Below are 57,671 nucleotides of genomic sequence, written 5' to 3' on the forward strand. Positions count from 1 at the left end.
AATCCTTCTCGGCGACGCAGTTCGCACTGCTCTCTGCCCTCTCCGCCGTGGGCCGCGTTTACGTCGGTCCCGCCGCAGGTTGGCTGGTCGAAATGTGGGGCTGGCCCACCTTCTATGCTTTCACCGTGTTTGCTGGCGTACCGGGATTACTGCTGTTATGGCTGTGTCGCGGCACTTTGCATAGCATGCAGCAAAGCGGAGAGTTTGTGATGCGCAGCTTGTGGCCGCAAGGTTACCGCTGGACGGTGCGTCTGTTTAGCATCGGCTGCGGCTTACTGGCCTTGTGGTTACTGGCTTTAGCCCTTAACGCCAGCGGCGTTGTGCAGATTGATGCGCTACTTACGCCAATGTTTGAAGCCGGCATGGCATTTGCGCTGTTGGCGGTCGCACTCGGTGTTATTTTGGATAGTTTGGCATTAAAAAAAGCGGCGCGGGAAAATCTGGGTTGAGTAAGCCAATTTTCATAACGAAATAATGGGGTAAAAATATCAGTTGCTCATTTTCCCAATAGCATTTTTTTTAAAGCGAATTAGAAACATTAAATTAACAACTGCGAGCGAATATTTAAATCCGGTGCGCAATTACTTTGTATAAAAGTCATCGCCGAAATGATGCAGAAATGTTAAATAAATGAGTATTAAGAGTACGGTTTATACTTTCCCTGATTTTTCTGCGGTTTCTACCATTGGTTTTTGTTATATTGATGCCAACTGCTTGTAGCAGTTAATAATTTGTCACCCTGCGTAACATCTGTGACACCCTTAGCAAAAGGTGTCAACAGCCTTCTGACACATCCTTAAGCTGGTTTACACTGCATAAACCTTCCCGTAAAATGCGCGCACACTTAAACGACAATAGAGCCCTTTGTCATTGAGGTCGTTAAATGAGACTCAGTAAATACAATAAAAGTTTGGGGATTTTGTCATTAATTGCAGGCGCTGTATTACTCAGTGGCTGCGATAGTGCGTTGTTAAATCCCAAAGGACAGATTGCACTGGAGCAACGTTCGTTGATTCTGACAGCTTTCGGCTTGATGATGATCGTAGTTATCCCGGCAGTCTTCATGGCAGTATTCTTTGCCTGGAAATATCGGGCAACCAATACTAACGCAACTTATAGCCCTAACTGGTCACACTCAAACAAAGTGGAAGCCGTGGTCTGGACCATTCCGATCCTGATCATTATCTTCCTCGGCGTTTTGACCTGGAAATCAACCCACGCGCTGGAGCCGAGCAAACCGCTGGTTTCTGACGTTAAACCGGTTGAGATCGACGTAGTGGCACTGGACTGGAAATGGCTGTTCATTTACCCGGAACAGGGTATTGCAACCGTCAACCAGATTGCCTTCCCGGCAAACACTCCGGTGAACTTCAAGATCACCTCCAACTCCGTGATGAACTCCTTCTTTATTCCTACTCTCGGCAGCCAGATTTATGCGATGGCCGGTATGCAGACCAAATTGCATCTGATCGCCAACGAGCCAGGAACATTTGACGGTATCTCTGCGAACTTCAGTGGTCGTGGTTTCTCTGGCATGAAGTTCAAAGCCATTGCAACTAAAGACGATGCGGAATTCCAGCAGTGGGTTGCCAAAGTTAAAGCGGCACCTAACGCGCTGAACACCATGGATGATTTCGAGAAACTGGCTACGCCAAGCGAAAATCACCCGGTGGAATATTTCTCAACGGCAAATCCAGAACTGTTCAAGCAAGTGATTGATAAGTTCATGATGAGCCACGGGAAGATGGACATGCCAGAACATAAAGGCATGGACATGAGTCACGCCGCTTCCGCGGGAGCCGAGGAATAATACGATGTTCGGAAAATTAACACTGGATGCAGTGCCATACCACGAACCCATTATCGTGGTTACGGTCGCCGCTATCATCTTAGGTGGTCTGGCGCTGGTTGCTGCGATTACCTACTTTGGTAAGTGGCAGTACCTGTGGTCAGAATGGTTCACCTCCATTGACCACAAAAAACTGGGTATCATGTACATCATCATGGCTTTCGTCATGTTGCTGCGCGGCTTTGCCGATGCGGTAATGATGCGTACCCAACAAGTGATGGCTTCCGCTGGGGAAGCCGGCATACTACCGCCGCACCACTACGACCAGATCTTCACCGCTCACGGCGTGATCATGATCTTCTTCGTGGCGATGCCGTTCGTGGTAGGTCTGATGAACATCGCGGTACCGCTGCAAATCGGTGCTCGTGACGTTGCCTTCCCGTTCCTGAACAACCTGAGCTTCTGGTTTACCGCGATCGGTGTGATCCTGGTGAACATCTCTCTGGGTGTGGGCGAGTTCGCACAGACCGGCTGGTTGGCTTATCCGCCGCTTTCGGGTGCGGAGTACAGTCCTGGCGTCGGGGTCGATTACTGGATCTGGAGTCTCCAGCTGTCCGGTATCGGTACGACACTGACCGGTATCAACTTCTTCGTGACCATTCTGAAGATGCGTGCGCCGGGCATGGACCTGTTCAAAATGCCGGTATTCACCTGGGCATCACTGTGTACTAACGTCCTGATCATCGCTGCGTTCCCGGTACTGACCGTTACGCTGGCACTGTTGACGCTTGACCGTTACCTTGGCTTCCATTTCTTCACCAATGAAATGGGCGGTAACATGATGATGTACGTCAACCTGATTTGGGTCTGGGGTCACCCGGAAGTGTACATCCTGGTTCTGCCGGTGTTTGGTGTCTTCGCTGAAGTCACGGCGACCTTCTCTAAAAAGCGTCTGTTCGGTTACACCTCTCTGGTGTGGGCGACCATCGCGATTACCGTTCTGTCGTTCATTGTTTGGCTGCACCACTTCTTCACCATGGGTGCGGGCGCGAACGTAAACGCCTTCTTCGGTATCATGACGATGATCATCGCTATCCCGACCGGCGTGAAAATCTTCAACTGGCTGTTCACCATGTATCAGGGTCGCGTTGAGTTCCACTCAGCGATGCTGTGGACCATCGGCTTCCTGGTTACCTTCTCTATTGGTGGTATGACAGGTGTTCTGCTAGCGGTTCCAGGTGCGGACTTCATTCTGCACAACAGCCTGTTCCTGATCGCGCACTTCCATAACGTGATTATCGGTGGTGTGGTGTTCGGTTGTATGGCTGGCGTGACCTACTGGTTCCCGAAAGCGTTCGGCTTCACGCTGAATGAAAAATGGGGTATCCGCGCGTTCTGGTTCTGGATCATCGGCTTCTTCGTGGCATTCATGCCGCTGTATGCGCTGGGCTTCATGGGCATGACGCGTCGTATCAGCCAGGACATCGATCCTCAGTTCCACTCACTGCTGGTGGTTGCAGCAGGCGGTGCGGCGCTGATCGCTTGCGGTATCCTGTGCCAGGTTACCCAGTTCTACGTTTCTGTGCGTGACCGCGACCAGAACCGTGATCTGACCGGTGACCCGTGGGGTGGACGTACGCTGGAGTGGGCAACCTCTTCACCGCCGCCGTTCTACAACTTTGCTGTTATCCCGCATATCCATGAGCGCGATGCGTTCTGGGAAATGAAAGAGAAAGGCGAAGCGTACAAGCAGCCAGAAAAATATGAAGAAATTCATATGCCGAAAAACAGTGGCGCAGCTGTTGTTATCGCGGCTCTGATGACTGTGTTCGGTTTCGCCATGATCTGGCATATCTGGTGGCTGGCTGGCCTCACCTTCGTGGGCACTATCGTCACCTGGATTGTGAAGAGCTTCGATGAAGACGTGGATTACTACGTACCGGTTGCTGAAGTCGAGCAGATCGAGAAGAAGCACTTTGACGAAATCAGCAAAGCAGGTCTGAAATAATGTCAACTGAAACTGCAAAACACCACCACGACGCCCATGCGGAGCATGGGCATCACGATGCAGGAGCCAATAAAGTCTTTGGCTTCTGGATCTACCTGATGAGTGACTGCATTATCTTCGCAACCCTGTTTGCGACCTATGCAGTTATGGTCAATAACACTGCCGGTGGCCCGGCAGGTAAAGACATCTTCGAACTGCCGTTCGTTCTGGTCGAAACCGCGCTGCTGCTGCTCAGCTCCATTACCTATGGTATGGCAGTGATTGCGATGAACAACCAGAACAAGGGCTCGGTCATCAGCTGGTTAGCGTTGACCTTCCTGTTCGGTGCTGGCTTTATCGGCATGGAAATCTATGAATTCCATCACCTGATCAAAGAAGGCTTCGGTCCTGATCGCAGCGGCTTCCTGTCAGCGTTCTTTACGCTGGTTGGCACGCACGGTCTGCACGTGACCTCTGGCCTGATCTGGATGGCAGTGATGATGTTCCAGATTTCTAAACGTGGTCTGACTGCAACCAACCGCACCCGTATCATGTGCCTGAGCTTGTTCTGGCACTTCCTGGATGTGGTTTGGATCTGCGTATTCACCGTTGTCTACCTGATGGGAGCCATGTAATGAGTCATTCTGTTAACGAACATGGCGCTTCTCACGGTAGCGTGAAGTCTTACATGATCGGCTTCGTCCTCTCTATCATCCTGACCGGTATTCCGTTCTGGATGGTCATGGATGGCGGCGCTTCACACGGCACTATTCTGGGTGTGGTTCTGGTGTGTGCGGTAGTTCAGGTGCTGGTTCACCTGGTCTACTTCCTGCACTTAGACAGCAAATCAGAAGGTGGCTGGAACATGGTGGCCATTGTCTTCTCAGCACTCATCATCTTGATTGTTGTCGTAGGGTCACTGTGGATTATGTGGAACCTCAACTACAACATGATGGCCCACTAAAGAGTCGCGTAATGATTAAGCAATACCTGCAAGTAACAAAACCAGGAATTATTTTCGGCAATTTAATTTCTGTGATCGGTGGATTCCTGCTGGCTTCGAAAGGCAGCATTGATTACACCCTGTTTCTCGCCTCGCTGGTTGGCGTATCGCTGGTTGTCGCATCAGGTTGTGTTTTCAACAACGTGATTGACCGCGATATCGACATCAAAATGGAGAGAACGCGGAACCGTGTTCTGGTCAAAGGCCTGATCTCGGCGAAAGTAAGCCTGGTTTATGCAACCGCATTGGGTATTGCTGGCTTTGCGTTGCTGTATTTCGGCGCTAACCCGCTGGCCATGTGGCTGGCGGTGATGGGCTTCGTGGTTTACGTAGGCGTTTATAGCCTCTATATGAAACGTAACTCTGTCTACGGCACGCTGATTGGTAGTCTCTCTGGCGCTGCGCCGCCGGTGATTGGCTACTGCGCAGTGACCAACCAGTTTGATGCTGGCGCGTTGATTTTACTGGCTATCTTTAGCCTGTGGCAGATGCCGCACTCCTATGCGATTGCCATCTTCCGCTTTAAAGATTACCAGGCAGCCAACATCCCGGTTCTGCCAGTGGTGAAAGGCATTTCGGTGGCAAAAAATCATATTACGCTATATATCCTGGCGTTCATGATTGCCACGCTGATGCTGACCCTTGGCGGTTACGCGGGCTACAAATATCTGGTGGTGGCTGCGGCCGTTAGCGTGTGGTGGCTCGGCATGGCGCTTTCAGGTTACAAAACCTCAAACGATAAAGTTTGGGCGCGTAAACTGTTTGTGTTCTCGATTGTCGCTATCACCGCTCTGAGCGTGATGATGTCCGTTGATTTCATGACGCCAGCGTCGAAAGATTTACTGACTTACGTCTGGTAATTCAGCTCCGCAAAACCAGAAAGGGCGCGAATTTCGCGCCCTTTCTTTTTGTTACCACTGCTTAAGAACAAATGTTTTACCCGCCCTGCCCTGCTGCCTAAAATGGGCGCAGTATAATTTTGAGGTAAACATGAACGACAATAAAATGACGCCAGTAGAGCTTCGTGCTACATGGGGTTTAGGTACCGTTTTTTCCCTGCGCATGCTGGGAATGTTTATGGTCTTGCCGGTACTCACCACGTACGGCATGGCGTTACAGGGCGCCAGTGAAACACTGATTGGGTTCGCAATCGGTATCTATGGTTTGGCACAAGCCATCTTCCAGATTCCTTTTGGTCTGCTCTCCGATCGCGTCGGCCGAAAGCCGCTGATCGTTGGCGGGCTGCTGCTGTTCGTTTTCGGCAGCGTCATCGCCGCCACCTCCGACACCATTTGGGGCGTGATTTTAGGCCGCGCGTTACAAGGCTCCGGCGCGATTGCCGCTGCGGTAATGGCGTTGCTGTCAGATTTAACCCGTGAACAAAACCGCACCAAGGCGATGGCGTTTATCGGCATCAGCTTCGGCGTCACTTTTGCTATTGCGATGGTAGTTGGCCCGATTGTCACCCACGCACTCGGCTTGCACGCGCTGTTCTGGATGATCGCCATCCTCGCGACGCTTGGCATCGTCATCACCTTATTAGTGGTGCCGAACGCACCAAACCACGTATTGAACCGCGAATCCGGCATGGTGAAAGGCAGTATCCGCGCGGTGTTGACCAATCCAAAACTGTTAAAACTGAATATCGGCATTCTCTGCCTGCACATTCTGCTGATGTCGAGCTTCGTGGCGCTGCCGGGACAGTTTGAACAAGCCGGTTTACCGGCGGCCGAGCACTGGAAAGTCTATCTGGTGACGATGTTGGTGGCCTTTGTTGCCGTGGTGCCTTTCATTATCTATGCCGAAGTGAAGCGCCGCATGAAGCGCGTGTTTGTCGGCTGCGTGGCGATCATCATCATTGCAGAAATCGTATTGTGGGGCGCGGCAGGCCACTTCTGGACGCTGGTGATTGGTGTGCAGCTGTTCTTCCTCGCCTTCAACCTGATGGAAGCGATTCTGCCATCACTGATCAGCAAAGAGTCGCCGCCGGGCTACAAAGGCACCGCGATGGGCATCTACTCCACCAGCCAGTTCATTGGTGTGGCGATTGGCGGCAGCATGGGCGGATGGATCTATGGTCATGTTGATGCTCAAACCGTGTTCCTGGTCGGTGCGATTGTCGCGGCTGCCTGGCTGTTTGTGGCGATGTCGATGCAGGAACCGCCTTACGTCAGCAGCCTGCGCATTATGCTCAGCGATGCGGTGCTGGCGGTGCCGAATCTGGAGAAGCGTTTGAAAGCGCAGCCCGGCGTGGCGTCGGTGTTTATCGTGCCAGAAGAGAAAAGTGCTTACATCAAAATCGACAGTAAAGTGACGAGCCGCGTCGAACTCGAAGCGCTGCTCGCCAGTTGCTAAGTGTCCAGCCCGACCATCGCGTCGGGCTTTTTGTTACAGCGACATATCCACCACGATGCGTCCTTCAATCTTGCCAGCGTGCATCCGCGCGAAGATATCGTTGATGTTAGTCAGCGGTTCTACCGCTACGGTGGCTTTCACCTTGTGACGACCGGCGAAATCCAGCGCTTCCTGCAGATCTTTGCGCGTCCCGACGATGGAACCGCGCACCGTAATGCCGTCCAACACCATATCGAAAATCGACAGATCAAATTTGCCCGGCGGCAAACCGTTCAGCACCATGGTGCCGCCACGACGCAGCGTACCAATCGCCTGTTCGAACGCTTTCGGTGAAACTGCCGTGACCAGCACGCCATGCGCACCGCCAAAACTCTCCTGGAACACCTTGGCCGGATCGACATTTTTCGCATTCGCCACCACGCTGGCACCGAGACGTTTAGCGAACGCCAGTTTCTCATCATCAATATCCACCGCCGCCACGTTCAGACCCATGGCAACCGCGTACTGCACCGCCATATGCCCTAAACCGCCAATACCGGAAATCACCACCCAATCGCCGGGTTTGGTGTCGGTCATTTTCAGCCCTTTATACACGGTGACGCCGGCACAGAGGATTGGCGCGATTTCGTTGTAATCGACGTTATCCGGAATGATGCCGACATAGTTGGCATCGGCGAGGCAGTATTCCGCGAAGCTGCCATTCACTGAGTAACCGGCATTTTGCTGCGACAGACACAACGTTTCCCAGCTATCGAGACAGTGTTCGCAGTGACCGCACGCCGAATAGAGCCATGGCACACCGACGCGATCGCCCATTTTCAGGTGCTTAACGCCCTCGCCGAGCGCCACAACCTGGCCCACACCTTCGTGGCCCGGAATAAACGGCGGATTGGGTTTAATCGGCCAGTCGCCTTCGGCCGCGTGAAGATCGGTATGGCACACGCCGGTAGCCGCAATTTTCACTAAAATCTGCCCCGGCCCGACCTGCGGCACCGGCACCTGCTCAATCACTAACGGTTCACCAAAAGCCTTCACAACAGCGGCTTTCATGGTGGTTTTGATTTGCATATTCATCTTTCACTCTCCATTTGAACGGATGCGGACTTAGAACAGGCCCAAAGGCGCGGTGCCATAGCTAACCAGCAGATTTTTGGTTTGTTGATAGGCGCTGAGCGCCATTTTGTGCGTCTCACGGCCTACACCCGACTGCTTGTAACCGCCGAATGCCGCGTGAGCGGGATAGATGTGATAACAGTTGGTCCAGACGCGCCCGGCTTTGATGCCGCGTCCCATGCGATAAGCCAGATTGGTATCGCGCGTCCACACGCCCGCACCAAGACCGAACTGGGTTTCGTTGGCGATGGCGAGCGCTTCTGCCTCATCCTTAAAGGTGGTAACACCAATCACCGGCCCAAAAATCTCCTCCTGGAAACAGCGCATCTGGTTGGTTCCTTTGATTAAGGTCGGCTGAATGTAGAATCCATCATTCAGCTCGGTGGCCATGCTGGCGCGATCGCCACCGGTGAGAATTTGCCCGCCTTCGTCGCGTGCGATGTTGATATACGACAGGATTTTATTGAATTGCTGGCGTGAAGCCTGTGCACCAATCATGGTGTCGCTATCGAGCGGATCGCCGCGACGGATGTTCGCCACCTTGGCCATCACGCGATCCATAAAGGGTTGGTAGATCGATTCATGAATCAAGGCGCGCGACGGACAGGTACAAACTTCACCCTGATTGAAGAAACCGAGTACTAACCCTTCCACCGCCTTCTCAATAAACTCGTCCTCGCCATCCATCACATCAGCGAAGTAGATATTCGGCGACTTGCCGCCCAGCTCGACGGTGCAGGGAATGATGTTTTCAGCAGCGCAGGCCATAATGTGGCGCCCCACCGGCGTTGAACCGGTGAAGGCGATTTTGGCGATGCGTTTGCTGGTCGCCAGCGCTTCACCCGCTTCACGACCAAAGCCCTGCACCACATTCAACACGCCAGCCGGGAACAGATCGCCAATCATCTCCATCAGCAGCGTAATGCCCAGCGGCGTCTGTTCCGCCGGTTTCAGCACGACACAGTTGCCCGCCGCCAGCGCTGGCGCCAGTTTCCACGCCGCCATTAACAGCGGGAAGTTCCACGGAATGATTTGCCCAACCACGCCGAGCGGTTCATGAAAGTGATATGCCACGGTGGTTTCATCGATCTCCGCGGTGCTGCCCTCTTGCGCACGCAGGCAACCGGCGAAGTAACGGAAGTGATCCACCGCCAGCGGAAGATCGGCGTTCAGGGTTTCGCGAATCGGTTTACCGTTATCCCAGCTCTCCGCTACCGCCAGTTTTTCGAGATTGGCCTCAATGCGATCCGCCACCTGCAACAGGATGTTGGCGCGATGCTGCACGCTGGTTTTTCCCCAGGCATCGGCCGCCTGATGCGCCGCATCCAGCGCTAAATCGATATCGCGCGCATCCGAACGCGGGAACTGCGCGATATCGCTGCCATCCACTGGCGAGGTGTTAGTGAAGTATTGGCCGCTGAGCGGCTCGACGAATTTGCCCGCAATGTAGTTGCCGTAAATCGCCTGGAATGAAACCAAAGCGCCGGGCGTACCGGGATGTGCATAACGCATCGCAAACTCCTTTATGTAGGGTCAGATATTCTGAAGGCTCAGTCGCCTTCCAGAAAACGTGCTGTCAGAGGAGCTATTGCAGCGGGCGTGCCAGCTTTTTTCATCAGACGATATTTCATTAAAAAACCAATATCATCATTAAGTTAAGAGCCGCCGCACAACATGACCTGGCTATGTTGTGCAGAAAAGTTCACCATCTGTGTTGCGTATCGCAACAGTACAGAAACCGACCCGCTACAATGTCGCAACACTTTCGCTTGGGCATGAGGTCATCAATGCAGGGACATCCATCCGCGTCTGCCGTTAACGCCAATCCGCTATTAAGCGACTCCTGGTTCCGTAGCCAGCTGTATGGCCTCGATCGCACCGCCGATGATTTTCCGCGTGTTCGCCAGGGTGAACTGGCCGATGTACTCGCCAGCAATGCCGGGCTGCAGCAGTTCGCTCAGCCGGTGATCAAACAGCTGGCGCAGAAACTCGCCGAGAAGCAATCGGTGGTGATTCTGTCGGATGCCACCGGTCTGGTGCTCAATACCTTTGGCGATATGCCCTCGCTGGAAAAAGCCCAACGTTATGCGCTGGCGCCGGGTAATTTATGGAGTGAATGCGGGCGTGGCACCAATGCGATTGGCACCGCGCTGGCGATTGATGATGGCTGCGAGATTCAAGGTCATCAGCACTTCCTGACGCTCAATCAAGGTTTGTACTGTGCGGCGATGCCGCTGCAAATGCCCAACGGTCAGATTGCTGGCGTGCTGGATATTTCCGGCCCGGCGCACTTCCCGCATCCGCAGACCTTTAGCTGGGTGAAAGCTGCGGCGAAACAGATCGAATATTTGTGGGTGAAGCAGAGCCTGCACCCGCAGCAATGGTTGATGAGCCTGCATCTGCAGCCGCAGGGTATTGATACCAGCGATGAACTGCTGCTGGTGTTCTCGGATAACGTCCTGACCGCCGCCAATCGTCTGGCGATGCGCGAGCTGGCGCTGAGCGTCGGGCAACTCGGCAGCGTGACCTTTCAACAACTGTTTCCGCAACAGCAGCAGCACGCCAACAGCATTCCCGCTCCGCTCGATTACGCTACGCAGCGCTACTATTTTCGCCTGCGAGCACCGCAGCGCAGCCATTTTGCCACGCCGAGTGAACCCGCCAGCGAGCTGCCTTTCTCGCTGGGCCGCGATGGCGAGAAGATGGTGCGGCTGCTCAATGCCGGCGTTTCACTGTGCATTCACGGCGAAACCGGCAGCGGCAAAGAGTATGTCAGCCGCGCACTGCATCAGCAAAGCCGCTGGCGCGAAGGCAAATTCGTTGCCATTAACTGCGCGGCCATCCCCGAAGCGCTGATTGAATCTGAGCTGTTTGGCTATCAACCCGGCGCGTTCACCGGCGCGAGCAAGAATGGTTACATCGGCAAAATCCGTGAAGCGGATGGCGGCGTGCTGTTCCTTGATGAAATTGGCGATATGCCGCTGGCACTACAAACCCGCTTGCTACGCGTGTTGCAGGAGAAAGAGGTGGCGCCGCTCGGATCCAGCCGCAGCTGGCCGGTGAATTTCGCGGTGATCAGCGCCACGCACCGCGATTTGGCACAGCGCGTGGCCGAAGGCGAATTCCGCGAAGATTTGCTCTATCGCCTGCAGGAATTCTCGATGACCATTCCGCCGCTGCGCGCCTGGCCGGAAGTAGAGGGCTTTATCAGCCGTTTATGGCTGGAGCTGGGCGGCGCGGATCGCGATATTCAGCTCTCACCTGCGCTGTTGACGGCTCTGGCGCAGCTGCCGTGGCCGGGCAACGTGCGGCAATTGCGCAGCTTGTTACGCGTGCTGTTGGCACTGGCGGATGAAGGTGAAGAAGTGACAGAAGTGCATTTACCGGCAGAGTATCAGCGTGCGGCGGTGCAGCCACAGTCCGATCGGCAGAGTCATGATAGGCGGTTGATCAGCGAAACGCTGCAGCGCTTCAATGGTAATATCAGTAAAACGGCGGAAGCCTTAGGCGTCGCGCGCAGCACGCTTTATCGTCGTGCGGCGCGCGACAAACGCGATTAATCGCGGAAGTTTTTGAACTGGAAAGGCTGACCGAGGTTGCCACCGCGCACCAGCGCCATCGCACCTTGCAGGTCGTCGCGTGACTTACCGGTTACGCGCAGTTCTTCACCCTGAATCTGCGTCTGCACTTTCAGCTTGCTGTCTTTAATCAGCTTCACCAGCTTTTTCGCGATATCACTTTCGATACCTTTCTTCAGCTTGGCTTCCACCGACCAGTTTTTACCGCTGTGCACGATCTCTTCTGGCACTTCAATCGCCGCGCCTTCAATGCCACGCTTCAGCAGCTTTTCGCGCAGAATATCCACCAGCTGTTTGACCTGGAAATCAGATTCGCTGCTGAGTTTGATGGTCTCGTTCTTTTCGTTGAGCTCAATGGTTGCACTCACGTTACGGAAATCGAAACGAGTTGAGATCTCGCGGTTCGCATTCTCCACGGCATTTCGCACTTCCGACAATTCGACTTCGGAAACGATATCGAAAGATGGCATCTTTTCTTCTCCTGATACTAAAGTGACATGCATAATACGCGTCTTGTGGCGCTAATAAAACACGATACGCGGAAAGCTATACTTACCCGTAACGTGAAAACAGGAACCCGCCCACGGGAGGCAAAATGAAAATTACCGTGTTGGGGTGTGGCGCCTTAGGTCAAATTTGGCTCGCCGCTCTCGCCCGTCAGGGACATGAGGTGCAGGGCTGGTTACGTGTACCGCAGCCCTATTGCTCAGCCAACGTAGTCGATCCGCAAGGCGAGGTGAGCAATCACACCTTTATTGCCAACGATCCGCTGTTCCTCGCCGAAAGCCAGCTGTTACTGGTGACGCTCAAAGCGCCACAGGTTTCACCTGCGGTGAAAAATCTGCAAAGCGTGCTGCCGACGCACGCGCCAATTCTGCTGCTGCATAACGGCATGGGAACGCTGGAAGAGCTGAAAGATCTGCGTCAGCCGCTGTTGCGCGGCATCACCACGCACGCGGCAATGCGCGACGGCACGGTGATTAAGCATATTGCGCACGGCATCACCCATATCGGCCCTGCTAATCGTGAGAGCGCCGCACTCAGCGATATCGCTGATATTCTGCATCAGGCGCTGCCGGATGTGGCCTGGCATGACAACATCGCCGCCGCCAGCTGGCGCAAGCTGGCAATCAACTGCGTGATCAATCCGATGACTGTCGAGCACGATTGCCAAAACGGGGCGCTGCGCGCCTGGCCGGAACAAGTCGCGCTGCTGTGCGAAGAGATCGCCTGGGTGATGGAACGCGAAGGCCAGCACATGGCGGTGGATAATCTGCGCGACATCATTTACGACGTGATCGATAGCACCGCCGCCAATACCTCATCAATGTTGCAGGATGTGCGCGCGCAGCGTCTGACCGAAATTGATTACATCACCGGCTACCTTTTGCGTCGCGCCCGCGCGCAGGGCATTTCACTGCCGGAAAACACCCGTTTGTACGATCTGATTAAACGTAAGGAGTCCCACTATGAGCGCGAACGCATCGGTTCTGGTTTGCCTGGCACATGGAAGTGAAGAGACCGAAGCGGTCACCACTATCGATTTGCTGGTACGCGGCGGATTAAGCGTCACCACCGCCAGCGTGGAGAGCGATGGCACGCGTGAGATCGTCTGTTCGCGCGGCGTGCGGCTGCTGGCGGATGCGCCTTTGGTTGAGGTGGCGGATAACGACTACGACGCGATTGTGCTGCCCGGCGGTTTGAAAGGCGCGGAGACCTTCCGCGACAGCCCGCTGCTGGTGGAAACCGTGCGCCAGTTCCATCTCTCCAGCAAGATTGTGGCGGCGATTTGTGCCGCGCCCGGCACGGTTTTGGTCGCGCACGATCTGTTTCCGGTCGGCAATATGACCGGTTTTCCCGGCCTGCGTGACACCATTCCCGACAGCAAATGGATGGAGCGCCGCGTGGTGTGGGATCCGCGCGTTAATCTGCTGACCAGCCAGGGACCGGGCACCGCAATGGATTTTGCGTTGAAGCTGATTGATTTGCTGGTGGATAAAGAGACCGCGCGTGAAGTGGCTTCACAGCTGGTGTTAGCAGCAGGGATTTATAATTATCAGGAGTTTGAAGAGCGGTAACGTTGTTACAACAAGCTGCACATGATTGTAGCGGCGCAATTAATTGCGCATTTCACTGCAACGCTGATGCCGCATGAAATACGCGTGATTCATCGCGCCGCTACGGTTTATCGCTTATGGACGATAAACCTTCACGTTTTTGAAGCCCTGCTCATGCAGATAGAGCGCCTGCAGGCGACTCATCACACCGCGATCGCAATACAGCAGCCAGGTTTTACTCTGGTCCAGGTCGCCAAACTGGGTGCTGAGTTTGTAGAACGCCAGAGTTTTCACTTCAACGCCTTCGACGATCAGCGGATTCGCCTCCTGCTCATCGGCCGAACGGATATCCAGCACCACGTCGTTGCTGATGAAGGAGTCAACGGTTTCAACTTCCACCACTTCTTCTTCCGTCTGCTCGGCGATTTCACGGATATCGACGTTGCTGGCTTCCTGCACCACGCGATGAAGGATCTCGAAATCGAAGTTTTGCTCTTCCGCTTCGATCTTGCCCTTCACCGCTTTAACGGTTGGGCTTTTCGAAATCACGCCGCAATATTCTGGCATGGTGCGGGCAAAATCTTCGGTGCCGATCTTACGCGCCACATCAATGATGTGCTCTTTGTCATGGGAGATCAGCGGACGCAGGATCAGCGTATCGGAGGCGTTATCGATCAAACGCAGGTTGGTCAGCGTCTGGCTGGAAACCTGGCCCAGCGCTTCGCCGGTCACCAGCGCCTGCACGCCGTAACGTTCTGCTACCATCGACGCCGCACGCACCATCATACGCTTCAGCACCACGCCCATTTGGCCGTCGTCCACTTTCTCCAGAATCTCACCGACTACCGGCTCGAAGTTGATCGCTACGAAACGTACGCGGTGTGAGCGACCAAAGCGCTGCCACAGGTAATGTGCAACCTGGCGCACGCCAATCTCGTGTGCCGCACCGCCAAGGTTGAAGAAGCAGTAATGCACGCGGCAGCCGCGACGCATCAGCATGTAGCTCGACACGCCAGAATCGAAACCACCGGAAATCAGTGACAGAACATCTTCCTGGGTACCAATCGGGAATCCGCCTAAGCCTTCATAGCGTGCGGTGATCAGCAACAGGCGATCGTCGTCGATCTCCAGATTCACCGTTTCTTCCGGGCGATTGAGCTGCACGCGCGCGCTGGCGATGTGTTGATTAAGGCCGCCGCCAACGTAGCGTTCTACGTCCTGCGAGCTGAAGCTGTGCTTGCCACGACGCTTGACGCGCACGCAGAAGCTTTTGCCTTCCAGACGCTCGCGGTTCAGCACCAGCGTCTGCTCGAAGATGTCGTGCATATCGGTGTAGGCGCGATCTTCCACCGCCAGCACATGGTGAATGCCCGGAATGCGCGTCAGTTCGGTGACAAGGGTCTCGCGCAGCGACTCATTCTTTGAACGCACTTCAATGTGGTCCCAATGGCGCACGACTTTGATCTCTTCATCCACGGTGCGCAGAATATTACGAATGCTACTGGAGAGAATTTTGATAAAGCGCAGACGCACCGACTGACTTTTGATGGTGATTTCTGGAAACAGCTTGACGATAAACTTCATGGCGACAGGGGTTCGTTTGGACAAATAAGTGCTAAAAGCATCGGCACTTAACTGTTAAAATCATATAATTGCGGGTTAATTCAGGAGCCCCCGCATCCGAGGCGCAAAAGTATATCACCTTTGCCGGGTGACTGCTTTAAGCAACCTTCATCACATTCATTATTTTGCTAATTAATCCTCGTCAGCTACCATGACCGATTGCAAGATGATCTCCTAACCTGTGAGTCGACACTGATTATGCCGAAAAAAGCCGAAGCGCCTGCCAGTTTTGAAAGCGCATTAGAGCAGCTGGAACAGATTGTCAGCCGCCTGGAAAGTGGCGAGCTGCCGTTAGAGCAGGCGCTGAACGAATTTGAACGCGGCGTACAATTGGCACGTACCGGTCAGCAAACCCTGCAGCAGGCAGAGCAGCGTGTGCAAATTCTGCTTAGCGATGAGAAAGATGCCGCCCTCGCCCCTTTTACCCCGGAAAATGAGTAATGGATTTCGCTAAACTGCTGAGCGCTTACCATCAACGCGTTAACCAGGCATTGACGCGCTTAATAGATCCACTTCCTTTTCAGAGTTCTCCTCTGGTGAATGCCATGGAGTATGGGGCATTATTAGGCGGTAAGCGTCTGCGTCCCTTTCTGGTGTACGCAACAGGCGAAATGCTGAAGGCCGATGCCGCCAGCCTCGATGTGCCGGCTGCGGCCGTGGAATGCATCCATGCTTATTCCCTGATTCATGACGATCTGCCGGCGATGGACGACGATGCGTTACGCCGCGGGCAGCCAACCTGCCATATTAAATATGGTGAAGACACGGCGATTCTCGCCGGCGATGCTCTGCAAACTTTGGCCTTTTCGATTCTGGCCGATCAGCCGATGCCCGGCGTCAGCGCCGACGCGCGTATTGCGATGATTTCCGAACTGGCGCAGGCCAGCGGCGTGGCAGGCATGTGCGGCGGTCAGGCACTGGATTTGGCGGCGGAAGGCAAAAGCATCGATCTGGCGCAGCTGGAACAGATTCACCGCCATAAAACCGGCGCGTTAATTCGCGCCGCGGTACGTCTTGGCGCATTAGCCGCCGGCGATCGTGGCCGCGCCGCGATGCCGCTACTGGATACCTACGCCAATGCCATCGGACTGGCGTTTCAGGTACAAGACGACATCCTCGATGTGGTCGGCGATACCGCCGTGTTAGGAAAAACACAGGGCGCGGATCAGGCATTGGGTAAAAGCACCTATCCTTCATTGATGGGGCTGGAAAATGCCCGCAGTAAAGCCTGGGATCTTTATCAAGAGGCGCTCGGCGCGCTCGATATTCTGGCGGCACAGTCTTACAACACACTCGCCTTACAAGCGCTGGCAAGCTTCATAATTGAACGCGATAAATAACTTTCATAATGAGTCTCTGATGAGTTTTGATATTGCAAAATACCCGACACTGGCGTTAGCCAACACGGTTCAGGAATTACGTTTATTACCGAAAGAAAAACTTCCGGAGCTGTGTGACGAACTGCGTCAGTATCTGCTGGATAGCGTGAGCCGATCTTCCGGCCACTTTGCATCGGGTCTGGGCGTCGTCGAGCTAACAGTGGCGCTGCATTATGTTTATAACACCCCCTTTGATCATCTGGTGTGGGACGTGGGCCATCAGGCCTATCCGCACAAAATTCTGACCGGACGCCGCGATCGTATCGGCACCATCCGCCAGAAAAATGGCCTGCATCCGTTCCCGTGGCGCGGTGAGAGTGAGTACGACGTGCTGAGCGTAGGTCACTCCTCCACCTCGATCAGCGCCGGGCTCGGCATGGCGGTTGCCGCCGAACGTGAAGGCAAAGGCCGCCGCACCGCCTGTATTATTGGCGATGGCGCGATCACCGCCGGCATGGCGTTTGAAGCCATGAACCACGCCGGTGACATCAAGCCGGATATGCTGGTGATCCTCAACGACAACGAGATGTCGATCTCCGAGAACGTGGGCGCACTCAACAATCGTCTGGCACAGATTCTCTCTGGGAAAACCTATTCACGCCTGCGCGAAGGCGGCAAGCGTGTATTGGGCGGTTTGCCGCCGATTAAAGAGCTGGTGAAGCGCACAGAAGAGCACCTGAAAGGCATGGTGGTGCCGGGTACGCTGTTTGAAGAGCTGGGCTTTAACTACATCGGCCCGGTAGATGGTCACGACGTGCTGACGCTGGTGAGCACGCTGAAGAACATGCGCGATCTGAAAGGTCCGCAGTTCCTGCACATCATGACCAAAAAGGGCAAAGGTTACGCCCCGGCGGAAGAAGATCCGATTACCTGGCATGCGGTACCGAAGTTCGATCCCGCCAGCTTAGCGCTGCCGAAAAGCGTGCCAGGCTTACCAAGCTACTCGAAGATTTTCGGCAACTGGCTAAGCGAAATGGCGGCTGACGATCCGCGCCTGATGGCGGTCACGCCAGCGATGCGCGAAGGTTCGGGCATGGTGAGCTACTCACGCGACTATCCGCAGCAATATTTTGATGTGGCGATTGCCGAGCAGCACGCGGTAACGTTCGCGGCGGGTATGGCGATTGGTGGTTACAAACCGGTTGTGGCGATCTACTCGACCTTCCTGCAGCGCGCCTACGATCAGCTGATCCACGATGTCGCCATTCAGAAATTGCCGGTGCTGTTTGCTATTGATCGCGGCGGCATTGTCGGCGCGGATGGTCAAACTCATCAGGGCGCATTTGATATCGCGTTCTTACGCTGCGTGCCAGAGATGGTGATCATGACGCCAAGCGATGAAAACGAATGTCGTCTGATGCTTTACACCGGATATCACTATCAGGATGGCCCAAGTGCGGTGCGTTACCCGCGCGGTACCGGCACCGGCGCAACGCTGGAACCGCTGGCTAGCTTGCCGCTGGGCAAAGGTATTGTGAAGCGTCGCGGCGAAAAGCTGGCGATCCTTAACTTCGGTACTTTGCTGCCAGAAGCCGCTGCCGCTGCGGAAGCGCTGAATGCCACGCTGGTGGATATGCGTTTTGTGAAGCCACTCGATGAAGCACTGATTGCCGAGCTGGCGGCCAGCCACGATTCGCTGGTTACGCTGGAAGAAGGCGCCATCAAAGGCGGCGCCGGCAGCGGCGTCAATGAGTACGTGATGGCAAAACGCCTGCGCGTGCCGGTGCTCAACCTCGGCCTGCCGGATGAGTTCATCCCACAAGGCACGCAGGAAGAAGTACGTCAGGATTATCAGCTGGATGCCGCCGGTATTCAGCAGCAAATCACTGACTGGCTCGCCCAGTAATCTGCGCGACTCGCTCACCGCCCGGTGAGCGAGCCTGCTGCTATGCTTAGGGAACGATTTCCCTCAAGCATAAGAGCAGGAGCCCTAATAGATGAAAATTATTCCCCTAGGCCAAACCGACTTACAGGTTTCACGTCTCTGTTTAGGCTGCATGACTTACGGCGATCCCACGCGCGGCAATCACGCGTGGACGCTGCCTGAAGAGAGCAGCCGACCGTTGATCAAGCAGGCGCTGGAAGCCGGCATCAACTTCTTCGATACCGCTAACAGCTATTCCGATGGCAGCAGCGAAGAGATCGTGGGCCGGGCGCTGAAAGATTTTGCCCGCCGCGATCAGGTTGTGGTCGCCACCAAGGTCTATTTCCCGCTGAGTAATCTGTCACAGGGCTTGTCGCGTCAGAATATCTTGCAATCGATTGATGACAGCCTGACGCGCCTTGGTATGGAGTATGTCGATCTGCTGCAGATTCACCGCTGGGATTACGCCACGCCGATTGAAGAGACGCTGGAAGCGCTGCATGAAGTGGTGAAATCCGGCAAGGCGCGTTACATCGGCGCATCATCAATGCACGCATCGCAGTTTGCTCAGGCGCTGGAGCTGCAAAAGCAAAATAACTGGGCACGCTTTGTCAGCATGCAGGATCAGTACAACCTGATTCAGCGTGAGGAAGAGAATGACATGCATCCGCTGTGTCAGCGCGAAGGCATCGCGGTGCTGCCGTGGAGCCCGCTGGCGCGCGGTAAACTCACGCGTCCATGGGGCGAAACCACCGCACGTTCGGTATCGGATAATGTGATGGAGAAGCTGTATACCGGCACCGAAGAGAACGATGCGGCAATTGCTGAGCGTCTGGCTAACGTAGCCGCCGACAAAGGCGTGACGCGCGCGCAGGTGGCGCTGGCGTGGCTATTACATAAACCGGCGGTCACCGCGCCGATCATTGGCGCTTCGCGCGAGCAGCAGTTCGCCGAGCTGGTGAAAGCGGTGGATGTTGAATTGAGTGAGAATGAGATTGCCGAGCTGGAAACGGTATATCAACCGCATCCGGTGGTGGGGTTTGAGTAAGGTAGACCATTCCCCTCACCCCAGCCCTCTCCCGCAAGCGGGCGAGGGAGCAGAACGTGCAGTCCCTACCTAATCGTCCCCCTCTCCCACCTGTTGGAGCAGAACGTGCAGTACCCACCTAATCGTCCCCTCTCCTACTTGTGGGAGAGGGTTAGGGTGAGGGCAATTTACTTCGCGCCGAAGTGATCAAACCCTTTCACATCTACACTGCGCGGTTTGCCGTTCTCCAGCAAACTCAGCCCTTCCGATTCGGGTGCAATCTGCCCAATACAGGTATAAGGCACACCAAAATGGCCGAGCGCCACGTCGATCGCGCCACGGTTCACTTCTGGCACGGTAAAGCACAGCTCGTAATCTTCGCCGCCGCTCAACGCCCATTTCAGCACCAGTTCAGGCTCGAAGTGATCGCGCAGGGCCGCTGAAAGCGGTAACGCGTCGAGATTGATGCGAGCGCCAACGCGGCTGGCGGTCAGCACATGGCCGAGATCGGAAATCAGGCCATCAGAGATATCGATCGCCGAGGTTGCCAGCCCCCGCAGCGCCTGGCCTTGCAGCACGCGCGGCATTGGACGCAAATGGCGTTTGATCAACGCTTCGTGCACCGCCGGATCGTTCAGGCGATGGCGATGCTGCAGCAGCGATAAACCGGCCGCGCTGTCACCCAAGGTGCCGGTGACAAAGATCCAGTCGCCTGGCTTCGCGCCCGAACGTTTCAGCGCCCTTCCCACTGGCACTAAACCGTGAATGCCGAGCGTCATGCTCAGCGGTCCGCGCGTGGTATCGCCACCAATCAGCTGCATATCGTAATAATCCAGCAGCTCAAACAGGCTGTCGCTAAAGGCCGCCACCCACGGTTCATCAATTTCAGGCAGCGTTAATGCCAGCGTCAGCCAGGCCGGATCGGCGCCCATGGCGGCTAAATCACTGAGATTAACGGCGACGGCTTTATAGCCGAGATCGGCGGGATGGATATCACATAAGAAGTGGACGCCTGCAACCAGCGTGTCGGTGCTGATGGCAAGTGTCTGTTTTTCTGGCACGTTAAGTAACGCGCAGTCGTCACCAATTCCTTTCTCCACATCGCGGCGGGAGCTGGTGACGCGGTTAAAGTAACGTGCAATCAGTTCGAATTCACCACAAGACATAAGTCAGGTCTCAATGAGAAAAAGGCCGGATAACCGGCCTTTAACGCTATTTTTTGTTTGGTCGAATTTGCGGGGCAGCTTTGTCGAGCACACCGTTGACGAATTTGTGGCTGTCTTCAGCACCAAACACTTTTGCCAACTCGATGCCTTCGTTGATGGCCACTTTATACGGCACATCAGAACGCTTGCTCAGCTCATACAGCGAAATACGCAGGATGGCTTTTTCTACCTGGCCCAGCTCTTCCAGCTGACGCGACAGGTAAGGCTTCATCAGACCGTCCAGGTACGCGCTGTTAGTCGCCACACCGGCCAGCAATTCGCGGAAATAGCTAATATCGACGTCTTTGACGTCTTGTTCCGCCAGAAACTGGTATTCCACATCGGCAATGTCGTTCTTAGACAGCTGCCAGGAGTAAAGCGCCTGGACAGCGCACTCACGGGCGCGACGACGAGCAGCAGGTTTCACAAAATTCCCCTTACAAAAATCAGGCTTTGATGGCTTTCAATACGTTGATCATTTCGAGTGCAGTCAGGGCCGCTTCGGCACCTTTATTACCTGCTTTCGTGCCGGCGCGTTCAATCGCCTGCTCGATATTTTCAGTGGTCAACACGCCGAAGGTCACCGGGATTTCGCTGGTCATCGCGACGTGCGCAATGCCCGAGCTGGCTTCACCGGCCACATATTCGAAATGTGCGGTGCCGCCACGGATGACAGTGCCCAACGCAACAATGGCGTCGTGCTTACCGGCTTTCGCCAGTGCGCGTGCTGCCAGCGGCAGTTCGTATGCACCTGGAACCCAGACAACGGTGATGTTATCTGCTTTCACCTGGCCGATGCGCTTAAGTGCGTCAATCGCGCCGTCCAGCAGGCTGTCATTAATGAAGTTGTTAAAACGCGCAATTACGATGGCAATGTTTGCATCAGGCGTGGCAACAGGAGCTTCGATAACTTTCATACATATCCTTTGGGTTGTTTTATGGCCCCGCAGAAGGGGGCGGATTCTATCATACTCTTTGGCGACGCGCTCAGGCTTTTCCGCGCGCTTTCAGCGCGGCGTCAGCGTCAGGCGCAGGTCCTCGCCAACCAGGCGCACATCGCTAAAATTCAGGGCCGGCGCATCGGCCAGCTGTTCCAGTCCGGGCAGCGTGCACAGGCCGCGTGCGGCATTTCCTAACAGCTTTGGCGCCATGTAAACAATCAGCTCATCCACCAGGCCCGCTTGCAGCAAAGCACCCGCTAATCCGGCACCCGCTTCCACCCACACGCTGTTGATCTGGCGCTGGCCGAGCAACATCATCATCGCGACCAAATCAAGCTGTTCACCACGCTGGGGCACCGCAATCTGGGTCACGCTGGCGGGCCACGCGTGTTGATCGGGCTCGCTGCGCATCAGCCAGGTTTCGCCTGGCTGGTCAATCAGTCGGTGCTGCGGCGTGACGCGCTGTTGGCTATCAATCACCACGCGCACCGGCTGACGCAGCTGGCTTTCATCAAGCTGCGCACGCACCTCTTCATTCAATTCACTCCAGCGTACCGTGAGCGACGGATTGTCAGCCAACACCGTGGCGCTGGTGCTAAGAATAGCTGAACTCTGGGCGCGTAAACGTTGCACATCGCGCCTTGCGGCCGCGGAGGTGATCCACTGACTTTCGCCACTCGCCATGGCGGTGCGGCCATCAAGGGATGCGCCGAGTTTCAGCTGGATCCACGGGAATCCGGTCCGCATACGTTTGAGAAAACCCCGGTTCAGCGCTTCCGCTTCGTTCATCATCAGGCCATGACTGACGTCGATGCCCGCCTGCTGTAAACGGTAGAGTCCACGTCCTGCCACCTGCGGATTGGGATCCTGCATCGCGGCGACCACGCGCGTCACGCCTGCGGCAATCAGCGCATCGCAGCACGGCGGCGTGCGTCCATGGTGGCTACAAGGTTCCAACGTGACATACGCGGTTGCGCCAGCAGCTCGTTCGCCCGCCATACGCAGCGCATGCACTTCGGCATGCGGTTCGCCGGCGCGCTGATGCCAGCCTTCACCGACAATCTCGCCCTCGCGCACAATCACGCAGCCAACGTTGGGGTTAGGTGTGGTGGTAAAGCGTCCGCGCCGCGCCAGTTCCAGCGCGCGCGCCATATAGCGTTCGTCAGTCATGGATTAGTCCTGTAGGCGGGCGATCTCTTCACCAAAATCGCGAATATCTTCGAAGCTGCGATAGACCGAGGCAAAGCGAATGTAGGCCACTTTATCGAGCTTTTTCAGCTCATCCATCACCAGATTGCCGATCAGTGCGCTTGGCACTTCGCGTTCACCGGTGGCACGCAGCTGAGTTTTAATATGATTGACCGCGCTTTCAACCGCATCGGCGCTGACGGGGCGTTTTTCCAGCGCCTTAATCATGCCGCTGCTGAGCTTGTCTTCATTGAAGGGTTCACGCACATCGTTGCTTTTTACCACGCGCGGCATCACCAACTCTGCCACTTCAAAGGTGGTAAAACGCTCATGACACACCAGACACTGACGACGGCGACGCACCGACGATCCTTCACTAACCAGACGAGAATCAATCACTTTGGTGTCCACAGCGGAGCAGAATGGGCAATGCATGAGGCTTCCTGATGCGAGATAAATAGGCCACACAGTGTAGCGCGATCGCGCCACAAAATGTATGTGTGTGGCACATAATGTGTGAATCCCCGTTTGTGACGTTAAGCCAAATGCAAGACATCACCTACATGACCACAGGCAAAAAACCACTACGCTTAAAGAGCCGCCAGCAAGGCGGCCAACATCATAAAAATCTGGAGGATGTATGGGTCTGTTTGATTTCGTGAAAGATGCTGGAGAAAAACTGTGGGATGCCGTCAGTGGCGGCGGCGACGATGCCAGCAAGAAATTGCAGGATCACATCAACAAACTCGGTTTGCCCGACAGCGATAAGGTCAAGGTGGATGTCAAAGGCGATACCGTTACTGTGACTGGTGATGGCATCTCTCAGGAGTTGAAAGAGAAGATTCTGGTGGCCGCCGGTAACGTCGCGGGCATCACCAAGGTGGATGACAAGGTCACCGCCAGCGATGCCGCTACGCCCGCGAAATTCTATACCGTGAAAAAAGGCGATACCTTGAGTGCGGTATCGAAAGAGGTCTACGGAAACCCTAATGAATACAACAAGATTTTCGAAGCGAACAAGCCAATGCTGACGCATCCTGATAAGATCTACCCTGGCCAGGTTTTACGAATTCCCGAATAAAGAAAGGACATTGCATGACGATCAGGACGTTTTGGGCTCCGGCAGCACTCTCTTTGCTGGTTCTCAGTGGTTGCAGTTCAACGCCGGTTTCACCGCAGGTCAAAGAGTTGCATCAGGAGGTGAGTCAGCTTAATCAGCAGATGCGCAAGCTGACCAATCAGGCAACGGCGCTGGAGATTCAGGGACAGCTGAACAGCCAATCCACCCAGGGCGCGTGGCTGTTGCCGCAAGCCAATACGCCGGTGGAGTTACAGACGCAGCTAGGTAAATTGCGTTTGTCACTCTCGCAGGTGGCGGGTGAAGCCAGCGGCAGTCGCGCCAATCTGAATATCCGCTCAACCAATGATCAGCCGATTCCGGCACTGCGCGCGACCGTGGTATGGGGCGAAATGGATCCGGCCAGCGGCAAACCGCTTAACGCGGGCAGCCTGAGCCAGACCATCGAGGTTCCTGCACAGTTAATGCCGCGCAGTTCCTTTAGCGTGCCGCTGCGACTCAGCGGGTTAACCCCGGAGCAACTCGGCTACGTGCGCGTGCACGATGTTGAGCCTCCAGCGACGAAAACCACGCCCTGATCGACAGGCATAAAAAAACGGGCTGCCAATGGCAGCCCGTTTACTTTCTGACTCCGCGTTACGGCAGAATCGAAGGCTGATCTGCGCCCTCTTTTTCCACTTTCTGTACCAGCATATGTTCACGCTTCATGCCGAGTTTCAGCGCCAGCGCTGAAGAGACATAAATCGATGAAATGGTACCAATGGTGACACCGATCAGCATGGTCAGTGAGAAACCTTTCAGCAACGCACCACCAAACACGAACAGGATCATGATCATCGCCAGCGTGGTGATGGAGGTGATCAAGGTACGGCTCAGCGTCTGGGTCAGCGACACGTTAGTGATGTCGTAAGAAGAACCGCGGCGGATCTTGCGGAAGTTCTCACGAATACGGTCGGATACCACGATCTTATCGTTAAGCGAGTAACCAATTACCGACATCAATGAAGCGACAATCGTCAGGTCGATTTCGACGTGCGCCAGCGACAAAATGCCACAGGTGATGATCACATCGTGCGCCAGCGCCAGTACGGTGCCGAGCGCTAAACGCCACTCAAAGCGGAAGCCGATGTAGATCAAAATCGCAATCAGCGCTGACAGCAGCGCCATCGCACCGGCCTGCGCCAGATCGCTACCCACGCTTGGGCCAACGAACTCGATGCGTTTCACGGTAGCGTTCTGCTGCGTGGTCTGGCTAATGGAAGCCAGCACTTTATTGCCCAGTTCGGTGCCGGCATTGCCGGTGGCCGGAGGCATACGCACCATCACATCACGGCTGCTACCAAAGTTCTGCACCAGCGGCTCTTCAAAGCCCGCTTTCACCAAACCTTCACGCAGCGCGTCGAGATCCGCCGGTTTTTCCAGGTTAATCTCAATCACCGTTCCGCCGGTAAAGTCGAGGCCCCAGTTGAAGCCTCGCACACCGACAATGACGATAGATGCCACAATCAGCAGACCGGAGATGATGAAAGCCAGCTTATCCCAGCGCATAAAGTCGACGACTTTACGCCCGTGGTTTAGCTGCTCAATACTATATTCCTGTGCCACAACGCACTCCTCAGATAGACAGCTTGTTGATGCGTTTGCCGCCGTACACCAGGTTAACGATGGCACGGGTGCCGACGATAGCGGTAAACATTGAGGTTGCGATACCGATAGCCGTAGTAATCGCAAAGCCTTTGATTGAACCGGTACCGACCGCATAAAGAATGATCACTTTGATAAGCGTAGTGACGTTGGCATCGACGATACTGGAGAAGGCGCCTTTATAGCCTTCATGAATCGCCTGCTGTACCGAGCGTCCGTTACGCAACTCTTCTTTAATACGTTCGTTAATCAACACGTTAGCATCGACCGCAACCGCCAGCGTCAGCACGATACCGGCAATACCTGGCATGGTGAGCGTCGCGCCTGGCAGCAGTGACATGATGCCGACAATCAGCACCAGGTTACACAGCAGCGCGCTGGTAGCGATAAGACCAAACTTCTTGTAGAACACCACCATGAACAGGATCGAGGCAATCAAACCCCACAGGCAGGCTTCGAGGCCTTGTGTGATGTTCTGCTGACCCATGGTTGGGCCGATAGTACGCTCTTCTACAATCTGGATTGGCGCAATCAACGCACCCGCGCGCAGCAGCAGCGACAGCTGACGTGCTTCGTTTGCATTATTGATACCGGTGATACGGAAGCTGTTACCGAGGCGCGACTGAATGTTCGCCACGTTAATCACTTCTTCCTGTTTCACCAGAATCGACCGGCCGTTGGCATCTTTCTTACCGCTGTCTTTGTACTCCACAAACAGGGTCGCCATCGGCTTACCGATGTTGTCCTTGGTGAAGTTGGACATCATGTTGCCGCCCGCGCCATCCAGTGAAATGTTCACCTGCGGCTGGTTGTACTCATCCATGCTCGACGTGGAATCAGTGATGTGATCACCGGTCAGAATCACACGCTTGTACAGCACCACTGGCTGCCCGTCGCGGGTTTTCTTCACTTCCGAATCGCCGGGCACACGGCCGCTGGCCGCTGCGGTTGGATCCACGCTGGTGTTCACCAGACGGAATTCCAGCGTGGCGGTAGCGCCCAGAATCTCTTTGGCGCGCGCGGTGTCCTGAATACCCGGCAGTTCCACCACGATGCGGTCAGAACCCTGACGCTGCACCAGCGGTTCGGCAACGCCGAGCTGGTTCACACGGTTACGCAGAATGGTGATGTTTTGCTGCACCGCATATTCACGCGCTTCGCTCAGGCGCGCATCGCTCATCACCGCACGCAGCGCATCGCTGCCCTGGCTTGAGATCACCAGATCACGGTGGCGAGTAGACAAGTAACTGATTGCCGCATCACGGCTGGCGCCGTCACGGAAACGCACTTCTACGCCATAGTTCGCGATTTTATTAACGGTGGTATACGGAATGCTTTTGTCGCGCAGATCGCTGCGCAGGCTGTCGGCGTTCTGCTCTTGCAGTTTGCCCAGAGCCGTATCCATATCCACTTCCATCAGGAAGTGAACGCCGCCGCGCAGATCAAGACCGAGTTTCATCGGTTCCGCGGACAGCATGCTCAGCCAGCGAGGCGTTGCCGGCGCAAGGTTAAGGGCCACAATGTAGTCTTCGCCCAGCGCGCTGGTGAGTGCATCACGCGCGCGCAGCTGTCCATCCTGCGTTGCAAAGCGGGCCAGAATGGCACCATTTTCCAGAGCGAGGGATTTGCTCTCGATATTGTCTTGTTTTAATACGGTCTGGATCTGATCCAACGTTTGCTCACTGGCGGCGCCACCGCGCGCACCAGTGATCTGAACGGCCGGATCCTCACCATAAAGGTTAGGAAGCGCATAGAGCAGGCCGACGAGAATCACGACGACCAGCATGATGTACTTCCACAAAGGATAACGGTTTAACACGGCAGTTCCCTTCGGGAAGAAAAAATTACAGCGCCTTCAAAGTACCTTTCGGCAGAACGGCGGCCACGAAATCACGTTTAACAACTACTTCAGTGGTGTCGTTCAGGGCAATAGAAACATAGCCAGTTTCTGCCACTTTGGTCACACGGCCAACTAAACCACCGCTGGTCAGCACTTCATCACCTTTAGAGATGGAATCCATCAGTTTCTTGTGATCTTTAGTACGCTTCTGCTGTGGACGCAGAATCATGAAGTAGAAGATCAGACCAAAGACCACCAGCATGATCACCAGAGAATACGGACTTCCCTGAGACGGTGCGCCTGCTGCGGCTACGGCGTCAGAAATGAAAAAGCTCATTAAATTTCCCTCATTGATGAATTATCAGACGTTCAGCGGAGGAACCGCCTTCCCCGTCCGTTGGTAGAACTCGCTAACAAAGTGCTCTAATTTACCCTCTTCGATAGCCTTACGTAAACCGGCCATCAAACGCTGGTAATAGCGCAGATTGTGAATCGTATTCAGGCGTGCGCCCAGTATTTCGTTACAGCGATCAAGATGATGCAAGTAGGCGCGGCTATAATTGCGACAGGTGTAACAATCACACTCTGCATCCAGCGTTGCGGTGTCATCTTTATACCGGGCATTACGAATTTTCACCACGCCATCGGTAACAAACAGATGACCATTGCGCGCATTGCGCGTTGGCATAACGCAGTCAAACATATCGATACCGCGGCGAACGCCTTCCACCAGATCTTCTGGCTTGCCGACGCCCATCAAATAACGCGGTTTGTCTTGCGGAATTTGCGGACAGACGTGCTCCAGGATTCGGTGCATGTCCTCTTTAGGTTCACCCACCGCCAGGCCGCCCACAGCGTACCCATCAAAGCCAATCTCTACCAGACCTTTAACCGAGACATCTCGTAAATCTTCGTAAACACCGCCCTGAATAATGCCGAATAATGCATTTTTATTGCCGAGTGAATCGAAGCGATCGCGGCTGCGTTGTGCCCAGCGCAACGACATCTCCATCGAACGTTTGGCGTAATCCCAATCCGCCGGATATGGCGTACATTCGTCGAAGATCATCACCACGTCAGAACCGAGATCGAACTGAATTTCCATCGACTTTTCCGGATCGAGGAAAATCGGATCGCCGTTGATCGGGTTACGGAAGTGCACGCCCGCTTCGGTGATCTTACGGATATCGCCAAGGCTGAACACCTGGAAGCCGCCGGAATCGGTAAGGATCGGTCCTTGCCAGTTCATGAAATCGTGCAGGTCGCCGTGCAGTTTCATGATCTCCTGACCTGGGCGCAGCCACAGGTGGAAGGTGTTGCCGAGCAGGATCTGCGCGCCGGTCTCTTTCACTTCTTCCGGCGTCATGCCTTTCACCGTGCCGTAAGTGCCCACGGGCATAAATGCTGGGGTTTCAACAACGCCACGATCAAAGACCAGACGGCCACGGCGCGCGCGCCCGTCGGTAGTATCTAATTCAAATTTCACATTAACCTCTGATCAGAGAAACAGTCTGATTCAATTATGCGCCGACGCTTTCGTCAGGCGCTTGTGGATTACGGGTGATGTACATCGCATCCCCGTAGCTAAAGAAACGGTACTGCTCTGCCACCGCGCTGTGATAAGCCGCCATGGTGTGCTGATAACCAGCAAAGGCCGAAACCAGCATAATCAGGGTCGATTCCGGCAGATGGAAGTTGGTGATCAGCGCATCGATCACCTGATAGTGATAGCCGGGATAGATGAAAATCTGTGTGTCATCGAAGAAGGGTGCAATCAGCGCATTCTGGCTGGCCTTCGCGGCGCTCTCCAGCGAACGTACTGAGGTGGTGCCCACGGCGACCACTTTGTTGCCGCGTGCTTTACACGCCAGCACCGCATCCACCACATCCTGCGGCACTTCCGCGTATTCGGCATGCATGATGTGATCCTCGATGGTTTCAACGCGCACCGGCTGGAAAGTCCCGGCACCGACGTGCAGCGTGACAAACGCCATCTCGACGCCTTTAGCTTTCAGCGCTTCCAGCAGCGGCTCGTCAAAGTGCAAACCGGCGGTCGGTGCGGCGACGGCGCCGGGACGCACGCCGTACACGGTCTGGTACAGCTCACGGTCAGCATCTTCATCCGGACGATCAATATACGGCGGCAGCGGCATATGGCCGACGCTGTTGAGAATATCCAGCACCGCGCGATCGTCTTCGAAGGCGATCTCAAACAGTGTGTCATGGCGCGCCACCATCGTGGCTTTGACACTTTCGTCATCGCCTAGCAGCAGCGCTGCGCCCGGCTTGGGCGCTTTGGAGGCGCGCACGTGCGCCAGCACGCGCTTATCGTCCAGCATGCGCTCAACCAGCATCTCGATTTTGCCGCCGCTGGCTTTACGCCCAAAGACGCGCGCCGGAATCACGCGGGTGTTGTTGAACACCAGCAGATCGCCCGGATTGAGCTTATCCATCACGTCTGTAAATACGCCGTGGCTTAACGCGCCGCTTGGACCATCCAGCGACAGCAAGCGGCAACCGCTTCGCTGCGCCTGCGGATAGTGGGCGATTAAGGATTCTGGCAACTCAAAGGTAAAATCGGCTACGCGCATGCTTCACTTCTTCAGGACTTAAAATCAGGCGGCATAGTCTAGCGGAAAAGCGGCAAATTCTGAACAACTGGCTGCGCTTCTGTGATTCTGCGAATACACAAAACAATTCGAGGTACAGGCAGGCGGCAAACGAGAGCAGCTCACGCACCTGTAACTTGAAGTATGACGTGTATATAATGCGCCATGAACTTTCTCGCTCACCTTCACCTGGCGCAGCTGGCTAACAGCTCTCTGCTGGGCAATCTCATGGCCGATTTCGTGCGCGGCAACGTGCAATCACAATGGCCTGCGCCGGTGGTGGATGGCATTGCCATGCATCGTCGCCTCGACGTCCTGACCGATAACCTGCCCGAGGTGCGGATTGCGCGTGCGCTGTTTCGTCCGGAAACGCGCCGCGTGGCCCCCATCACGCTGGACGTGATTTGGGACCACTTCCTCGCGCTGCACTGGGATAAATTCCACCCAACGCAGTCGCTGGTGGCATTTACCGCGGCGGCTGAACAAAACATCGTGCCGCAACTGGCGGGCACGCCGGAAGGTTTCATTGAGCTGAACGCAGTGATGTGGCGCGAACGCTGGTTTGAGCACTATGCCGAACCAACGCGGCTGGCACGCGTGCTCAACGGCATGGCGCATCGCCGTCCGCGCTTAGCCGCGCTGCGCGACTCCTATCAGGATTTTGTTGACCACTACGAGCAACTTGAGCCGCTGTTCTTCCAGTTTTATCCGCGCTTAATGGCCGCCGCGCGCGCGCAGGAATTGTAATATTAGGTAATTCAAGACCCGTCTGTTGGACGGGAAATTTCTCATCACCTACCCTGCGTGACCTTAATCTTCGTCACACTCAGGGAAATCTCATGCAGCATCTTATTGCCAACCGGCTCGCAGAAGCCGGTCTTAGCTACACGCACATCCTGGCGTTGGGGATAGTGATTGCCATTATCTTTGCCATCTCACTGCTTACTCACGCCATTCTGCACCGCGCTATCTTGCCGCTGCTGCGTCGCTACACCGAGAAAAGTAGCCGTCAGTGGCCAAAAGCGCTGATTAACAGTCGCCTGTTTAGCCGCAGCGTCTGGCTGATGCAAGGTGTGCTATTCAAATTACAGACTGAACTCTTCCTGCACGACAGTGCTCAGATCTATGCAGCGCTGCTGATTTTCGCCCAGCTGTGGATGATGATCTTCGCCCTGCTGATGTTGTTCTCCTTGCTGGATTTACTGCAGCAGCTCAGCGCGAACAGCATGCTGGCACAGCAATTGCCGCTGCGCGGTATTATCCAGAGCGTGAAATTGATCGCCGCCATTTTAATGGTAATCATGATTATTTCGCTGCTGTTGGGTAAATCGCCCGGCGTATTGATCACCGGACTCGGTGCCATGACCGCGGTGCTGATGCTGGTATTTAAAGATCCAATTCTGGGTCTGGTGGCCGGTATTCAGTTAGCGGCCAATAATATGCTGAAAATGAATGACTGGCTGGAAATGCCGAAATATGGCGCGGACGGTGCGGTCATCGATATTTCTTTAACCACGGTAAAAGTGCGCAACTGGGATAACACCATTGTTACCATTCCCGCTTACGCCTTAATTTCCGACTCCTTTAAAAACTGGCGCGGTATGTCGGAATCCGGTGGGCGTCGCATTAAGCGCAGCATTCATATTGATACCACCAGTATTGGCTTCCTTGATGATGCCATGATGCAGCAGCTGAAAAGTGCGCATCTGCTGGCACCGTATCTGGATAGCAAAAGCGAAGAAGTGGCCGCATGGAATGCGCAACTGGGCTGTGATTTAGATTCGCCACTCAACGGTCGCCGCCTGACGAATATCGGTACCTTCCGCGTCTGGCTGCAGAGCTGGCTGGAGCAGCATCCGCGTATTCATCAAGAGATGACGTTAATGGTGCGGCAGTTAGCGCCAGGTGAAAACGGTTTGCCGCTGGAAGTGTATGTGTTCACCAACACCACGGTGTGGAAAGAGTACGAGAATATTCAAGCGGATATCTTTGACCATATTTACGCAGTGCTACCTACTTTTGGTCTGCGTGTCCATCAATCGCCAACCGGTAATGACATGCGTCAAATTGGCGTAAGAACCCGCCACTAAGGCTTCATCCCGTATTACCCGCCAGTAAGAAGAAAAATTTCACTGGCGGGCTTTTCCCCCTCTTGTCACGCGCAGCCATCTGCGGCTTAATGAAGCCTTTCTTAACTTTTGTTAACTTCGTCACACAGCCAATACGCCATTTTTGGCGTCTGTTGTTGCTTCGCCAGCCTGAAAATCATAAGAGGGAAAGATGTCATCAGCTTCGCTTACCGAACTCGACGCACGTTATCATTTCGCCTGTGATGTTGCCAAAACAGCCGCCAGCCGGGCTCTATCCTGGTATCAGCAACGTCATCAATTAGTGGTTGAGCATAAGAAAGATCTGCAGGATGTGGTCAGCGAAGCCGATCGCAACGTTGAGGCATTGGTCAAGCATCTGATCCACGAACGCTTTCCTGACGATGCGGTGTTGGGTGAAGAGAGCGGCGGCAATACTGCTGGCGCACGCTTTATCTGGGTGCTCGATCCGATTGATGGCACCAGCAGCTTTCTTAACGGCTTGCACAACTGGTGCGTATCGCTGGCGATCGTTTGTGAAAACGAAGCGGTGATTGGTGTGGTGTGCGATCCCAATCATCATGAAACCTTTCACGCCTGCCGCGGCAAAGGTGCTTGGGTTAATGATAAGCGCATTCAGGCGCACAGCGCGCAGCAGCTCGATCAGGGATTGCTTGGTCTGAGCAGCTCCAACAGCCAACCGATTGAACCGCTGACCACTTTTATCAGCGCATTACTGGCGCAGGGCGGCATGTTTATCCGCAACGGCTCGGGGGCGTTGATGAGTGCATGGGCGGCGGCCGGTCGCTTAATTGGTTACTACGAAGCGCATATGAATCCGTGGGATGGCTTGCCGGGCATTGTGCTGATGCGCGAAGCGGGCGGCATTACCAACGATTATCTGGCTAATCACGGCTTGCAGAACGGCAATCCGGTGCTGCTGGCTAATGCGGTGATTTATCCGCAGCTGAAAGCGCTGTTGCCTGGGCATTTATCGTTTTAATTTCCGTAATCGGTTAAGTTCGTTAATTTATGCGAACTTAACCTTCATGCAAAATTACTTAAGCGCGCTGTAAGTAATATTCTATTCCGAAGTGAGAATTTTCTCTTTTTTTCTTAAACATCCCGGCATCAATAAAAATACGATATGCTGCGCAAGTCAAACATCCCTTAGTAATACTTATTTTCTCCTTTTTTGTTGTTCTTTTCGGCGCCAGGATGCGCCGAGATATTTTTTGGCATTTTATTATTTCGGGATAGCGTGATTATTTTTTTATATTATTTTTAATCGTCATCGATAATAAAGGTCGCCATCAATGGCGACCTTACAATATCATCAGCTTTTACGCTTTTTCACTAGCGGCCACGCCAGTAATAGCAGCGCAATCCACGCAAAACCAACGTACAGCGACACGCGCGTATCCGGGAAGTAACCAATCAGCCCAATAATGAAGGCCAGGAATAGCACGCCGAACCATGCGGTAGCGCTACCGCCCGGCATGGCAAAATCCAGCTTACCGGCTTGCTCTTTGCCAATCTTGCGGCGGAAGGCGATCTGCGACAGCAGAATCATGATCCACACCCAAACGGTAGCAAAGGTCGCCAGCGAGGCGATCACCAGGAACACTTTCTCTGGCATCAGGTAGTTGAGATACACCGCAATCAGCATCGCCAGCATCATCACCAAAACGGTCACCCACGGAATTCCGCGATTCGAAACCTTCTGGAATACCTTCGGTGCGTGGCCCTGTTGCGCCATGCCGTGCAGCATACGCCCCACGCCAAACACATCGCTGTTAATCGCCGACAGCGACGCCGTCAGCACCACGAAGTTAAGAATTGATGCCGCCGCCGCAATCCCCAAATGCTGGAAGGTCAGCACGAACGGACTGCCAGAAGTGCCCACCTGATTCCATGGATAAATCGACATGATGACGAACAGCGTACCAACGTAGAACACCAGAATACGCATCGGTACGGAGTTGATGGCGCGTGGAATCGAGGTCTTCGGATCTTCCGCTTCACCGGCAGTAATCCCGATAATCTCAATGCCGCCGTAGGCAAACATCACCATCTGCAGTGACAGCAGCATGCCGACAATGCCGTGCGCGAAGAAGCCGCCGTTGGTCCACAGATTGTGAATGCCGGTCGGCTGGCCGCCGTTGCCGATGCCCCAGAAAATCATGCCGAAGCCGGCGAAAATCATGATGATGATGGTGGCGACTTTGAAAAAGGAGAACCAGAACTCCACTTCGCCAAAGACTTTCACGCTCATCAGGTTGATGGCACCGATAATCAGCACCACGCTCAGCACCCAAATCCAGTGCGGCACATCGGGGAACCACACGCCCATGTAGATACCAAAAGCCGTTACGTCGGCAATCGCCACAATCAGGATTTCAAAACAGTAGGTCCAGCCGGTGATGTATCCGGCCAGCGGGCCGAGATAATCCTGCGCATAGCGCGAGAATGAGCTGGCCTGCGGGTTGTTGACCGACATTTCCCCCAACGCACGCATGATGATGTACGCCACCGCACCGCCGATGATGTACGCCAGCAGCACGCTTGGGCCCGCCATTTTGATAGCATCTGCCGAGCCGTAAAACAGCCCGGTGCCAATCGCCGATCCCAGCGCCATAAAGCGAATGTGGCGCGTGCTCAGTCCGCGTTTGAGCTTATTGGTTTCTTGCATAACACTCAGTACCTTGAAAATGAAAAACCACGGGCAAGCCCGTGGTTGGAATTAACAGCAATGTCGCTTACTGATGAACCGCGACCTGCTCACGTCCTTTTGCCCGATCAACTACCGCGGCAATCACCAGCATCGCCAGCGATGGCGGCAACCAGGAAAGTCCCTGATCGGCCAGCGGCAGATGCTGACTGAACAGCGGCAACACATCTTTAAAGCTGGTGGTTTTGATGGCATCAACGATACCGAACAGCAGGCTTACCAGCATGGTCGGCGCGATAATACGCGAACTTTTGTTCCAGAACTTCAGCGTGAAGCTCAGCACCACCAGCACGATGCATGGCGGATAAATCGCCGTCAGCACCGGAATCGAAATCTGAATCAGATGGCTCAGACCGAGATTCGACACCACCATCGAGAACAGACCCAGAATAAATACCAGCGTTTTATACGACAGCGGAACATATTGCGCAAAGAATTCTGCACAGGCGCAGGTCAGGCCCACCGCCGTTACCATGCAGGCGACGAAGATCAGTGCCGCAAGGAAGAAGCTGCCCATGCCGCCGAAAGTCTGCTGCACATAAGCATGCAGAATTTCAGCACCGTTCGCGCTTTGCGCCACTAATGCGCCGCTATCGTTACCGAGTTTGAACAGCGTCAGGTAAATCAGCGTCAAACCGATACCGGCGATGATGCCCGCCAGCATGGTGTAGCGCGTCAGCAGTTTGGCATCTTCAACACCGCGTGAGCGCGCCGCATTGACGATGACGATACCGAACACCAGCGCTCCCAGCGTATCCATGGTCAGATAACCATTAACGAAACCGCTGGAGAAGGCGGCACGCTGATACTCTTCGGTGCCCGGCGAAACGCCACCGGCCGGCCAGATCAGCACGGCAACGCCGAGCACAATCAGCGCCAGAATTTTCAGCGGAGCGAGGAAGTGGCCGACGGTATCCAGCAGTTTGCCCGGATACAGTGAGATGCCAATCACCAGCGCGAAGTAAATCAGGCTGTAAATGAACAGCGGCAGCGTGCCGTCGCCGGTCAGCGGTGCAATACCTACGGCAAAGGAAACGGTGGCGGTACGCGGCGTGGCAAACAGCGGGCCAACAGCCAGGTAACACACGGTCGCCAGCAGCAAGCCTGCGGCTTTACCAATCGGCGAGCTCAGCGCATCAATGCCGCCGCCCACACGCGCCAGCGCGATGACGGTGATCACCGGTAAGCCAACAGCCGTAATCAGGAAGCCGAAAGCCGCAATCCAAACGTGTTCGCCAGACTGAATCCCCACCATCGGTGGGAAGATGATATTTCCTGCGCCAACGAACAGGGCAAACGTCATGAAGCCCAGCGCCAGGATATCCTTGGAGGTTAAACGATGTGTCATAAACTTCTGTACTGCCTGTAGCTGATGTTGCGGTGGAAGTTGAGTTCGTGTTGTCCTCTGGATGCGCTAAAACAAGGGCTTATCAGGCAAGACCAGCGTGTTATGCGGGTCTAATCGTTAAAGCGCAGGTGATTTAATCTACTTTTCTTCTGTTCGCAGAGGGATAAATCGACAACGGCGCAAATTAGAACGTTTATAGCGAAGAAAGGCAATACAGGATCGAAAAACCAGAAGGATATAACAAGATAGTGGGAGAAAGCAGTGAATCACGGTGGAATAGCGGCAAAACACCTCAGATGATTTGCTAAATGTTTCCTCGATGCGAGAGATCTCTTTGCATAAATCAGCCTGCAGATGCACAAAAGGCGCGATTTACGCGCCTGTTTGGCTAACTTTACAGCATTACCAGACTGTTCTTGCTATATCGACCACCAGACGAATCTTCTGCCACTGCTGCTCTTCGCTCAGGCTGTTGCCCTCTTCGGTTGAGGCAAAGCCACACTGCGGGCTGAGGCAGATTTGATCAAGACTCACGAACTGTGACGCTTCCTGCAAACGCGCTTTCACCTGCTGCGCATCCTCCAGCTCGCCGGTTTTGGTGGTGATCAAACCCAGCACCACTTGCTGATGACCCGGCTTGAGGAAGCGCAGCGGCTCAAAACCACCTGAACGTTCGTTGTCATACTCAAGATAGAAAGCATCGATATTCACGCCGCCAAACAGCACTTCGGCGACCGGCTCATAGCCACCTTCGGAAATCCAGGTTGAGCGGAAGTTGCCGCGACAAACATGCAGCCCAACGGTCAGATCCTCTGGCTTACCTTCCAGTGCAGTATTCAGCACTTCAGCATAGATGCGCGCCAGTTCCTGTGGATCTTCACCACGCTCGCGGATCTGCTGCTGCTGTTCGGTTGAGCACAGATAGGCCCACACCGTGTCATCCAGCTGCAGATAACGGCAGCCAGCCGCATAAAACGCTTTGATGGCGTCTTTGTAGGTCTGCGCCAGATCGGCGAAGTACTCTTTCAGATCGGGATACACCGTGGCATCGATCACCTTACGGCCACCGCGGAAGTGCAGCACGCTTGGGCTGGGAATGGTCATCTTGGCAACCGCATCGCCCGCCACGCTTTGCAGGAAGCGGAAGTGATCCAGCATCGGGTGTTGAGGATTAAAAGCCACTTTACCAGTGACTTTCACGCCGTGCGCTTTGGTCTGCACGCCGTTGAACTGAATGCCCTGCTCCGCTTCGAACAGCTCGACGCCGTGCAAATCGCCAAAGAAATCGAAGTGCCACCAAGCGCGACGGAATTCACCATCGGTAACGATCTGCAGGCCGTTGGCACGCTGCTGCTCCACAACATGGCGGATTTCGCGATCTTCAACCTGACGCAGTTGATCAGCGTTGATTTCGCCATTGGCAAACTGCACACGCGCCTGCTTGATGGTTGCGGGACGCAGAAAACTGCCGACGGTATCGGCGCGGAACGGGTTATGACGTGGCATTTTATCTCCTGGCTGAGCGCATAGTTGCGTCAGGGTATAATTTCGCTGGGTTATTTCAGCCATCTGGACGGCTATATGTCCACAAAGAATGCCACGCTGTTACCCTTTCGGCAACGGAAGAAAATTCAGCTTACATGAAACTATTTCATGTTCAGATGCACGTTCTTCAATTTCCCTCAATTGCCGCTCGCGCTTGCGCCATCTGGCTATCTGACAACGGCAGATAACCCGCTTCGCTCACCCGACGCTGACCTTGTGGCGATAACACCTGATGCAGAAAGGCATTCACCAGCGGCGGCAGCGGTTTGCCGGGTGCTTTGTTGACGTAGATATAAAGCGGGCGCGACCACGGATAGCGGCCGTTGCGAATCGATTCGGCATCCGGCATCACGCTGTCGCCGTTCGCCGTGACCACCGGTAGCATTTTCACGCCGCTGAGATGAAAGCCAAAACTGGCATAACCGATGCTGTTGGGTGTGGCGGCAACGGCTTGTACCACCGCCGCAGAGCCGGGGAATTCAGCGACATCAGCACGGAAATCACCTTTGCACAGCGCCTGCTGCTTAAAGAAGCCCCACGTTCCCGACGCCGAGTTGCGGCCATAGCGCTGGATGCTGCGCGTGGCCCACTGGCCTTCGCTCAGGCCGAGATCGCCCCAGCGCTGCGGCACTTGCTGCCCGCCGCACAGACGCGTGATGGAGAACAGCGCATCGAGTTGTTGCGGCGCGATGCGCGGCAGTGGATTGTCCTGATTAACCACTACCACCAGCGCATCCATCGCCACCGGCACCGCCAGCGGCGGATAGCCGTAGCGCGCGGTAAAAAGTTGACGTTCGTCGATCTGCATCGGCCGGCTCATCGCGCCCAGCTGGGCAGCACCTGCCGCCAGCGCGGTCGGCGCAGTAGAAGATCCCGCCGCCTGCACCTGAACGTTGACGCCCGGCGACTGGCGGCTGAAATCCTCGCCCCATAATGTCATCAGATAACCCAGCGTATCCGATCCAACGCTGCTCAGATTGCCGGTTAGCATGGTTTGTTGGCCGTGTGCCAAAGCAGAGCAAAGCAGCAAGAGGGAGATCAACAGCGATTTCATTGGCGATTCCGCAATTCAGTAAGACGCCTATTCTGGAGCGGTGCGATTTATCGTGCAATACATTGCGTATGTGTTGTTAATGAGGCAGCGGTCGCCATGAATAGCGATCCTACGACCTTAATTAACCCGCTCTTGCATCACGTTAGCCACAATCAAGCGTGGCGGCAGCAGGAAGCTGAAACAGGTTTCCTGATGCGGCACGCTGGTGATCTCCAGCCGCGCGTTGTGATGTCCCAACGCATGCTTCACGATCGCCAGCCCCAATCCGCTTCCGCCGGTGGCGCGCGAACGCGCTTTATCCACGCGATAGAAACGCTCGGTGAGGCGTGGCAGATGCTGCTCGCTAATGCCCGGCCCGTCATCGCACACCTTAAACTGCGCGCCTTGTTTAGTGCGCAGCCAACTGATGTCGATGCGCGTGCCATCGGGCGTGTGATTCACCGCGTTGTAGACCAGATTGGAAATGGCGCTACGTAGCTGCTCATCATTGCCGAACACTTTCAGATGCGGATCGGTATGGAAATGGATGGTGTGACGTCCCTGACTCAGCGTTTCCGCTTCACGCTGCAACAGCATCAGCATGCCCGGCACATCCACCGTCTCTTTGAGATCGATGGCTGGCGCCGCTTCGATACGCGACAAGGTCAACAACTGCTTCACCAGGCTGTCCATGCGGCGCGTCTGCTCTTGCATGGTATGCAACGCCTTGCTGCGCGTGCGCTCGTTCATCACCGAGTCGTCCATCATTTCCAGATAACCCTGCAATACCGTTAACGGCGTGCGCAGTTCATGACTGACGTTAGCAAAAAAGTTGCGTCGCGCGCCTTCCAGCTGGTGCATCTGGGTGACATCACGTGCCACCATCAGCCACTGACCTTCGCTGTAAGGCATCACGCGGAATTCCATATGACGCTGATTATTGAGGATCTGGGTCAGCGGCATGTCGAACTTGCGCTGGCGGATATAGCGGGAAAATTCAGGATAACGCAGCAAATTGAGGATATTCTGGCCGTTATCTTCCGGCCAGCGCAAGCCAAGGTGCTGCTGCGCCAGGCCGTTGCACCAGAAAATAGTGCCCTCTTCGGTGGTCAGCACCACCGCATCCGGCAGCGATTCTGCTCCGCTGCGGAAACGTTTGATCAGATTGCCCAGCTCGCGCCGCCGCCGCCGGTTGCGCAATTGCATCTGGTACAGGCCATAAAACAGCGGTTCCCAGCTGCCGCGTCCGGTGGGCGGCGTCATTGAACGATCGACCCACAGCCAGTGCGACAGACGCATCAGATTTCTGAAGTGCCAGAACATCACGCCGGTCACCGCAATCAGCAGCAGCCACGGCAGATATCCGAACAACAGACCCAACACCAGCGCAGGTAAACAGACCAGCGCCAGCTCGGTCAACAATCTCTTCCAGGAGAGTCGTTCCAGCACGGTAAACACTCCGTTTACGTTTAGTAGCGGGCAGAGAAACGATACCCTGTTCCGCGCACGGTTTGAACCATGCGATCGTGGCCGGTTAATTCCAGTGCTTTACGTAAACGGCGAATATGCACATCGACGGTGCGATCTTCGACATACACATTGGTGCCCCAAACATGGTTCAGCAGCTGTTCGCGGCTGTACACGCGTTCCGGGTGGGTCATAAAGAAGTGCAGCAGTTTGTACTCGGTCGGTCCCATCTCCAGCGGCGTGGTTTCCGACATCACACGATGTGAGGAAGGATCAAGGCTCAGGCCCTGCATCTCAATCACCTCTTCCACCGCCATCGGTGAAATACGGCGCATCACCGCTTTGATACGCGCCATCAGCTCTTTCGGTGAGAATGGCTTGGTGATGTAATCATCCGCGCCCACTTCCAGACCGCGCACGCGATCTTCCTCTTCACCGCGCGCCGTCAGCATCATCACCGGAATGTCGCGCGTCATGGCTTCGCGCTTCAAATGCTTAATAAACTGAATCCCGCTGCCGCCGGGCAACATCCAGTCCAGCAGAATCAAATCAGGCCAGGGTTCGATCAGCTTACCAATCGCGCTGTCATAATCTTCCGCCTCAATAGGCTGGTAATCATTCTGTTCCAGCACGAAACATAACATTTCACGGATGGGAGCTTCGTCTTCCACAACCAAAATGCGCTTAGCCATTGTAACTCCTGCTAGTGTGACACCGTGTCACTGGGATTTGCGGCGCCATTATGCGTCAGTTTTGTGACACTTTTATGAAAACACCGCCCTAAGATAGATAGATAAAAAACAGAAATGTCACAATAAAATTCTGCTTTTTTTCTTTGTGATCTTAAGTGGTTATAATTCGCCTTCGCTAAACAGAGCACGGAGCAAACATGCGCATCATTCACACCGCTGACTGGCATCTCGGTCAGTTCTTTTACAGCAAAAGTCGCGCGCGAGAACATCAGGCGTTTCTCGACTGGCTGCTGAATCAGATTGTGCAGCATCAGGTGGATGCGCTGATTATCGCCGGCGATCTGTTTGATACCGGTTCGCCGCCGAGCTACGCGCGTGAAATGTTTAACCGTTTTGTGGTGGCGCTGCAGCCAAGCGGCTGCCAATTGGTGGTGCTGGCGGGCAATCACGACTCGGTGGCGACGCTGAATGAATCGCGCGAGCTGCTGGCCTGCCTGAATACGCAGGTGATCACCAGCGCCACGCCGCAGGGCGAACAGCAGGTGTTAACCCTGAAGCAGCGTGATGGCGCGCCGGGCGCGCTGCTGTGCGCCATTCCTTATCTGCGTCCGCGCGACATTCTGCGTAGCCAGGCTGGCCAATCCGGCCGCGAGAAGCAGATCTCGCTGCTGGAGGCGATCGAGCAGCATTATCAGCACTGCTTTGCTGCCGCGCAGGCGCAGCGCGATGCGCAGGACGTTACGCTGCCGATCATCGCCACCGGTCATCTCACCACTGTTGGCGTGACTAAAAGCGATTCTGTGCGCGACATCTATATCGGCACGCTGGATGCCTTCCCGGCGCAGGCGTTTCCGCCCGCCGATTACATCGCGCTCGGTCACATCCATCGCGCCCAGCGCATCGCCAACAGCGAGCACATTCGTTACAGCGGCTCGCCGATTCCGCTCAGTTTTGATGAGCTTGGCCGCGAGAAAAGCGTCTTCCTGCTGGAATTCAGCACCACGCTCGATACCGTTACGCCGCTAACCATCCCGCACTTCCAGCCGATGCAGATGCTGAAAGGCTCGATGGCGGAAATTGAACATCAGCTGGCGCAGTTCAGCGCGAGCGCCAGCGAACAGCCAGTCTGGCTGGATATTGAGATCACCACGCAGGAATATCTCAGCGATCTGCAACGTCGCATTGAAGCGCTCACCGAAAATCTGCCGGTCGAAGTGCTGCTGGTGCGCCGCAGCCGCGAACAGCGGCAGCGCAGCCTCGAACGGCTGGAGAACGAAACCCTGAGCGAACTAAAAGTGGAAGACGTGTTTGCTCGCCGACTGGCGCAGGAAGATCAGCTGGATGCCGGGCAGGCCGAGCAGTTAACGCAGCTGTTCCGCACCCAGCTTGCCGCGCTGGAGAATCCATCCGCATGAAAATTTTGACGCTACGCTTTAAAAACCTCAATGCGCTGCGCGGCGAATGGTTTATCGATTTCCGTCGTGAGCCCTTTGCCAGCAACGGCTTGTTTGCCATTACCGGCGCCACTGGCGCGGGCAAAACCACCTTACTCGATGCGATTTGCCTGGCGCTCTATCATCAGACGCCGCGCCTCGGCACGCTGTCGCAAACCCAGAACGAGCTGATCACCCGCGACACCGCCGAGTGTCTGGCGGAAGTGGAGTTTGAGATCAAAGGCGAAGCCTGGCGCGCCTTCTGGAGCCAGAACCGCGCGCGCGGCCAAGCCGACGGTAAGCTGCAGGCACCGCGCGTCGAGCTGGCGCGTGTGGCCGATAATCAGATCATCGCCGATAAAGTTGGCGACAAGCTGAAAGCGATTGAGACCCTGTCGGGGCTCGATTTCGCCCGTTTTACCCGCTCGATGATGCTGTCGCAAGGCCAGTTTGCCGCCTTCCTGAATGCCAAACCCGGCGAACGCGCCGAGCTGCTGGAAGAGCTGACCGGCACCGAAATCTACGGACAAATCTCGGTGCAGATCTACGAGCGCTGGCGCACCGCGCGCAGCGAGCTGGATACGCTGCGCGCCCGCGCCGGCGGCATGTCGCTGCTCGATGAAGCGCGCCGGGCAGAATTGACGCAGCAGCTGGCGGAACTTGGCACGCAGGAGAAAATCCTGAGCGAACAGCTAACGCTGGCGCAGCATCAGCAGCAATGGCTGGTGCAGCAGCAACAGCTAACGCAAGAGCAGCAGCAGGCCGAACAGACGCTGCTTGCCGCGCAACAGGCCTGGCAGCAGGCGGATGGCGATCGTCAGCGGCTGGCGCGCGCCGAACCGGCAGAAAAACTGCGCGAGAAGTTGCAGCAGCGCGAACAGTTGCAGGGCGATCTCCGTGCGCTGGAACAGCAATCGCAGCAGCTGCAAGCGCAACGGCAGCAAGCCAAAACCGCGCTGCAACAGGGCGAAAACCATTATCAGGCTGCGCAGCAGGCGCGTGAACAGGCGTTACAGCAACAGCAGCAGCTTGAAATGCTGCTCACCGAGCAGGTTATCCCGCTCGATCAACGCATCACCACCCTCGCGCAGCAGCTGGATGAACAGCAGCGATTGCATCTGCAGCAGCAACAGGCGCTGCAATCCAGCCAAACCGCACTCAGCCAGCAACAGCAGGTAAGTGAACGTTTACAACAACAGCTGGCGCAGCAGCAGGAATTCCGTGTCCGCGAAGCCGCTGTCGCCCATTGGGGCGCGGAATTAACGCGCTGGCAGGCGGAGATTGCCCGGCTGGATGAGCGCGAGCAGACGCTGACGCAGCTCATCGCACAGCATCAACAGCAGCGCAGCCAGCTGGAGCAGCATCAACAGGCGCAGGCTCAGCGTGAACAGGCGGCGCAACCGTTGCAGCAAGCCGAAGCGCAGGCCGCGCAGCAGCGTCTGCAAGCGGAGCAAGCACTGACTTCACTTGAAGCGGAGATCGGCAGCGCGCAACTGCGCGACGCCCTGACGCAGCATCAAACCCAACGCCCTGCGCGCCAGCAACTTAACCTGCTCGCCGCGCAGTGGCGCGCGCTGCAACCGCAGCGGTTGCAGCGTCAGCAGAAACTGGCGCAGCTCCAGCAGCAGCATCAGGACGCGGAACAGGCGTTACAGGCGCTGCGCGAGGAGTACAAACGGGAACATCAGGCGCTGCTCGATGTGCGCAAGATCTGCGAGCTGGAGCGCACCATCGCCCAGCTGGCCGACGAGCGCGCTAAACTGCAGCCGGATCAGCCCTGCCCGCTGTGCGGCTCGTGCCAGCATCCGGCGATTGCGCAATATCAGCAGCTTGAGCCCGGCGCCAATCAGCAGCGTTTAACCGCGCTGGAAACGCGCGTGGCGCAGCTAAAAGAGTCCGGCACCGCCAAAGGCGAGCAGCAGAAACTGTCGCTGCAACAGCAGCAGGCGTTGCAGCAGGAGATCAGCGATTACGATCAGCAACTGGCGACGGTGAACACCCAATGGCAAGCGCTGAGCGGTGAGCTGGCACTTACCTGCACGCTGGAGCAGCAGGACGATTTTGCGCAGTGGCAACAGCAGCAGGATGCGCAGGAACAGCTGCAGCAACAGCAGCTGCAGACGCGGGAAAACGCTGCGCGTGCGCTGCAGCAGGCAAAAGATGCGCATCTGCAACAGCAGCAGCTGTGGCAGCAGCATCAGAATCAGCAGCAGCTGGCGCAGCAGCAGATCGCCAGCACGCAGCAGACGCTGGATGAAATCAGCCAGCGCGAGGCCAGCGAACGCAGCGCCATGCAGCAACTGGCGCAGCAGCTGGAACAGCAGCTGACGCAGCATCAGCTCGTCCTGCCAGATGTCGCTGAGCGGGAAAGCTGGCTGCGCACCTTACAACAACGCTGGATCGCATGGCAGGAAAATGAACGGTTACACGGCGAGTTGCAGCCACAGCTGGTGAAAGCCGAAAGCGAGCGCAGCAGCCTGCAGCAGAATCTGGCGCGTGAACAGCAGCGGCTGGATGAGCTTCAGCAGACGCTTAGCGCTTTGCAGCAGCAGCGCCAGCAGCAGCAGCAACAGCGTCAACAGCTGTTTGGCGATCGTCTGGTGGCAGAAGCCCGGCAGCAGCAGCATGCCGCGCTGCAACAGTGTGAACAGGCGCTGGCGCAGCAGCTTCAGCAGTGGCAACAGGCGCAAAGCATGCTGCACGGCCTGAATGGCCAGTGCGAGCAGATCGCGGCGCAGCAACACACCTTGCGTGAGCGCGCTGCCGCCGCAGAAAGCGCCTTCCTCGCCGCGCTGCAGCAGAGTGATTTTGCGGATGAGCGCGCGCTGCGTGCCGCTCTGCTGGAGGAGCGCGAGGTGCAGCAGCTGCGCCAGCAGTTGCAGACGCTCGATCAGCAGCGCCAGCAGCAGCTCACCCTCAGCGAACAGCTTATGCAGCGCTGGACGGCGCATCAGCAGCAGCGGCCTTTGGAACTTAGCGACGAGATCGCCGCCACGATTCAGCAGCAGCTGGAACAGCTGCGCGTGACGTTACGTGACAATGCCCGTCAACAGGGCGAAGCGCAGCAGCAGTTACACAGCGATGCGCAACAGCGTTTGCAGCAGCAATCGTTGCTGACGCAAATCGCCACCGATGAAGGGGAACTGGCGCAGCTGGGGCGTCTGAACGATCTGGTGGGTTCGGCCAAAGGCGATAAATTCCGCCGCTTCGCACAAGGTCTGACGCTCGACCATCTGGTGTGGCTGGCGAACCGTCAGCTCGATCGCCTGCACGGTCGCTATCTGCTGCAGCGCCGCATTAGTGAAGAGCTGGAGCTGGAAGTGGTTGATACCTGGCAAGCTGACGCCACGCGCGATACGCGCACGCTATCGGGCGGCGAGAGTTTTCTCGTCAGCCTGGCGCTGGCGTTAGCGCTGTCAGATTTGGTGAGTCATAAAACGCGCATCGAATCGCTGTTCCTCGACGAAGGCTTCGGCACGCTGGATGCCGAGACGCTGGATACCGCGCTGGATGCGCTCGATGCCCTCAACGCCAGCGGCAAAACCATCGGCGTGATCAGCCATGTCGAAGCGATGAAGGAGCGTATTCCGGTGCAGATCCGTGTCCGTAAGATGAATGGCCTGGGTTACAGCAAGCTGGAGTTGCCGGGCGATCTCGCTTAAAAACGCACAATTCGTAGCGGCGCAATTTATTGCGCTTGTTAAGGCGGTGCCCATCCGAAAAGAGCGCGATAAATTGCGCCGCTACGATTCACTGCGTTCTTTTATCGCGTACTCACCAACTTATAACGAGGGCCGGCCAGCAAACCGCCCTGCTCGTTCTGAGCCAGCAGACGGGCGCTGGTCACACCGGCGATGGTGTGTGCCTTATCCGACACATTGCTGGCGATCTGCTTGATTGCCGCTGACACCAACATGCCAATGATACCGCCATTATTGTTGTTGCCATCTTCCGCGTCGCTGGCGGTGGCAATGCCTTGCCACAGCTCTTTACCGCTGCGCAAATCCACCAGACGCGCCGTCGCCGACACCCTGGTCACGCTCTGGATCACCTGATAGCTGCTGCCGTAATCGGTCACTGAAATGTACAGCGCGCTGTCGGCGTGGAAGATGTCATGCAGACGCTGCGGGCTGACAGCCTGAATTTCATGGCCGTTGGTCAATCCGTTCTGCTGGAAGGTTTCATCCACCACCGCCACCGGGAACACGTAATAGCCCGCTTCCGCCAGCGGACGCGTCACCAGCGAGGTGAAGCTGTTCGCCGCGTTCACATCCGGCGCGCGGTTATCCGCAGGCAACACCAGAATTGAGGCCGGCTTGCTGGCGCGGAAGGCGCTGTAATCGTACGGTTTTTTATGCGCGCAGCCGGTCAATAGCAGCGTGGCCAGCACGCCCAAAGACACAATCAGCTTGTTCACTGGGCAACTCCTTGTTTTTTCTTCATCAGAAAGTCCATATAGGGCGCCGATTCCGGGAACAGCTGCTTCTCGGTGGCAAACTGGCCGAAGGCTTTATCGGTAGCACCAGTTTTGGCGTACAGCAGGCCGAGCTGCGCGTGCAGGCCCGGCGCAACCGGTTTGTTGACCGATTTGGCTTTTTCAATATCCAGATTCAGTGCTTCGATCTGCTTCTGCGGATCGCTATCTTTTTTGTAATAGCTATAGATCTGCTGCTGGTAATCGCCCCAGTAATAGATCGGTTCCGGCCCTTTTGGCGCACAGCCAGCCAGCACACCCGCAGCGATCAGCGCCGCACTCAGTTGCAACCCTTTCATGCTCAATATCCTTATTTCGCCGGACGCCATGCGCCACTGTTAATGCCATCCACTAAATGATCTACCGCTTCACGAATCGCCAGATCCATCACTTTGCCGTTGAGAGTGGAGTCATAGCTGGCGGTGCCGCCGAAACCGACGATCTCACGCGCTGACAGCTTGAATTCACCCGCGCCCTGCGCGCTGTACACCACTTCTGAGGTGGTGACATCCACCACATTCAGGTTGACTTTGGCATAGGCGATCTGGTTCTTACCGCGCCCCAAAATGCCCCACAGCTGTTGATCGCCCACTTCTTTGCGACCAAATTCGGTGATATCGCCGGTGATGATGTAAGTCGCACCTTTGATGTTCTGCTCGCTCTTCTTAAAGCCGGCTTCCTGCTGCAACTCTTTCAGGTTGCTGCGATCCAGCACGTTGAAGCGATTGGTCTGCTGCAGGTGCGTGACCAAAATGGTTTTCGACTGATTGCCAAGACGATCCACGCCATCGGAGAAGATGCCGTTCATGTACGAGGAGCGGTTATCAAACTGGCCAACCGCAATCGGGCTGCGCACGCCCTGATACGCGGGCTGGCTGGCCGCACGCACCTGTGGCGCTTCAATGGCGCGTGACGATTCGGTCGCGCAGCCGCTTAGCAGCGTGGCGCTTAACAAGGAGAGTGCCGCAAGGGCATATTTTTTCTGCATTTCTAATCCATGAATCAAAAGGAGATAAAGCCGCGAGGCTGCGGCAAATTCTGGTTCTGCCGACAGTCAGAGTAATGCCATAGCATTGGTTGAGTCGGTCTGTAGACTGTCGGCAGTGAGAGAGAGGAACTTTAGTGAAAATACAGGCATATTAATGAATTTAATTAATCGAATGGCGGGATTATTGGGCGGGTTAATGATTGTTGTGGGCCTCAGCGCTTGTCAGCATTCTCAGCCAAAGCAACAGGATAGCATCGCCAACCTGTGTCAGCCGCAGAGCGCACCGGGCAGCGCATCCTGCAAGTGGGCTGATGAGATGCAGCATCAGCTCAACCAGCATTTCCGCGATGCGCGCCGTTATGCCGGTCAGCAATGTCTGGTGCGGCTTGAGTGGCAAAACAGCGGGCGCTACGCGGTGACGCAGACGCAAGGCGACGAAACGCTGTGCCTGCGCGCCTGGCAGTTGATTGGTCAAAGCAAAGATTTACCGCCGCCGCCGGACGCTAGCCAGCCAGCGTGGTTCGGTTTTGCCCCGGCAACGCCGAGCCATCCTGGCGCCACTGGCGCGGGCTGATGCCAAACCAGCGGCGGAAGGCGCGGGAGAAGGCGCTGACTTCGGAATAGCCGAGCAGCAGCGCCATCTCTGAGATTGGCAGCTGCTTCTGTTGCAGATAGTGCGTCGCCATCTCGCAGCGTACCTTGTCCACCAGCGCCGTGAAACTGATGCCCTCTTCACGCAGCCGCCGTTGCAGCGACCAGCTCGACAGGCCCATTTTTTCGGCAATATCTTCCAGCACTGGTTCGCCCTGCATCAGTGACAGATTGACCTGCGATCGCGCCTGCTCCACCACGCTTTGCAGGCTGGCACAACTGTTCAGGCGGCGGATAGCATCCTGCATCACCATCAGCAACATCGGATCTTGTTCCGGCATGCTGCGCAGCAGATCGCGTTTCGGGATCAGTAATGAGTTGAACGGTTGATCAAACCACACCGGCGCATCAAACACTTTGCAGTGCTCGTGCCACTGCTCCGGGCGCGGATGTTCGAAGTGCACTTCACGCGGTGCCCAGTTTTTGCCGGCAACGTGGCGGATCAAGTTGAGAAACATACCGAGCGTCAGCTCCGCATCCTGGCGTCTGGAGAGGATCGCGCCGTGGCGCACCTGATAATCGAGCCGCCAGCACTCGCCTTTATCCACTAGCCGCGTCAGCGTGTCGTGCTGATGCCACGGAAAGGCGTTCACCACGTTGTGCAGCGCCTGCTCCAGCGTGGGCGAACAGAGGCCGATATACCCAATCAAGCCTAATGACTGCGGTTTGAACTGCTTGCCGTAATGCAAACCGAAGTTATCAAAACCGGAATGACGCGCTGCCTCTTCCATCACGCGGCAGTAGTTCACCAAACCCAGGCTTAGCGTGGGGCTCGCCAGCAGTTCGGAGTTGATGCCGCTGATGCCAAAAATACGATCGACATCGCCGCCTTTGTCAGTGATAAACCCGCTCAGTCCAGTGGCCGCCGCCGCCAAAACGCCGCGGTTGCTGGCGCTGACGGACAAGGCGCTCAAGGCTTCAGTGGGTGTTATGAGTGATTGCATCGGAACCTCTGCGTGTGGCGCGAGTGAAACAGGTTGAGGATTCCAGCAATATTCGTACCAGGCGAATGATTTGCGGATTTTGTCGCAGGGTCGCCATGAATGGCGACCTTTGCTGCGCCGCGACAGCGCAAAGCTGCTCACTGCTGGTGCATCAAACGCCAACCGGCAGCTGATTGGTTTCCAGATAACGTCGGCAGAGGCGCACCGAGTGATCGGCCCAGCGCGGCCCAAGGCTCAGTGCCATTTCCGTTTCCGCGTGTGATCCCATCCACGCGGTCATCTGAATGCGGCGCTGGATCAGCAGCGTCGGCACCAGCGCCATCTCGTCATCACTGATGTGCGCCACTTTTTCGTAACCGAGGATCCAGTTATCCACCCATTCGGCGGCGCGCGGATGGTGCTCAACAAAACTGATCGCCGCCGCCAGATCGTGCAGATACCAGCCGAGTCCGCAGTCATCAAAGTCGATCACCCGCGTTTCGCCTTTATGCAGCAGCAGGTTGGTCAGACGCAGATCGGCGTGGATCAAACCATAACGATCCGCCCCTTTGCCAAAGCCCTGCAGCTCCTGCCCGACGCGCGCTACCGCTTCGGCGACGATGCCGTGATCGGCCGGATTGAGGTTCGGCGCATCCTGCCAGCGTCCCCAATGGCTATGATCGCTGACCATAGTGTGATGATCCCAGATGATGCGCTGGAAACCGGCCGGTTTCTGCCAGCTGCGGCTGTGCTGGTGCAAGCGCGCGGTGATGTGACCCAGCTGCTGAAACGCTTTGGGATCGACATCGGTGGTGGGCATGTCACCCTCAATCCAGTGGAACAACACGGCGTAGCGCTCGTCGCCGTTTGCCATCAGCAGCGTCAGCACGGTCTCACCCTCACTGGCCGGGATCGCCTGCGGCACCATGATGCCAATGTCACGCAGCGCATCCAGCCACAGCAGCTCGCTCTGAATGTCCGCTTTGCTGTGATAGTTAGGACGATGCAGACGCAGCGCGTAGCGTTTGCCCGCCGCCTGCAACAGGAAGGTGGCATTTTCCGAGCGGCACAGCAGCTTGAGTTCGCCGCGCAGTGCCGCGGGATAACGGGCCAGCGCCTGATGCGCCAGCAGGGTGATTTCAGTATCAGTTAAGGTATCGGACTGTTCGGCACTCATTCATCAATCTCCAGCATCAAGCAAGTGGTATCAGCATGGGATGACGTCGTCCTGACTGCTTGACCGCAGACAACCCAAAGTTGACCGCAGCGTGCATCTGGCACTTTTCTTGCCTTAGAGTTGACCGTGGAGGACAAAACTCACTGCGCCCGCGTCAAGTTTTCCCGCGTCCGGCAGCGGCATTATCACTTCACTGTAGCGCAAAGATAAAAAAGCGCGGTGAAGCTGCCGCACCAACAATGACGACGGGGAGAAGATGATGACGAATAAGCTCAAACCCACGCTGGGCACCCTGCATTTGTGGGGCATTGCGGTTGGACTGGTGATTTCCGGGGAATATTTTGGCTGGAGTTACGGCTGGGGCGTGGCGGGCACGCTAGGGTTTCTGATCACCACCGCGATGATCGCCACCATGTATACCTGCTTCATTTTCAGCTTTACCGAACTGACCACCGCGATTCCGCATGCGGGCGGTCCGTTTGCTTATAGCCGCCGCGCGTTCGGTGAAACCGGCGGCTTGATCGCGGGCCTCGCCACGCTGATTGAGTTCGTGTTCGCACCGCCGGCGATCGCCATGGCGATTGGCGCTTACCTCAACGTGCAATATCCCGATCTCAATCCGAAAACCGCCGCGGTCGGCGCCTATATCGTCTTCATGACGCTGAACATTCTCGGCGTTAAGCTGGCGGCGATGTTCGAATTGGTGGTCACCGTGCTGGCGGTTCTGGAGCTGCTGGTGTTTATGGGCGTGGTGTCGCCGGGCTTCAGCATCGCCAACTTTGCCGCTAACGGCTGGGCGGGCAGCGATCACTTCGGCATGCCGGCGATGTCTGGCATCTTTGCCGCGATTCCGTTCGCCATCTGGTTCTTCCTGGCGATTGAAGGCGCGGCGATGGCGGCCGAAGAGGCCAAAGATCCCAAACGCACCATTCCCAAAGCCTATATCACCGGCATTCTGACGCTGGTGGTGTTGGCGATTGGCGTGATGCTGCTGGCCGGTGGCGCTGGCGACTGGCGCAAGCTGTCGGACATCAACGATCCGCTGCCGCAGGCAATGAAGATGATTGTCGGTGAAAATTCCAACTGGATGCACATGCTGGTGTGGATCGGTCTGTTTGGCCTGATTGCCAGCTTCCACGGCATTATTCTCGGCTATTCGCGCCAGTTCTTCGCCCTCGCCCGCGCCGGTTATCTGCCGCAAAGTCTGGCGAAGCTGTCACGCTTTCAGACGCCGCACCGCGCGATTATCGCCGGCGGTTTGATTGGCATCGCCGCGATCTACAGCGATGGTTTCATTAATCTGCAAGGCATGACGCTGACCGCTGCGATGATCACCATGGCGGTGTTCGGCGCGATTGTGATGTATCTGATGAGTATGCTGAGCCTGTTCAAACTGCGTCGCACTGCGCCAGAGATGGAACGCAGCTTCCGTGCGCCTGGCTATCCGATTGTGCCGGGCATTGCGCTGGTGCTGTCGCTGGTGTGTCTGGTGGCGATGCTGTGGTTTAACCCGGTGATTGGCGGCCTGTTTGTGGCGATTATGGCGGTGGGATATGTCTACTTCCTGGCGACGAAAGCCCAGCGTGATAACGCGCCGCAGGATTCGATGTTAGTGGGTGAATGAGTGGGTTAGTGCTGGCTGTCCCCCATCCCGGCCTTCCCCCGCAAGCGGGGGAAGGAGACGCTGCCACATGCAGCTTCCTCACTGACATGTGGCAGCATCTTCCTCCCCCACTGATGGAGGTGTGCACGCTGTCCCCCATCCCGGCCTTCCCCCGCAAGCGGGGGAAGGAGATGCTGCCACATGCAGCATCCAAACTCACATATTGCAGCATCTTCCTCCCCCATTGATGGAAGTGTGCACGCTGTCCCCCATCCCGGCCTTCCCCCGCAAGCGGGGGAAGGAGACGCTGCCACATGCAGCATCCAAACTCACATATAGCAGCATCTTCCTCCCCCATTTATGGGGGAGGACCGAGGAGGGGGAAAGCGAGCACAAACCGAGAAGGGGGAAAGCGAGCACCAACCGAGGTGCGTGCCAGAAACTACCCTTTCAACGGCCACAACCACGCCGCCCCGCGCACGCCGCTCGAATCGCCATGTACCGCCTTCAGCACTGGCGTTTCACACTCGCGGCCAAACACCCACTGCTTCATCAGCGCCGGCACGGTTTGGTACAGGCGATCGTTGTTACTCATGCCGCCGCCCAACACAATCACATCGGGATCCAGCAGATTCACTACCTGCGCCAGCGATTTCGCCAGACGCATTTCGTAGCGATTCATCGCCAGTTCCGCCACCGGATCCTGCTGCTCAATCAGCTTGATGATCTCCGCGCCTTTCAGCGCTTTACCGCTCAGACGCTGATAATCGATAGCGAAGCCGGTACCCGATACAAAGGTCTCAATGCAGCCCTGCAAGCCACAGTAACAGGGCACTTCCGCGCGATGGCGCAATTCATCCTCATCCATCCACGGCAGCGGATTGTGGCCCCACTCACCAGCATTGCCGTTACCGCCAATGCGCGACTCACCGCCAATCGCTACGCCCGCGCCCGATCCGGTGCCGATAATCACCGCAAACACCAGCGGCTGACCCGCGCCCGCGCCATCTACCGCTTCGGAAACCGCCAGACAATTCGCGTCGTTGGCAATACGCACGTCACGATTCAGCGCCTGCGCTAAATCCTTATCCAGCGGCTGACCGTTCAGCCAGGTGGAGTTGGCATTCTTCACCCGTTGCGTGTAGGGCGAAATCGTGCCGGGAATGCCGATGCCGACCGTGCCCTGCTGGCCGGTTTTCTCCTCCGCCAGCAGCACTAAATCGACAATCGCCTGAACCGTGGCAGCGTAGTCGTCACGCGGCGTGTTAACGCGATGACGGAACAGTTCCTGACCCTGATCAGACAGTGCAATCACTTCAATTTTGGTCCCGCCTAAATCAATCCCGATGCGCACGATTTATTCCTCATTATTCGTTCTGGTGACCAATACAGTAGAAGGCTGAATCGGGAAAGGCAATGAAACCAATCCGATGTTTCGCTATCATGCGCGCTGACTTTGAGACTTGTGCGCCCGATCGCACCCACGGTAAGGAATCCCGATGTTGTGGTTTAAAAATATGATGGTTTATCGTCTGAATCGTGACATTCCGCTGTCCGCAGACGATCTGGAAAAACAGCTCGACGCCTTTACCTTTTCGCCATGCGGCAGCCAGGATATGGCGAAAACCGGCTGGGTTTCACCGATGGGCAACCGCAGCGAAGCGCTGACGCACGAAATCAACGGTCAGATGGTGATTTGTGCACGCACCGAGCAGAAGATTCTGCCGTCGCCGGTGGTGAAGCAGGCGCTGGAAGCCAAAATCGACAAGCTGGAAGCAGAACAGAGCCGCAAGCTGAAGAAGACCGAGAAAGATTCGCTGAAAGATGAAGTGCTGCACAGCTTGCTGCCACGCGCGTTTAGCCGTTTCAGCCAGACGTATATGTGGATCGACACCGTTAACAATCTGATCATCGTCGACTGTGCCAGCGCCAAAAAAGCCGAAGACACGCTGGCGCTGCTGCGTAAAAGCCTCGGTTCGCTGCCGGTGGTACCGCTGACGCTGGAGAATCCGATCGAGCTGACGCTGACCGAATGGGTGCGCTCAGGTGAGCTGCCAGCCGGTTTTGCCCTGATGGATGAAGCCGAGCTGAAAGCCATGCTGGAAGATGGCGGCGTGATCCGCTGTAAGAAGCAGGATCTGATTTCCGACGAAATCGCTACACACATTGAAGCCGGCAAAGTGGTCACTAAGCTAGCGCTTGACTGGCAGGAACGCATTCAGTTCGTTATCGCCGATGATGCTTCAGTGAAGCGTTTGAAGTTCAGCGACACGCTGCGTGAGCAGAATGATGACATCGACCGCGATGATTTCGCCCAGCGTTTCGATGCCGATTTCATTCTGATGACCAGCGAACTGGCCGCACTGATCAGCAATCTGGTCGAAGCGTTAGGCGGCGAAGCGAAGCGTTAATCCTCTCGATCCTGGTCGCCATTAAGGGTGACCCTACGACAAACCAGCAGGATTTTCGTGGGGTGAGCAATAAAAAAACCTGCGCTTCAACAGAAGTCGCAGGTTTAAGATGTTCTAAAGCTTGAGTTTAGAGGTAGCGGCACAGATAAGAAGAAGGCTCTGCCACCTGCAGATGGAATTCGCTTTGGCCTGGCACGTTGAAGCTGGTGCCGGCTTCGTACCATTTCCACTCGGTTTCGCCCGGCAGCAGCACTTTCAGCGCGCCGCTCACCACCGTCATCTCTTCCGGTTGATTGGTGCCGAAGGTGTATTCACCTTCCGCCATCACGCCAACGCTGGCACGGCCAATGGTCACGCTGTCGAAACCAATGGATTTCACTTTTCCGTCGAAATACTCACTTGTATTGAGCATATTACTTCCTCACAGCACATTATCGTGACTGGCAGATTACTAAGGAACTCGCTGATCTGTCACGCGAATTAGCGCCACAGATCGCAACTTGTGATCTCCCTGCGTTAGACGATCAATTCTGCCGCCAGCTTGGCCACCAGCACGTTCGACAGCAGTACCGGAATGCCCAGCATTTTCTGCAGGAAATCGCGGTGCTGCTGTTGATAGCCGATGCAATCCAGCACCACCACATCCGCGCCCTGCTCCTGCAGCGACAATCCCGCTTCCACCAAATCGGCCTGCTCCGCCAGATACGGGCTGGCAACGGCAAAACACGGCGGAGTGATCAGATTGCGCCACTTGTTGGCCTGCTCGGCAATCTGCTCTTCCACCGGCACCACAATCCCGACTTTATGATCTTGCACAATCGCGCATACCAGCGGTGGGATGATGCGATCGGGCTCCAGCAGCAAAGCGGATTGGGTTTTCAGCGCGCCAAACTCGCCGGTGCACAGCAGCAAAATGGTGTCATAGCCCTGCTGCTCCAGCGCGTTGATCTTACATTGCAGTCCCTGCTCCACTCTTGCTACGGACAGGCGTACCTGCTCGCCGCTGGTCATGCGTGACACCAGCACTTTGTCGCCCGGTGCAGGCGCATACTGCTGCTCGACTTCGGCCAGCGTCAGGCCGTCGAGTAAACCGGCATGCGCCACCTGATCGGCGGGCAGATGTTCCAGCAGCAGCGGCAGAATGTCGCTGCGCGGTGATTGACCAATCGTCAGTGTGACCAGGGAGATGTTCATCATCAGGCTTTCCGGGTACGCAGATGGCTGAGACTACCATACAAAGAGAGCAGCAGAGCGTACTCTTGCGGGTCGTAGAAGTGACAGGTTTCACGCCCGAACTCTTTCGCCACTTCCACCGCAAACTTCACCGCTAAGGCGATATCCACTTCGTGGCTCGCGCCGGTACCGCAGCCCGGCACCACCGATTCGGCACAGATCGCCACGCCGACCACCGGTACATCCGTCGCGGTGGAAGGTTGCAAAATACTGTTGAGGTGATAAACCCCGTTGCCGTATGGCGTGATGTCCTGCGTGGTGATCGGGAAGGTAACCGCCGGTTTGCCGCTGGTCATCTCCATGATGCGTAACAGATCTTCTGACACGCGCAGGATGTAGCCCTCTTTCACCGTCGGCGACAGCGCGTAGCCTTTATGATTGAGAATGCGGTTACCTTTGGTGGTATCGATCGACAGAATCGCATCAACGCCAGCGATCACTTCGTTGTCATTCATGGTGATGTCGTCGCACGGCGAATCCATGAAATCGACTGGCTCGTGCGGACGGGTTGGCGCATCCGGGCAGATGTGGGTGGTGATAATCACATCACCGGCCAGCACGTCGCCTTTGGTCTGCATCTGCGCCAGCTTCAAGGCACTGCTCACCGCCGCGACGGCGCCATCGGCATCCGATACCATACCAATGCGCGTTGGACGCGCACCAATACCGCCGAGACGGCCAATGATGCCGAGTGTTGGCGCACTGCCGCCGTTGCTTTTGCCCTGCGCACCGGGGATATCGATGCGGACGAAATCGGTCCGCCCTTTTGGCCCGCTAACGCGTTTCGTGCTGGCGGTGACGCCCGGATAGGCCGCGAACAGATCGACCACCTGTTGGCCATCAATGTAAGCGCTATCGAGTAACTCAAAGACCTGCAGTGTCTGCTGTAAACTCATCATCAATTTCCTGGATTATTTTTTGCTGCCGCTGGCAAAAAGTGAATGGAAGAAGCTGTAGAGCGCGTCGCCCGCGATAAATCCGGCGGCCATCACCTCCATCGGTGAACGTCCACGCTCGCCCCACACGCGCAGGATGATAATGCGCAGCGCGATGCCCACCATCACCGCCCAACCTGCCGCGGCGTTGTTGATTAACAAGCCGGTCGCCAGCAGGACGCCAAGCTGACGTTTCGGTCCGCCGATCAACTGAATAATCGCGCCCGGAATCGCCCACATCAGCAGGTTGCCGGCAATCCCCGGTTCGGCACCGGCCTGAATGGTTTTGGCATAGACGCGCGCCACCGGCGGCAGCAGATTCTCGGCAAAGAAAATGGTGTGCGCGTACCACACCACGGGAATACAGATCACAAAGGCAATCATCGCGGCGATCAGCTGGATACGGCGGCCCCACAGCTCTTGCTGCACATCGGCGCCGTTACCGCGCAGGATAAAGCCGGCTTTCAGGTCATAACCCATATCGGCAAACGCCGGACCGGTAGCGGCGGTAAAGCCACACAGCAGGCACAAGGCCAACGGCGGGAAGCCGAGCAGAATACCGAGAATCAGGGTGATCAGGGCCACCGCAAAGGCCGGGAACCAGCCAGAGTGCATGGCGGCGATACCAACAATCAATTCATGCACGAAGGCAGCAAAGGC

General features: G+C 55.9%; 54 protein-coding genes (2 of these 54 only partly in view). 24 read left to right on the forward strand and 30 right to left on the reverse strand.

The features are described from left to right. From ampG to IB226_RS18945, 7 genes are all read left to right on the forward strand, one after another. A protein-coding gene (gene ampG, locus IB226_RS18915) for a muropeptide MFS transporter AmpG (RefSeq protein WP_192236707.1) crosses the window boundary here: on the forward strand, positions 1–449 show its final stretch. It extends 1,039 nt beyond the left edge of the window; the window shows 449 of its 1,488 coding nt (coding positions 1,040–1,488); its start codon lies off the left edge, out of view; its stop codon occupies positions 447–449. Positions 450–883: 434 nt separating this feature from the next. Continuing rightward, positions 884–1,810: a cytochrome o ubiquinol oxidase subunit II gene (gene cyoA, locus IB226_RS18920; protein WP_101762426.1), complete on the forward strand. Its 927-nt coding sequence runs from the start codon at positions 884–886 to the stop codon at positions 1,808–1,810. Between the two features lie 4 nt (positions 1,811–1,814). Beyond that, on the forward strand, positions 1,815–3,797 hold the full coding sequence (cyoB, locus tag IB226_RS18925) for a cytochrome o ubiquinol oxidase subunit I (protein WP_192236708.1): 1,983 nt from the start codon (positions 1,815–1,817) through the stop codon (positions 3,795–3,797). After that, positions 3,797–4,411, forward strand: a complete 615-nt coding sequence (locus IB226_RS18930) for a cytochrome o ubiquinol oxidase subunit III (protein ID WP_007886985.1) — start codon at positions 3,797–3,799, stop codon at positions 4,409–4,411. The genes cyoB and IB226_RS18930 overlap by 1 nt, the downstream gene beginning before the upstream one ends. Continuing rightward, positions 4,411–4,740, forward strand: a complete 330-nt coding sequence (locus IB226_RS18935) for a cytochrome o ubiquinol oxidase subunit IV (protein ID WP_007886986.1) — start codon at positions 4,411–4,413, stop codon at positions 4,738–4,740. Before IB226_RS18930 ends, IB226_RS18935 begins: the two co-directional genes overlap by 1 nt. Positions 4,741–4,751: 11 nt before the next feature. Continuing rightward, positions 4,752–5,639 carry a heme o synthase gene (gene cyoE, locus IB226_RS18940; protein WP_008103945.1) on the forward strand — a complete coding sequence of 296 codons (888 nt, stop codon included), beginning with the start codon at positions 4,752–4,754 and terminating at the stop codon, positions 5,637–5,639. 130 nt (positions 5,640–5,769) lie between these two features. Further along, positions 5,770–7,134, forward strand: coding sequence for an MFS transporter (locus IB226_RS18945; protein WP_192236709.1), 1,365 nt, complete (start codon positions 5,770–5,772; stop codon positions 7,132–7,134). Between the two features lie 33 nt (positions 7,135–7,167). Here the strand turns inward: IB226_RS18945 and adhP are convergent, their stop codons facing one another. Both adhP and IB226_RS18955 read right to left on the reverse strand, forming a co-directional pair. Next, on the reverse strand, positions 7,168–8,208 hold the full coding sequence (gene adhP, locus IB226_RS18950) for an alcohol dehydrogenase AdhP (RefSeq protein ID WP_137385269.1): 1,041 nt from the start codon (positions 8,206–8,208) through the stop codon (positions 7,168–7,170). Between the two features lie 30 nt (positions 8,209–8,238). Continuing rightward, the gene (locus IB226_RS18955) at positions 8,239–9,759 is read right to left on the reverse strand and encodes an aldehyde dehydrogenase family protein (protein WP_192236710.1); all 1,521 of its coding nucleotides are present in this window, start codon (positions 9,757–9,759) and stop codon (positions 8,239–8,241) included. Positions 9,760–10,034: 275 nt separating this feature from the next. Here IB226_RS18955 and IB226_RS18960 point away from each other — a divergent pair, with 275 nt between their 5' ends. Further along, a complete protein-coding gene (locus IB226_RS18960; protein ID WP_192236711.1) occupies positions 10,035–11,807 on the forward strand; it encodes a sigma-54-dependent Fis family transcriptional regulator in 1,773 nt (590 codons plus the stop codon). On the opposite strand, the gene IB226_RS18965 is transcribed toward IB226_RS18960, so the two are convergent. Continuing rightward, positions 11,804–12,295 carry a YajQ family cyclic di-GMP-binding protein gene (locus IB226_RS18965; protein ID WP_110867748.1) on the reverse strand — a complete coding sequence of 164 codons (492 nt, stop codon included), beginning with the start codon at positions 12,293–12,295 and terminating at the stop codon, positions 11,804–11,806. The genes IB226_RS18960 and IB226_RS18965 overlap by 4 nt on opposite strands. Positions 12,296–12,420: 125 nt before the next feature. On the opposite strand from IB226_RS18965, the gene panE reads away from it, so the two are divergent. Beyond that, the gene (gene panE / locus IB226_RS18970; RefSeq protein ID WP_192236712.1) at positions 12,421–13,341 is read left to right on the forward strand and encodes a 2-dehydropantoate 2-reductase; all 921 of its coding nucleotides are present in this window, start codon (positions 12,421–12,423) and stop codon (positions 13,339–13,341) included. Next, entirely contained in the window at positions 13,295–13,903 is a 609-nt protein-coding gene (gene yajL / locus IB226_RS18975; RefSeq protein WP_192236713.1) for a protein deglycase YajL, read from the forward strand. The genes panE and yajL overlap by 47 nt, the downstream gene beginning before the upstream one ends. A 114-nt stretch (positions 13,904–14,017) precedes the next feature. Here the strand turns inward: yajL and thiI are convergent, their stop codons facing one another. Further along, a complete protein-coding gene (gene thiI, locus IB226_RS18980) occupies positions 14,018–15,466 on the reverse strand; it encodes a tRNA uracil 4-sulfurtransferase ThiI (protein WP_110867750.1) in 1,449 nt (482 codons plus the stop codon). Positions 15,467–15,703: 237 nt separating this feature from the next. On the opposite strand from thiI, the gene xseB reads away from it, so the two are divergent. The 4 genes from xseB (at position 15,704) to IB226_RS19000 (ending at position 19,796) form a co-directional block, all read left to right on the forward strand. Next, entirely contained in the window at positions 15,704–15,946 is a 243-nt protein-coding gene (xseB, locus tag IB226_RS18985; RefSeq protein WP_101762436.1) for an exodeoxyribonuclease VII small subunit, read from the forward strand. After that, a complete protein-coding gene (gene ispA, locus IB226_RS18990) occupies positions 15,946–16,845 on the forward strand; it encodes a (2E,6E)-farnesyl diphosphate synthase (RefSeq protein ID WP_101762437.1) in 900 nt (299 codons plus the stop codon). The genes xseB and ispA overlap by 1 nt, the downstream gene beginning before the upstream one ends. Before the next feature lie 19 nt (positions 16,846–16,864). After that, a complete protein-coding gene (dxs, locus tag IB226_RS18995; RefSeq protein WP_101762438.1) occupies positions 16,865–18,730 on the forward strand; it encodes a 1-deoxy-D-xylulose-5-phosphate synthase in 1,866 nt (621 codons plus the stop codon). A gap of 91 nt (positions 18,731–18,821) precedes the next feature. Then, entirely contained in the window at positions 18,822–19,796 is a 975-nt protein-coding gene (locus IB226_RS19000) for an aldo/keto reductase (protein WP_192236714.1), read from the forward strand. Between the two features lie 167 nt (positions 19,797–19,963). On the opposite strand, the gene thiL is transcribed toward IB226_RS19000, so the two are convergent. From thiL to nrdR, 5 genes are all read right to left on the reverse strand, one after another. Further along, positions 19,964–20,941, reverse strand: coding sequence for a thiamine-phosphate kinase (thiL, locus tag IB226_RS19005; RefSeq protein WP_192236715.1), 978 nt, complete (start codon positions 20,939–20,941; stop codon positions 19,964–19,966). Positions 20,942–20,987: 46 nt separating this feature from the next. After that, complete coding sequence (nusB, locus tag IB226_RS19010; RefSeq protein ID WP_007887007.1) at positions 20,988–21,407, reverse strand: transcription antitermination factor NusB; 420 nt, start codon at positions 21,405–21,407, stop codon at positions 20,988–20,990. Positions 21,408–21,426: 19 nt separating this feature from the next. After that, entirely contained in the window at positions 21,427–21,897 is a 471-nt protein-coding gene (gene ribE, locus IB226_RS19015) for a 6,7-dimethyl-8-ribityllumazine synthase (protein ID WP_007887008.1), read from the reverse strand. 90 nt (positions 21,898–21,987) lie between these two features. Then, positions 21,988–23,091 carry a bifunctional diaminohydroxyphosphoribosylaminopyrimidine deaminase/5-amino-6-(5-phosphoribosylamino)uracil reductase RibD gene (ribD, locus tag IB226_RS19020; RefSeq protein WP_192236716.1) on the reverse strand — a complete coding sequence of 368 codons (1,104 nt, stop codon included), beginning with the start codon at positions 23,089–23,091 and terminating at the stop codon, positions 21,988–21,990. Positions 23,092–23,094: 3 nt separating this feature from the next. Next, the gene (nrdR, locus tag IB226_RS19025; RefSeq protein WP_008103978.1) at positions 23,095–23,544 is read right to left on the reverse strand and encodes a transcriptional regulator NrdR; all 450 of its coding nucleotides are present in this window, start codon (positions 23,542–23,544) and stop codon (positions 23,095–23,097) included. Positions 23,545–23,749: 205 nt separating this feature from the next. On the opposite strand from nrdR, the gene lysM reads away from it, so the two are divergent. Both lysM and IB226_RS19035 read left to right on the forward strand, forming a co-directional pair. Next, positions 23,750–24,190, forward strand: a complete 441-nt coding sequence (gene lysM / locus IB226_RS19030; RefSeq protein WP_101762442.1) for a peptidoglycan-binding protein LysM — start codon at positions 23,750–23,752, stop codon at positions 24,188–24,190. A 14-nt stretch (positions 24,191–24,204) separates the two neighbouring features. After that, complete coding sequence (locus IB226_RS19035) at positions 24,205–24,765, forward strand: DUF3251 domain-containing protein (RefSeq protein WP_192236717.1); 561 nt, start codon at positions 24,205–24,207, stop codon at positions 24,763–24,765. 58 nt (positions 24,766–24,823) lie between these two features. Here IB226_RS19035 and secF read toward each other — a convergent pair whose 3' ends face one another. The 5 genes from secF to queA are packed head-to-tail and all read right to left on the reverse strand — an operon-like array spanning position 24,824 to position 30,262. Next, on the reverse strand, positions 24,824–25,792 hold the full coding sequence (gene secF, locus IB226_RS19040) for a protein translocase subunit SecF (protein WP_101762444.1): 969 nt from the start codon (positions 25,790–25,792) through the stop codon (positions 24,824–24,826). A 10-nt stretch (positions 25,793–25,802) separates the two neighbouring features. Continuing rightward, complete coding sequence (gene secD / locus IB226_RS19045; RefSeq protein WP_101762445.1) at positions 25,803–27,650, reverse strand: protein translocase subunit SecD; 1,848 nt, start codon at positions 27,648–27,650, stop codon at positions 25,803–25,805. 25 nt (positions 27,651–27,675) lie between these two features. Continuing rightward, complete coding sequence (gene yajC / locus IB226_RS19050) at positions 27,676–28,008, reverse strand: preprotein translocase subunit YajC (protein ID WP_008103990.1); 333 nt, start codon at positions 28,006–28,008, stop codon at positions 27,676–27,678. Positions 28,009–28,032: 24 nt separating this feature from the next. Further along, positions 28,033–29,157, reverse strand: coding sequence for a tRNA guanosine(34) transglycosylase Tgt (gene tgt, locus IB226_RS19055; RefSeq protein ID WP_061717469.1), 1,125 nt, complete (start codon positions 29,155–29,157; stop codon positions 28,033–28,035). 34 nt (positions 29,158–29,191) lie between these two features. Further along, positions 29,192–30,262 (reverse strand): tRNA preQ1(34) S-adenosylmethionine ribosyltransferase-isomerase QueA, encoded by a 1,071-nt coding sequence (gene queA / locus IB226_RS19060; protein ID WP_101762446.1) that lies wholly within the window; start codon positions 30,260–30,262, stop codon positions 29,192–29,194. Between the two features lie 183 nt (positions 30,263–30,445). On the opposite strand from queA, the gene IB226_RS19065 reads away from it, so the two are divergent. The 3 genes from IB226_RS19065 to IB226_RS19075 all read left to right on the forward strand — a co-directional run bounded on the left by IB226_RS19065 (position 30,446) and on the right by IB226_RS19075 (position 33,370). Continuing rightward, the gene (locus IB226_RS19065) at positions 30,446–31,027 is read left to right on the forward strand and encodes an ACP phosphodiesterase (protein ID WP_101762447.1); all 582 of its coding nucleotides are present in this window, start codon (positions 30,446–30,448) and stop codon (positions 31,025–31,027) included. A 92-nt stretch (positions 31,028–31,119) separates the two neighbouring features. Continuing rightward, positions 31,120–32,370, forward strand: a complete 1,251-nt coding sequence (locus tag IB226_RS19070) for a mechanosensitive ion channel family protein (protein WP_192236718.1) — start codon at positions 31,120–31,122, stop codon at positions 32,368–32,370. 190 nt (positions 32,371–32,560) lie between these two features. After that, entirely contained in the window at positions 32,561–33,370 is an 810-nt protein-coding gene (locus IB226_RS19075; protein ID WP_192236719.1) for an inositol monophosphatase, read from the forward strand. Positions 33,371–33,703: 333 nt separating this feature from the next. Here IB226_RS19075 and proY read toward each other — a convergent pair whose 3' ends face one another. The 6 genes from proY to phoB form a co-directional block, all read right to left on the reverse strand. After that, positions 33,704–35,059, reverse strand: a complete 1,356-nt coding sequence (gene proY / locus IB226_RS19080; protein WP_192236720.1) for a proline-specific permease ProY — start codon at positions 35,057–35,059, stop codon at positions 33,704–33,706. Positions 35,060–35,126: 67 nt separating this feature from the next. Further along, positions 35,127–36,446 carry a branched-chain amino acid transporter carrier protein BrnQ gene (gene brnQ / locus IB226_RS19085; protein ID WP_101762451.1) on the reverse strand — a complete coding sequence of 440 codons (1,320 nt, stop codon included), beginning with the start codon at positions 36,444–36,446 and terminating at the stop codon, positions 35,127–35,129. Between the two features lie 402 nt (positions 36,447–36,848). Next, a complete protein-coding gene (locus tag IB226_RS19090; protein WP_192236721.1) occupies positions 36,849–37,952 on the reverse strand; it encodes a cobalamin-independent methionine synthase II family protein in 1,104 nt (367 codons plus the stop codon). Between the two features lie 166 nt (positions 37,953–38,118). Beyond that, positions 38,119–39,045, reverse strand: a complete 927-nt coding sequence (locus IB226_RS19095; protein ID WP_192236722.1) for a PstS family phosphate ABC transporter substrate-binding protein — start codon at positions 39,043–39,045, stop codon at positions 38,119–38,121. Positions 39,046–39,162: 117 nt separating this feature from the next. Continuing rightward, on the reverse strand, positions 39,163–40,473 hold the full coding sequence (gene phoR / locus IB226_RS19100) for a phosphate regulon sensor histidine kinase PhoR (RefSeq protein WP_101762454.1): 1,311 nt from the start codon (positions 40,471–40,473) through the stop codon (positions 39,163–39,165). A 20-nt stretch (positions 40,474–40,493) separates the two neighbouring features. Further along, complete coding sequence (gene phoB / locus IB226_RS19105) at positions 40,494–41,183, reverse strand: phosphate response regulator transcription factor PhoB (protein WP_007887040.1); 690 nt, start codon at positions 41,181–41,183, stop codon at positions 40,494–40,496. A 197-nt stretch (positions 41,184–41,380) separates the two neighbouring features. Between phoB and sbcD the strand changes: the two genes are divergently transcribed. Both sbcD and IB226_RS19115 read left to right on the forward strand, forming a co-directional pair. Next, positions 41,381–42,598 (forward strand): exonuclease subunit SbcD, encoded by a 1,218-nt coding sequence (sbcD, locus tag IB226_RS19110; RefSeq protein ID WP_192236723.1) that lies wholly within the window; start codon positions 41,381–41,383, stop codon positions 42,596–42,598. Further along, a complete protein-coding gene (locus IB226_RS19115) occupies positions 42,595–46,278 on the forward strand; it encodes an AAA family ATPase (protein WP_192236724.1) in 3,684 nt (1,227 codons plus the stop codon). Before sbcD ends, IB226_RS19115 begins: the two co-directional genes overlap by 4 nt. A gap of 101 nt (positions 46,279–46,379) precedes the next feature. On the opposite strand, the gene IB226_RS19120 is transcribed toward IB226_RS19115, so the two are convergent. Genes IB226_RS19120 through IB226_RS19130 form a run of 3 tightly spaced genes read right to left on the reverse strand, consistent with a single transcriptional unit; the run spans position 46,380 to position 48,078 of the window. Next, positions 46,380–47,033, reverse strand: coding sequence for a DUF799 domain-containing protein (locus IB226_RS19120; protein ID WP_101762457.1), 654 nt, complete (start codon positions 47,031–47,033; stop codon positions 46,380–46,382). Further along, a complete protein-coding gene (locus tag IB226_RS19125) occupies positions 47,030–47,389 on the reverse strand; it encodes a DUF4810 domain-containing protein (protein ID WP_101762458.1) in 360 nt (119 codons plus the stop codon). Before IB226_RS19125 ends, IB226_RS19120 begins: the two co-directional genes overlap by 4 nt. 11 nt (positions 47,390–47,400) lie before the next feature. After that, complete coding sequence (locus IB226_RS19130) at positions 47,401–48,078, reverse strand: CsgG/HfaB family protein (RefSeq protein WP_101762459.1); 678 nt, start codon at positions 48,076–48,078, stop codon at positions 47,401–47,403. Positions 48,079–48,232: 154 nt separating this feature from the next. On the opposite strand from IB226_RS19130, the gene IB226_RS19135 reads away from it, so the two are divergent. Next, the gene (locus tag IB226_RS19135) at positions 48,233–48,652 is read left to right on the forward strand and encodes a cell envelope integrity TolA C-terminal domain-containing protein (RefSeq protein WP_192236725.1); all 420 of its coding nucleotides are present in this window, start codon (positions 48,233–48,235) and stop codon (positions 48,650–48,652) included. On the opposite strand, the gene IB226_RS19140 is transcribed toward IB226_RS19135, so the two are convergent. Continuing rightward, positions 48,582–49,673 carry an AraC family transcriptional regulator gene (locus tag IB226_RS19140; protein WP_110867764.1) on the reverse strand — a complete coding sequence of 364 codons (1,092 nt, stop codon included), beginning with the start codon at positions 49,671–49,673 and terminating at the stop codon, positions 48,582–48,584. The genes IB226_RS19135 and IB226_RS19140 overlap by 71 nt on opposite strands. A gap of 151 nt (positions 49,674–49,824) precedes the next feature. After that, entirely contained in the window at positions 49,825–50,829 is a 1,005-nt protein-coding gene (locus IB226_RS19145; RefSeq protein ID WP_192236726.1) for a phosphotransferase enzyme family protein, read from the reverse strand. 259 nt (positions 50,830–51,088) lie between these two features. Here IB226_RS19145 and eat point away from each other — a divergent pair, with 259 nt between their 5' ends. Continuing rightward, positions 51,089–52,453, forward strand: a complete 1,365-nt coding sequence (gene eat, locus IB226_RS19150) for an ethanolamine permease (RefSeq protein ID WP_061717487.1) — start codon at positions 51,089–51,091, stop codon at positions 52,451–52,453. Between the two features lie 421 nt (positions 52,454–52,874). On the opposite strand, the gene mak is transcribed toward eat, so the two are convergent. After that, complete coding sequence (mak, locus tag IB226_RS19155; RefSeq protein WP_110867766.1) at positions 52,875–53,786, reverse strand: fructokinase; 912 nt, start codon at positions 53,784–53,786, stop codon at positions 52,875–52,877. 145 nt (positions 53,787–53,931) lie between these two features. Between mak and rdgC the strand changes: the two genes are divergently transcribed. Then, positions 53,932–54,843, forward strand: coding sequence for a recombination-associated protein RdgC (gene rdgC / locus IB226_RS19160; RefSeq protein WP_008106069.1), 912 nt, complete (start codon positions 53,932–53,934; stop codon positions 54,841–54,843). Between the two features lie 127 nt (positions 54,844–54,970). On the opposite strand, the gene ppnP is transcribed toward rdgC, so the two are convergent. The 4 genes from ppnP to IB226_RS19180 all read right to left on the reverse strand — a co-directional run. Then, positions 54,971–55,255 carry a pyrimidine/purine nucleoside phosphorylase gene (ppnP, locus tag IB226_RS19165; protein WP_101762466.1) on the reverse strand — a complete coding sequence of 95 codons (285 nt, stop codon included), beginning with the start codon at positions 55,253–55,255 and terminating at the stop codon, positions 54,971–54,973. Positions 55,256–55,359: 104 nt separating this feature from the next. Then, entirely contained in the window at positions 55,360–56,037 is a 678-nt protein-coding gene (locus IB226_RS19170) for an AroM family protein (RefSeq protein ID WP_192236782.1), read from the reverse strand. Positions 56,038–56,039: 2 nt separating this feature from the next. Further along, positions 56,040–56,972 carry a DUF1177 domain-containing protein gene (locus IB226_RS19175; RefSeq protein ID WP_110867768.1) on the reverse strand — a complete coding sequence of 311 codons (933 nt, stop codon included), beginning with the start codon at positions 56,970–56,972 and terminating at the stop codon, positions 56,040–56,042. A 15-nt stretch (positions 56,973–56,987) separates the two neighbouring features. Then, on the reverse strand, positions 56,988–57,671 hold the final stretch of the coding sequence (locus IB226_RS19180) for an OPT/YSL family transporter (RefSeq protein ID WP_110867769.1). Its footprint extends 876 nt past the window's final position; only the last 684 of its 1,560 coding nucleotides appear in the window; the start codon falls outside the window, past its right edge; the stop codon is at positions 56,988–56,990.

Origin of the sequence: Pantoea sp. PNT03 (assembly GCF_014852515.1) — a bacterium.
GTDB classification, from domain to species: Bacteria; Pseudomonadota; Gammaproteobacteria; order Enterobacterales; family Enterobacteriaceae; genus Pantoea; species Pantoea leporis.

Excerpts from the sequence above, each read along its gene's own strand:
- cyoA (WP_101762426.1), top strand. The coding sequence starts at position 884 with ATGAGACTCAGTAAATACAATAAAAGTTTGGGGATTTTGTCATTAATT.
- cyoB (WP_192236708.1), top strand. The coding sequence starts at position 1,815 with ATGTTCGGAAAATTAACACTGGATGCAGTGCCATACCACGAACCCATT.
- IB226_RS18930 (WP_007886985.1), top strand. The coding sequence starts at position 3,797 with ATGTCAACTGAAACTGCAAAACACCACCACGACGCCCATGCGGAGCAT.
- IB226_RS18935 (WP_007886986.1), top strand. The coding sequence starts at position 4,411 with ATGAGTCATTCTGTTAACGAACATGGCGCTTCTCACGGTAGCGTGAAG.
- cyoE (WP_008103945.1), top strand. The coding sequence starts at position 4,752 with ATGATTAAGCAATACCTGCAAGTAACAAAACCAGGAATTATTTTCGGC.
- IB226_RS18945 (WP_192236709.1), top strand. The coding sequence starts at position 5,770 with ATGAACGACAATAAAATGACGCCAGTAGAGCTTCGTGCTACATGGGGT.
- adhP (WP_137385269.1), bottom strand. The coding sequence starts at position 8,208 with ATGAATATGCAAATCAAAACCACCATGAAAGCCGCTGTTGTGAAGGCT.
- IB226_RS18955 (WP_192236710.1), bottom strand. The coding sequence starts at position 9,759 with ATGCGTTATGCACATCCCGGTACGCCCGGCGCTTTGGTTTCATTCCAG.
- IB226_RS18960 (WP_192236711.1), top strand. The coding sequence starts at position 10,035 with ATGCAGGGACATCCATCCGCGTCTGCCGTTAACGCCAATCCGCTATTA.
- IB226_RS18965 (WP_110867748.1), bottom strand. The coding sequence starts at position 12,295 with ATGCCATCTTTCGATATCGTTTCCGAAGTCGAATTGTCGGAAGTGCGA.
- panE (WP_192236712.1), top strand. The coding sequence starts at position 12,421 with ATGAAAATTACCGTGTTGGGGTGTGGCGCCTTAGGTCAAATTTGGCTC.
- yajL (WP_192236713.1), top strand. The coding sequence starts at position 13,295 with ATGAGCGCGAACGCATCGGTTCTGGTTTGCCTGGCACATGGAAGTGAA.
- thiI (WP_110867750.1), bottom strand. The coding sequence starts at position 15,466 with ATGAAGTTTATCGTCAAGCTGTTTCCAGAAATCACCATCAAAAGTCAG.
- xseB (WP_101762436.1), top strand. The coding sequence starts at position 15,704 with ATGCCGAAAAAAGCCGAAGCGCCTGCCAGTTTTGAAAGCGCATTAGAG.
- ispA (WP_101762437.1), top strand. The coding sequence starts at position 15,946 with ATGGATTTCGCTAAACTGCTGAGCGCTTACCATCAACGCGTTAACCAG.
- dxs (WP_101762438.1), top strand. The coding sequence starts at position 16,865 with ATGAGTTTTGATATTGCAAAATACCCGACACTGGCGTTAGCCAACACG.
- IB226_RS19000 (WP_192236714.1), top strand. The coding sequence starts at position 18,822 with ATGAAAATTATTCCCCTAGGCCAAACCGACTTACAGGTTTCACGTCTC.
- thiL (WP_192236715.1), bottom strand. The coding sequence starts at position 20,941 with ATGTCTTGTGGTGAATTCGAACTGATTGCACGTTACTTTAACCGCGTC.
- ribE (WP_007887008.1), bottom strand. The coding sequence starts at position 21,897 with ATGAAAGTTATCGAAGCTCCTGTTGCCACGCCTGATGCAAACATTGCC.
- ribD (WP_192236716.1), bottom strand. The coding sequence starts at position 23,091 with ATGACTGACGAACGCTATATGGCGCGCGCGCTGGAACTGGCGCGGCGC.
- nrdR (WP_008103978.1), bottom strand. The coding sequence starts at position 23,544 with ATGCATTGCCCATTCTGCTCCGCTGTGGACACCAAAGTGATTGATTCT.
- lysM (WP_101762442.1), top strand. The coding sequence starts at position 23,750 with ATGGGTCTGTTTGATTTCGTGAAAGATGCTGGAGAAAAACTGTGGGAT.
- IB226_RS19035 (WP_192236717.1), top strand. The coding sequence starts at position 24,205 with ATGACGATCAGGACGTTTTGGGCTCCGGCAGCACTCTCTTTGCTGGTT.
- yajC (WP_008103990.1), bottom strand. The coding sequence starts at position 28,008 with ATGAGCTTTTTCATTTCTGACGCCGTAGCCGCAGCAGGCGCACCGTCT.
- queA (WP_101762446.1), bottom strand. The coding sequence starts at position 30,262 with ATGCGCGTAGCCGATTTTACCTTTGAGTTGCCAGAATCCTTAATCGCC.
- IB226_RS19065 (WP_101762447.1), top strand. The coding sequence starts at position 30,446 with ATGAACTTTCTCGCTCACCTTCACCTGGCGCAGCTGGCTAACAGCTCT.
- IB226_RS19070 (WP_192236718.1), top strand. The coding sequence starts at position 31,120 with ATGCAGCATCTTATTGCCAACCGGCTCGCAGAAGCCGGTCTTAGCTAC.
- IB226_RS19075 (WP_192236719.1), top strand. The coding sequence starts at position 32,561 with ATGTCATCAGCTTCGCTTACCGAACTCGACGCACGTTATCATTTCGCC.
- proY (WP_192236720.1), bottom strand. The coding sequence starts at position 35,059 with ATGCAAGAAACCAATAAGCTCAAACGCGGACTGAGCACGCGCCACATT.
- brnQ (WP_101762451.1), bottom strand. The coding sequence starts at position 36,446 with ATGACACATCGTTTAACCTCCAAGGATATCCTGGCGCTGGGCTTCATG.
- IB226_RS19090 (WP_192236721.1), bottom strand. The coding sequence starts at position 37,952 with ATGCCACGTCATAACCCGTTCCGCGCCGATACCGTCGGCAGTTTTCTG.
- IB226_RS19095 (WP_192236722.1), bottom strand. The coding sequence starts at position 39,045 with ATGAAATCGCTGTTGATCTCCCTCTTGCTGCTTTGCTCTGCTTTGGCA.
- phoB (WP_007887040.1), bottom strand. The coding sequence starts at position 41,183 with ATGGCTAAGCGCATTTTGGTTGTGGAAGACGAAGCTCCCATCCGTGAA.
- sbcD (WP_192236723.1), top strand. The coding sequence starts at position 41,381 with ATGCGCATCATTCACACCGCTGACTGGCATCTCGGTCAGTTCTTTTAC.
- IB226_RS19115 (WP_192236724.1), top strand. The coding sequence starts at position 42,595 with ATGAAAATTTTGACGCTACGCTTTAAAAACCTCAATGCGCTGCGCGGC.
- IB226_RS19125 (WP_101762458.1), bottom strand. The coding sequence starts at position 47,389 with ATGAAAGGGTTGCAACTGAGTGCGGCGCTGATCGCTGCGGGTGTGCTG.
- IB226_RS19130 (WP_101762459.1), bottom strand. The coding sequence starts at position 48,078 with ATGCAGAAAAAATATGCCCTTGCGGCACTCTCCTTGTTAAGCGCCACG.
- IB226_RS19135 (WP_192236725.1), top strand. The coding sequence starts at position 48,233 with ATGAATTTAATTAATCGAATGGCGGGATTATTGGGCGGGTTAATGATT.
- IB226_RS19140 (WP_110867764.1), bottom strand. The coding sequence starts at position 49,673 with ATGCAATCACTCATAACACCCACTGAAGCCTTGAGCGCCTTGTCCGTC.
- IB226_RS19145 (WP_192236726.1), bottom strand. The coding sequence starts at position 50,829 with ATGAGTGCCGAACAGTCCGATACCTTAACTGATACTGAAATCACCCTG.
- eat (WP_061717487.1), top strand. The coding sequence starts at position 51,089 with ATGACGAATAAGCTCAAACCCACGCTGGGCACCCTGCATTTGTGGGGC.
- rdgC (WP_008106069.1), top strand. The coding sequence starts at position 53,932 with ATGTTGTGGTTTAAAAATATGATGGTTTATCGTCTGAATCGTGACATT.
- ppnP (WP_101762466.1), bottom strand. The coding sequence starts at position 55,255 with ATGCTCAATACAAGTGAGTATTTCGACGGAAAAGTGAAATCCATTGGT.
- IB226_RS19170 (WP_192236782.1), bottom strand. The coding sequence starts at position 56,037 with ATGAACATCTCCCTGGTCACACTGACGATTGGTCAATCACCGCGCAGC.
- IB226_RS19175 (WP_110867768.1), bottom strand. The coding sequence starts at position 56,972 with ATGAGTTTACAGCAGACACTGCAGGTCTTTGAGTTACTCGATAGCGCT.